General features: G+C 70.3%; 49 protein-coding genes and 2 pseudogenes (1 of these 51 only partly in view). 33 read left to right on the top strand and 18 right to left on the bottom strand.

Translation table 11 applies throughout. From position 1 onward, the window contains the following. The 3 genes from ABH928_RS30725 to ABH928_RS30735 all read left to right on the top strand — a co-directional run. Positions 1-267 (top strand): polysaccharide lyase beta-sandwich domain-containing protein (locus tag ABH928_RS30725; protein ID WP_370071925.1); only part of this gene is annotated, 267 nt, incomplete at its 5' end. 98 nt (positions 268-365) lie between these two features. Further along, entirely contained in the window at positions 366-1,493 is a 1,128-nt protein-coding gene (locus tag ABH928_RS30730; protein WP_370071926.1) for a hypothetical protein, read from the top strand. Between the two features lie 308 nt (positions 1,494-1,801). Then, entirely contained in the window at positions 1,802-3,484 is a 1,683-nt protein-coding gene (locus tag ABH928_RS30735; RefSeq protein WP_370071927.1) for a discoidin domain-containing protein, read from the top strand. Between the two features lie 153 nt (positions 3,485-3,637). On the opposite strand, the gene ABH928_RS30740 is transcribed toward ABH928_RS30735, so the two are convergent. Continuing rightward, positions 3,638-4,729 (bottom strand): hypothetical protein, encoded by a 1,092-nt coding sequence (locus ABH928_RS30740; protein WP_370071928.1) that lies wholly within the window; start codon positions 4,727-4,729, stop codon positions 3,638-3,640. Positions 4,730-4,761: 32 nt separating this feature from the next. After that, complete coding sequence (locus ABH928_RS30745; RefSeq protein ID WP_370071929.1) at positions 4,762-5,850, bottom strand: hypothetical protein; 1,089 nt, start codon at positions 5,848-5,850, stop codon at positions 4,762-4,764. 159 nt (positions 5,851-6,009) lie between these two features. Between ABH928_RS30745 and ABH928_RS30750 the strand changes: the two genes are divergently transcribed. Continuing rightward, a complete protein-coding gene (locus ABH928_RS30750; RefSeq protein ID WP_370071930.1) occupies positions 6,010-6,405 on the top strand; it encodes a hypothetical protein in 396 nt (131 codons plus the stop codon). Positions 6,406-6,478: 73 nt separating this feature from the next. Here the strand turns inward: ABH928_RS30750 and ABH928_RS30755 are convergent, their stop codons facing one another. Further along, positions 6,479-7,273: a helix-turn-helix domain-containing protein gene (locus ABH928_RS30755; protein ID WP_370071931.1), complete on the bottom strand. Its 795-nt coding sequence runs from the start codon at positions 7,271-7,273 to the stop codon at positions 6,479-6,481. Between the two features lie 128 nt (positions 7,274-7,401). On the opposite strand from ABH928_RS30755, the gene ABH928_RS30760 reads away from it, so the two are divergent. Next, positions 7,402-8,673 carry an alpha-L-fucosidase gene (locus tag ABH928_RS30760; protein ID WP_370071932.1) on the top strand — a complete coding sequence of 424 codons (1,272 nt, stop codon included), beginning with the start codon at positions 7,402-7,404 and terminating at the stop codon, positions 8,671-8,673. A 120-nt stretch (positions 8,674-8,793) separates the two neighbouring features. Here ABH928_RS30760 and ABH928_RS30765 read toward each other — a convergent pair whose 3' ends face one another. Together ABH928_RS30765 and ABH928_RS30770 are read right to left on the bottom strand one after the other, a co-directional pair. After that, positions 8,794-10,866 carry a SpoIIE family protein phosphatase gene (locus ABH928_RS30765; protein WP_370071933.1) on the bottom strand — a complete coding sequence of 691 codons (2,073 nt, stop codon included), beginning with the start codon at positions 10,864-10,866 and terminating at the stop codon, positions 8,794-8,796. A gap of 128 nt (positions 10,867-10,994) precedes the next feature. After that, on the bottom strand, positions 10,995-11,936 hold the full coding sequence (locus tag ABH928_RS30770; protein ID WP_370071934.1) for a LysR family transcriptional regulator: 942 nt from the start codon (positions 11,934-11,936) through the stop codon (positions 10,995-10,997). Between the two features lie 143 nt (positions 11,937-12,079). Here ABH928_RS30770 and ABH928_RS30775 point away from each other — a divergent pair, with 143 nt between their 5' ends. The 14 genes from ABH928_RS30775 to ABH928_RS30840 all read left to right on the top strand — a co-directional run bounded on the left by ABH928_RS30775 (position 12,080) and on the right by ABH928_RS30840 (position 28,837). Next, on the top strand, positions 12,080-13,279 hold the full coding sequence (locus ABH928_RS30775; RefSeq protein ID WP_370071935.1) for an ATP-grasp domain-containing protein: 1,200 nt from the start codon (positions 12,080-12,082) through the stop codon (positions 13,277-13,279). Further along, the gene (locus tag ABH928_RS30780) at positions 13,276-14,217 is read left to right on the top strand and encodes a hypothetical protein (RefSeq protein ID WP_370071936.1); all 942 of its coding nucleotides are present in this window, start codon (positions 13,276-13,278) and stop codon (positions 14,215-14,217) included. The genes ABH928_RS30775 and ABH928_RS30780 overlap by 4 nt, the downstream gene beginning before the upstream one ends. A gap of 412 nt (positions 14,218-14,629) precedes the next feature. Further along, on the top strand, positions 14,630-15,160 hold the full coding sequence (locus ABH928_RS30785) for an acetyl-CoA carboxylase biotin carboxyl carrier protein subunit (RefSeq protein ID WP_370071937.1): 531 nt from the start codon (positions 14,630-14,632) through the stop codon (positions 15,158-15,160). Continuing rightward, on the top strand, positions 15,157-16,587 hold the full coding sequence (gene accC / locus ABH928_RS30790; RefSeq protein ID WP_370071938.1) for an acetyl-CoA carboxylase biotin carboxylase subunit: 1,431 nt from the start codon (positions 15,157-15,159) through the stop codon (positions 16,585-16,587). The genes ABH928_RS30785 and accC overlap by 4 nt, the downstream gene beginning before the upstream one ends. Beyond that, complete coding sequence (locus ABH928_RS30795; RefSeq protein WP_370071939.1) at positions 16,584-18,017, top strand: hypothetical protein; 1,434 nt, start codon at positions 16,584-16,586, stop codon at positions 18,015-18,017. The genes accC and ABH928_RS30795 overlap by 4 nt, the downstream gene beginning before the upstream one ends. Before the next feature lie 5 nt (positions 18,018-18,022). After that, complete coding sequence (locus tag ABH928_RS30800) at positions 18,023-19,537, top strand: hypothetical protein (RefSeq protein ID WP_370071940.1); 1,515 nt, start codon at positions 18,023-18,025, stop codon at positions 19,535-19,537. Further along, positions 19,530-19,955 (top strand): Zn-ribbon domain-containing OB-fold protein, encoded by a 426-nt coding sequence (locus ABH928_RS30805; protein ID WP_370071941.1) that lies wholly within the window; start codon positions 19,530-19,532, stop codon positions 19,953-19,955. Before ABH928_RS30800 ends, ABH928_RS30805 begins: the two co-directional genes overlap by 8 nt. Next, positions 19,952-21,523: a class I adenylate-forming enzyme family protein gene (locus tag ABH928_RS30810; RefSeq protein ID WP_370071942.1), complete on the top strand. Its 1,572-nt coding sequence runs from the start codon at positions 19,952-19,954 to the stop codon at positions 21,521-21,523. Before ABH928_RS30805 ends, ABH928_RS30810 begins: the two co-directional genes overlap by 4 nt. A gap of 3 nt (positions 21,524-21,526) precedes the next feature. Beyond that, positions 21,527-22,702: a hypothetical protein gene (locus ABH928_RS30815; RefSeq protein ID WP_370071943.1), complete on the top strand. Its 1,176-nt coding sequence runs from the start codon at positions 21,527-21,529 to the stop codon at positions 22,700-22,702. 67 nt (positions 22,703-22,769) lie between these two features. Further along, positions 22,770-24,173 carry an MFS transporter gene (locus ABH928_RS30820; protein WP_370071944.1) on the top strand — a complete coding sequence of 468 codons (1,404 nt, stop codon included), beginning with the start codon at positions 22,770-22,772 and terminating at the stop codon, positions 24,171-24,173. A gap of 63 nt (positions 24,174-24,236) precedes the next feature. Then, on the top strand, positions 24,237-25,397 hold the full coding sequence (gene bioB, locus ABH928_RS30825; RefSeq protein WP_370071945.1) for a biotin synthase BioB: 1,161 nt from the start codon (positions 24,237-24,239) through the stop codon (positions 25,395-25,397). 371 nt (positions 25,398-25,768) lie between these two features. Further along, positions 25,769-25,990 (top strand): hypothetical protein, encoded by a 222-nt coding sequence (locus tag ABH928_RS30830; RefSeq protein ID WP_370071946.1) that lies wholly within the window; start codon positions 25,769-25,771, stop codon positions 25,988-25,990. Between the two features lie 2 nt (positions 25,991-25,992). Further along, a complete protein-coding gene (locus ABH928_RS30835; RefSeq protein ID WP_370071947.1) occupies positions 25,993-26,919 on the top strand; it encodes a TauD/TfdA dioxygenase family protein in 927 nt (308 codons plus the stop codon). A gap of 241 nt (positions 26,920-27,160) precedes the next feature. Next, positions 27,161-28,837, top strand: a complete 1,677-nt coding sequence (locus tag ABH928_RS30840) for a long-chain fatty acid--CoA ligase (protein ID WP_370071948.1) — start codon at positions 27,161-27,163, stop codon at positions 28,835-28,837. 190 nt (positions 28,838-29,027) lie between these two features. Here the strand turns inward: ABH928_RS30840 and ABH928_RS30845 are convergent, their stop codons facing one another. Then, entirely contained in the window at positions 29,028-31,790 is a 2,763-nt protein-coding gene (locus tag ABH928_RS30845) for a SpoIIE family protein phosphatase (protein ID WP_370071949.1), read from the bottom strand. Between the two features lie 288 nt (positions 31,791-32,078). On the opposite strand from ABH928_RS30845, the gene ABH928_RS30850 reads away from it, so the two are divergent. Continuing rightward, a complete protein-coding gene (locus ABH928_RS30850) occupies positions 32,079-32,393 on the top strand; it encodes a hypothetical protein (protein WP_370071950.1) in 315 nt (104 codons plus the stop codon). Positions 32,394-32,426: 33 nt separating this feature from the next. Here ABH928_RS30850 and ABH928_RS30855 read toward each other — a convergent pair whose 3' ends face one another. The 4 genes from ABH928_RS30855 to ABH928_RS30870 all read right to left on the bottom strand — a co-directional run bounded on the left by ABH928_RS30855 (position 32,427) and on the right by ABH928_RS30870 (position 33,960). Continuing rightward, entirely contained in the window at positions 32,427-32,600 is a 174-nt protein-coding gene (locus ABH928_RS30855) for a hydrophobic protein (RefSeq protein WP_370071951.1), read from the bottom strand. A 137-nt stretch (positions 32,601-32,737) separates the two neighbouring features. Beyond that, positions 32,738-33,079, bottom strand: a complete 342-nt coding sequence (locus tag ABH928_RS30860) for a PRC-barrel domain containing protein (RefSeq protein ID WP_370071952.1) — start codon at positions 33,077-33,079, stop codon at positions 32,738-32,740. A 120-nt stretch (positions 33,080-33,199) separates the two neighbouring features. Further along, the gene (locus ABH928_RS30865) at positions 33,200-33,373 is read right to left on the bottom strand and encodes a CsbD family protein (protein WP_370071953.1); all 174 of its coding nucleotides are present in this window, start codon (positions 33,371-33,373) and stop codon (positions 33,200-33,202) included. 80 nt (positions 33,374-33,453) lie between these two features. Continuing rightward, a complete protein-coding gene (locus ABH928_RS30870; protein WP_370071954.1) occupies positions 33,454-33,960 on the bottom strand; it encodes a hypothetical protein in 507 nt (168 codons plus the stop codon). Positions 33,961-34,111: 151 nt separating this feature from the next. On the opposite strand from ABH928_RS30870, the gene ABH928_RS30875 reads away from it, so the two are divergent. Then, positions 34,112-34,819 (top strand): TetR/AcrR family transcriptional regulator, encoded by a 708-nt coding sequence (locus ABH928_RS30875; protein WP_370071955.1) that lies wholly within the window; start codon positions 34,112-34,114, stop codon positions 34,817-34,819. Positions 34,820-35,344: 525 nt separating this feature from the next. On the opposite strand, the gene ABH928_RS30880 is transcribed toward ABH928_RS30875, so the two are convergent. The 3 genes and pseudogenes from ABH928_RS30880 to ABH928_RS30890 form a co-directional block, all read right to left on the bottom strand. Beyond that, positions 35,345-36,799 (bottom strand): glycosyltransferase family 2 protein, encoded by a 1,455-nt coding sequence (locus ABH928_RS30880; RefSeq protein ID WP_370071956.1) that lies wholly within the window; start codon positions 36,797-36,799, stop codon positions 35,345-35,347. A gap of 201 nt (positions 36,800-37,000) precedes the next feature. Next, the gene (locus tag ABH928_RS30885) at positions 37,001-37,792 is read right to left on the bottom strand and encodes a glycoside hydrolase family 26 protein (RefSeq protein ID WP_370071957.1); all 792 of its coding nucleotides are present in this window, start codon (positions 37,790-37,792) and stop codon (positions 37,001-37,003) included. Positions 37,793-38,120: 328 nt separating this feature from the next. Continuing rightward, positions 38,121-39,637, bottom strand: a pseudogene (locus ABH928_RS30890) (alpha-amylase family glycosyl hydrolase). Positions 39,638-40,030: 393 nt separating this feature from the next. On the opposite strand from ABH928_RS30890, the gene ABH928_RS30895 reads away from it, so the two are divergent. After that, on the top strand, positions 40,031-41,449 hold the full coding sequence (locus ABH928_RS30895; protein WP_370071958.1) for a glycosyl hydrolase family 28-related protein: 1,419 nt from the start codon (positions 40,031-40,033) through the stop codon (positions 41,447-41,449). Between the two features lie 298 nt (positions 41,450-41,747). On the opposite strand, the gene ABH928_RS30900 is transcribed toward ABH928_RS30895, so the two are convergent. Together ABH928_RS30900 and ABH928_RS30905 are read right to left on the bottom strand one after the other, a co-directional pair. Further along, positions 41,748-41,972 (bottom strand): transposase, encoded by a 225-nt coding sequence (locus tag ABH928_RS30900; protein WP_370071959.1) that lies wholly within the window; start codon positions 41,970-41,972, stop codon positions 41,748-41,750. Between the two features lie 73 nt (positions 41,973-42,045). After that, complete coding sequence (locus ABH928_RS30905) at positions 42,046-44,706, bottom strand: tetratricopeptide repeat protein (protein ID WP_370071960.1); 2,661 nt, start codon at positions 44,704-44,706, stop codon at positions 42,046-42,048. Positions 44,707-44,925: 219 nt separating this feature from the next. Between ABH928_RS30905 and ABH928_RS30910 the strand changes: the two genes are divergently transcribed. The 3 genes from ABH928_RS30910 to ABH928_RS30920 all read left to right on the top strand — a co-directional run bounded on the left by ABH928_RS30910 (position 44,926) and on the right by ABH928_RS30920 (position 46,775). Beyond that, positions 44,926-45,495 carry a hypothetical protein gene (locus tag ABH928_RS30910; protein WP_370071961.1) on the top strand — a complete coding sequence of 190 codons (570 nt, stop codon included), beginning with the start codon at positions 44,926-44,928 and terminating at the stop codon, positions 45,493-45,495. A gap of 500 nt (positions 45,496-45,995) precedes the next feature. Further along, positions 45,996-46,376: a hypothetical protein gene (locus tag ABH928_RS30915; RefSeq protein ID WP_370071962.1), complete on the top strand. Its 381-nt coding sequence runs from the start codon at positions 45,996-45,998 to the stop codon at positions 46,374-46,376. An 84-nt stretch (positions 46,377-46,460) separates the two neighbouring features. Next, entirely contained in the window at positions 46,461-46,775 is a 315-nt protein-coding gene (locus ABH928_RS30920) for a hypothetical protein (protein WP_370071963.1), read from the top strand. 347 nt (positions 46,776-47,122) lie between these two features. Here the strand turns inward: ABH928_RS30920 and ABH928_RS30925 are convergent, their stop codons facing one another. Next, complete coding sequence (locus ABH928_RS30925) at positions 47,123-49,486, bottom strand: phosphoketolase (protein WP_370071964.1); 2,364 nt, start codon at positions 49,484-49,486, stop codon at positions 47,123-47,125. Positions 49,487-49,721: 235 nt separating this feature from the next. On the opposite strand from ABH928_RS30925, the gene ABH928_RS30930 reads away from it, so the two are divergent. After that, a complete protein-coding gene (locus ABH928_RS30930; RefSeq protein ID WP_370071965.1) occupies positions 49,722-49,868 on the top strand; it encodes a hypothetical protein in 147 nt (48 codons plus the stop codon). Further along, positions 49,868-50,419, top strand: coding sequence for a flavodoxin domain-containing protein (locus ABH928_RS30935; protein WP_370071966.1), 552 nt, complete (start codon positions 49,868-49,870; stop codon positions 50,417-50,419). The genes ABH928_RS30930 and ABH928_RS30935 overlap by 1 nt, the downstream gene beginning before the upstream one ends. 108 nt (positions 50,420-50,527) lie before the next feature. Here ABH928_RS30935 and ABH928_RS30940 read toward each other — a convergent pair whose 3' ends face one another. Together ABH928_RS30940 and ABH928_RS30945 are read right to left on the bottom strand one after the other, a co-directional pair. Continuing rightward, positions 50,528-50,893, bottom strand: coding sequence for a pyridoxamine 5'-phosphate oxidase family protein (locus ABH928_RS30940; protein WP_370071967.1), 366 nt, complete (start codon positions 50,891-50,893; stop codon positions 50,528-50,530). A gap of 87 nt (positions 50,894-50,980) precedes the next feature. After that, complete coding sequence (locus ABH928_RS30945; protein WP_370071968.1) at positions 50,981-51,712, bottom strand: response regulator; 732 nt, start codon at positions 51,710-51,712, stop codon at positions 50,981-50,983. 316 nt (positions 51,713-52,028) lie between these two features. On the opposite strand from ABH928_RS30945, the gene ABH928_RS30950 reads away from it, so the two are divergent. The 6 genes and pseudogenes from ABH928_RS30950 to ABH928_RS30975 all read left to right on the top strand — a co-directional run. Next, the gene (locus ABH928_RS30950; protein WP_370071969.1) at positions 52,029-53,771 is read left to right on the top strand and encodes a GAF domain-containing protein; all 1,743 of its coding nucleotides are present in this window, start codon (positions 52,029-52,031) and stop codon (positions 53,769-53,771) included. Between the two features lie 124 nt (positions 53,772-53,895). After that, positions 53,896-54,161 (top strand): annotated as a pseudogene (locus tag ABH928_RS30955) (alcohol dehydrogenase catalytic domain-containing protein); the annotation flags it as partial. Positions 54,162-54,462: 301 nt separating this feature from the next. After that, a complete protein-coding gene (locus tag ABH928_RS30960) occupies positions 54,463-55,317 on the top strand; it encodes a universal stress protein (RefSeq protein ID WP_370071970.1) in 855 nt (284 codons plus the stop codon). A gap of 30 nt (positions 55,318-55,347) precedes the next feature. Further along, positions 55,348-56,088, top strand: coding sequence for a helix-turn-helix domain-containing protein (locus ABH928_RS30965; RefSeq protein ID WP_370071971.1), 741 nt, complete (start codon positions 55,348-55,350; stop codon positions 56,086-56,088). Between the two features lie 22 nt (positions 56,089-56,110). Further along, positions 56,111-56,770: a CBS domain-containing protein gene (locus ABH928_RS30970; protein ID WP_370071998.1), complete on the top strand. Its 660-nt coding sequence runs from the start codon at positions 56,111-56,113 to the stop codon at positions 56,768-56,770. After that, on the top strand, positions 56,767-57,123 hold the 5' end (the start) of the coding sequence (locus ABH928_RS30975) for a hypothetical protein (RefSeq protein WP_370071972.1). It continues 651 nt past the right edge of the window; 357 of the gene's 1,008 nt are visible here — the first part of the coding sequence; it begins with the start codon at positions 56,767-56,769; the stop codon falls past the right edge of the window. Before ABH928_RS30970 ends, ABH928_RS30975 begins: the two co-directional genes overlap by 4 nt.

Genomic DNA, 57,123 nt, shown 5'->3' on the forward strand with positions numbered 1-57,123 from the left:
GCAGGCACCGTCGGCGAGCTCACCGCCAGCGCCCCGGCGAGTGTCCTGATCCGCGAGCACCGCGACGGCACCGCCACCCTCTGCGTCTCCGACCCCACCCGGCAGGCCACCGCACTGACCGTCACCTGGAACCGCCCGGTCCGCACCGTCACCGCCCAGCCCGCCTCGCTAGCAGCCGCGACCACCGGCCGCACCCTCCAACTCACCTTCGGCGACCTGACCGGCCTCACCGGAACCACCCAGGCGGTCACCGTCCACCTCCGCTGACCTGCCAGCCCCTGCGCTCCGAGCACCGCCCCGGGGCGCCATGCAACGAAAGGAGTCACGACCAGCACTGCCACCCCTACTGTGACACGGGAGTCACTATGCGCGTGCACCTCACCCACCGGTTCGTTCCGACGCTCATCGTCCTGATGTTGGCCCTGGTCCTCGCGCCGGCGGCCACCCCCGCCCACGCGGCGTCGTTCACTGTGTACAACTCCACCAACGAGAACGCCCCCAACGCCGACCTGGAGCAGTTCGGCGTGACCGACGCCGCGACCGTCTACGACGACTGGAGCCTGTCCTGCTCCACCACCGGCTGCAGCAACGTGCCCTCGCAGAGCACGTTCGAGGCCAAGGTGCAGGAATACGTCAGCCTCGACAAGTCCGGCTCGACCGGGCCGATCACCCTGGACTTCGAGAACATCCTCCCTGTCAGCGCCGGCTCGGACGCCCAGGCCGCCCAGGAAGTCACCCTCTTCAAGGAGCTGATCACCTGGGCGCACGACGCCGAACCGTCCGCCCCGATCGGCGAGTACTCCTACGACTGGTCCAGCGCCTACAGCTCCTACACGGCCGAGTTGTACGCCAGCGGCTACCTCAACTTCTTCGCCCCCTCCATGTACAACCGCTGGGCCACCACCTCGGACTGGTCCTCCGAGCTGAGCGCCGCGGTCACCAACGACCACGCGATCAACTCCAGCCTGCCCATCTACCCCTACGTCGAGGGCCAGTGGGACAACGGCAGCAGCACCAGCTGGCTCAGCGGCGTGGACTGGGACGTGGAGTTCCAGCAGTTGCAGGCCGACACCCAGGGCGCCGTCCTCTGGGGCAACACACCCACTGACGCGAGCGCGTGCAGCTGGCTGGGCGCGTTCTCCGCGGAGATGGGCGGTCTGACCGGCACTGCCAGCCACGGGCCGCTCAGCGTCAGCGCCACCCCGCCCAACACCTGCGAGGTCACCCGCGGGGCGACCACAACGCTGCCCTTCACGGTCACCAACAACGCGACCTCGACCAGCACCGCGACTGAACTGGCCGACACCACCGCCACCCAGGGCATCACCGTCGGCAACTTCGAGTACTGGGACATCCCCGCCCTCGCGTCGGATGCCGCGTGGGGACCGGACAACCTGGACGTGGTCGTCCCCTCCACAGCAACCGCAACCACCGCCCTGCTGTACATCAACTACGGAACGGGTGTGCAGCGCCTGGCCGTCATCATCCCGTAGCGCGCGCCGCCTCGGCGAGGGCCCACCGCGGGCCCTCGCCGAACCGCGGCGCTCGCTCCAGTTCCGACGACTGCCCGACACCCGGCACCGCTTCCCGGTGCCGACGCCGCGCGTCAGGCACGCTGCGTCGGACGCACCCGAGTGGTGCGGTCGCGGTGACTCCAACTCAAGTTTTGCGTGCTGTACGTCATTTCTTGCGCAAGTGGTTCGAAGTCTTGCTTTGATGTCGTCGCGTCAATACGCTCCCGCACAGAACGCGGCCGGGATCCACCCCGTCCGGATCGGCCGCCCTGTCCCCGGGATGGTCCATGGCAGTCTCTCGTCGCACCTTCCTGTCCACCCTCTCCGCGGGTGCCGCCGGCGTCGCCCTCGGCGGGATCACGCTGCCTGGTACGGCGCGGGCCGCGAGCCCCGTCGGTGACGTCGTCGGCAAGGTGACCGTCGGCTACCAGGGTTGGTTCGCCTGTCCCGGCGACGGCGCGCCGATCGACGCCTGGTGGCACTGGAGCCAGGACTGGTCCCAGGCGCCCTCGCCGAGCAACAACGTCATCAAGGCCTGGCCCGACTCGCGTGCCTTCACCGCCACCTACCAGACCGGCTACGCCAACCTCGGCGACGGCACACCGGCGACCCTCTTCTCCTCCTACGACCAGCAGACCATCGACACCCACTTCCAGTGGATGCAGCAGAACGGCTGTGACACCGCCGCGTTGCAGCGCTTCGACCCCAACGGCAGCGAGGGGCCGACCCGCAACGCCATCACCGCCCGCGTCCGCAGCTCGGCCGAGTCGCACGGCGTCAAGTTCTACGTGATGTACGACGTGAGCGGCTGGACGAACATGCAGTCCGAGATCAAGACGGACTGGACGAACACCATGTCCACGCACACCGCGTCCTCCGCCTACGCCCGTCAGAACGGCCAACCGGTCGTCGGCATCTGGGGGTTCGGCTTCAACGACGCCAATCACCCCTGGGATCCGGCCGCCTGCAGCGACGTCATCAGCTGGTTCAAGTCCCAGGGCTGCTACGTCATGGGCGGCGTGCCGACCTGGTGGCGGCTGGGCACCAGCGACTCCCGGCCGGGCTATCTGGACGTCTACCACGCCTTCGACATGCTCTCGCCGTGGATGGTCGGCCGGATCGGTACCGCCGCGGACTCCGACAACTTCTACACCAACGCCACCGTGCCGGACCTGGCCGACTGCGCCGCCAACGGCATCGACTACCAGCCCTGCGTGCTGCCGGGCGACCTCTCGGCCCGCCAGCGGGCCCACGGCGACTTCATGTGGCGGCAGTTCTACAACATGACCCGGGCCGGGGTGCAGAGCGTCTACATCTCGATGTTCGACGAGTTCGGCGAGGGCAACCAGATCGCCGAGACCGCCGAGAACCAGAGCCGGGTGCCCACCGGATCGGGTCTGCTGGCCCTGGACGAGGACGGCACCGCCTGCTCCTCCGACTACTACCTGCGGCTGACCGCCGACGGCGGCTCCATGCTCAAGGGCCAGATCGCGCTCACCGCCACCCGTCCCACGCAACCGGTGACCGGCTCCGGCGGAGGGACCCCCGATCCGGACCTGGCGCTGCATCAGTCTGTCGTCGACAGCGGTCACACCCAGAACTACGTCGCCGCCAACGCGGTCGACGGCGACCCCACGACCTACTGGGAGAGCGTGGACAACGCGTTCCCGCAGTGGCTCCAGGTCGATCTGGGCACTGCGGTGACCACGCGCAGGATCGTGCTGACCCTGCCTCCGTCGACCGCGTGGGGCGCCCGCACCCAGACCGTCACCGTGCTCGGCAGCACGGACGGGACCAACTTCAGCACGGTCGTCACCTCGGCGGGCTACCTGTTCGACCCGGCCACGGGTAACACCGCGACCATCACCTACCCGGGCGGAGCCACGGCGCGCTACCTGCGGCTCTTCTTCACCGCCAACACCGGCTGGCCAGCGGGGCAGGCCTCCGGCTTCTCCGTCTACGCCACCTGAACCGCCACCTCTGAAGGGGTGACGGCGGGGCGTGAACGTCACACGGTGGCCCCGGGGCTGGTCGACGCCGCCTGCACCACCGGCGACGTCCTCACCGTCGACGGCGGACGCCACATCGTGTGACGCCCGCCGTCGGGTCCGGCACCCTCCGGGCTAACGGCCCTGGCCGTCGCGGACGTTGAGGCAGAGCGCCCAGGCGTCGGAGAAGGTGTTCGGCGAGGGCGAGCCGCCGGCGTGGATGTCGGCGGTCCAGCTCGCGGCATCGCCGGTCCCGTCGCCCAGCGCGACGCCGTCGGCGTCGCTCGGGAAGCTGCCGATCAGGTGCGTGCCCCCCGACCCGGCCTTGGTGAAGTCGGTCGATGTCACCGACCCGCCGCTGGCCGCCGCGCCGCCGCTGACCAGCACCCCGTCGGCGTCGGTGCAGCCCGTCGTCACCTTCTGGCTGGTGCTGGCGACGGTCGGGCCCGCCGTCTCGCGGAAGTGGACCGTGGTGGTGTCGTGCTTGGCGTCGACGCCGAAGCCGGTGCAGATCGTGTAGGCGTAGGTCGTGTTGTCGTCGTTCCGCCCGCCGCCGATGCCGCCGACGGCGGCCCAGGAGTCGGGGTTCGTCTCGCCGTCGGCCGCGGCCTTCTGGCCGAAGTCGTGGGCGGCGTCGGCGAAGGTGGGGTAGCTCGCGATCGGCTTGAGGCTGCCGACGCTCGCCGGGGTCGCCCGCGCGCCGCCGCCGAGCAGCCGCGTCCCGGCCGGGCAGGTCGCGACGACGAGCTGCGCGGTCTGCCCGACGCTGGGTCCGGCGGCCTTGTTCATCACCACGAGCGTGTGCCGGATCCCGTTGCTGGTCAGGCACATCGCGTACGGGGTGGTGGAGAAGGCGGGGCTGGAGTTGCTGCCGCTGCCGCCGAAGGCGAGCCAGTGGGTGGCGTCGGCGCCGACGACACCGGCCGTGTCGAGGTACTCGGTTGCGCCGTCGGAGCTCGGGGAGACACCCATGATGTGGTTGCCGTTGCCGGCCCGGTTGTCGCCCGTCTCCTGGTCGGCCCCGCCACCGGTGACCAGCCCTTGCGGGCAGTCGGCGTGGGCGGAGACGCCGGTGAACGGCGTTCCGGGGCCGATCGTCGGGCCCGGACTGGCGACAGTGACGCTCGCGGTGTGCGCCTCGGCGACCCCGGACAAGGCCAGGACCAGGGCGCTGCCGGGGACGAGCGCCTTGCCCAGGAGGGAGGAGCGCAGGGATCGGTTCTTCATGTGCGTTGGTCTCTCTGCCGTCAGCGGATGGATCAGACGCCGTCGTTGGCGCACAGCGCCCAGGCGTCGGTGTGGTTGCTGGTCGACGCCATCCCGCCGGTGTGCGCGAAGGCGGTCCAGGACGCGGCCGTGGTGGTCCCGTCGGCCACCGGGTTGCCGCTGGAGTCGCTGGGGAAGGCGCCGTTCAGGTGGTCGCCGGACGAGCCCGGCCCGGTGAAGTCGGCGGTGGTCGGGCTGCCACCGCTGATGGCCGCACCCCCGCTCACCAGGTTGCCGTCCGTGCCGCCGCAGGTGGCCGTCGCGTTCTGGCCGGTGCTCGCGGTGTTCGGGCCGCTCGCCTCGGTGTTGCGCACCTTCACGGTGACGCCGCTGACGTTGATGCCACTCCCGCTGCAGATTGCGTACGCGTAGGTCTCGTTGGCGGCGTTGCTGCTGTTGTCCCAGCCGACGGCGCTCCACGAGTCAGGGTTGGTTTCCCCGTCGGCCGCGGCCTTCTTGCCGAAGTCGTGGGCGCTGTTGTTGTAGGTCGGGAAGCTGCCGATCACCTTGAAGTTGCCGGTGTTGGCGGGCGACACAAGCGCGCCACCGCCGAGCAGCACGGTGTTCACCGGGCAGGTCGCGGTCACCAGACCCACCGTCGACGCGGTGGTGGGCGCGTTGACCTTGTTCATCACCACCTGGGTGTGGTTGATCAGGGTGCTGGTCAGGCACATCGCGTACGGCGTGGTGGAGAAGGAGGAGTTGATCTGGCCTCCGCTGCCGCCCTTGGCGATCCAGTACGCCACGTCGGTGCCGACGACGCCGGCCGTGCCGGTGTACTCGGTCGTGCCGTCGGCGCTGGGCTCGCTGCCCAGCACGTGGTTGCCGTTCACGCCGGTGCCGGTGCCGGTGCCGGTGCCGATGGCCTGGTCGATCCCGCCGCCGGAGACGAGGCCGCTCGCGCAGGCGGCGTCGGTGGAGACCGAGGAATCGATAGCGGTGGGCCCGGCGGTGGCGCCGGGGGTCTTGACGGTGACGCTCACAGAGTTGGCGTACGCGGAACCGGGAACCGCGAGTGTGAGTAGAGCGCCGGCGACCAGCGCGGTTGTGGCGGTGAGGCGACGTCGGGACGTCTCGGACATGGGGATCCCCCTTCGGGCTCGACGGCCGCTCGATTCAAGCAACGCCCATGCACGCGGACAACTGGACGGTCACACAGTGGAGTTGGGTCACCACTGGTTGGTCACACAGGAGGTTCCGCGCCCTCGTCGGTGCCGACCTCGACCCTGGCTGCGATCTTGGTGTCGGACAGTCCTTTCGCCACGAGCCGGACGACGCCGAGATCGCGCTCGCTCAGCCGCCCCGCTCCACCCCCGGTCGGGGTGCCGGGCGCGGGTCGGCTGCAGAACTCCTGGATCAGCCGCCGGGTGAGGGCGGGGGAGAGGAGCGTTTCCCGCGGCCATGGCGCCCACGGCGTCCGCCGGCTCGGCGTCAGGGAACAGCGCAGCGACCTGGCGGTCCGCCCCATCGCCAGCTCGCACGACCAGAGCCTGTCCCGACAGATCGCCCTGGCGCTCCTCGGCGGCACCGCGAACGCCACCACCGAGCGGCTGTTGAGGGCCCTACGCGCTCAGGCCGCGCGCCTGACCGCCGGTTGGGCTGCCTCCCGGGCCGGTGTCCGGGACGCTCCCGCCTGAGCACGGCGGCGCGAACGGATCCGTGCCTCGTTCCCCGGGGCCCCGCCGGAGCTCGTCGACCGCCTCCGACGGCTCACGGAAGCGGCCGGGAGGTGGCTTCGCCTCGTACCGCCCGTGGCGGGGCGCCGAGTTCGCGGCGGCAGGCCTTGTTGAAGGCCTGGAGGTCAGGGATGCCCACGTGCGCGGCGACCGCTGTGATCGGCAGAGTGGAGTTGCGCAGCAGGTGGCGTGCGACCTCAAGTCTGCGTCGGCGCAGGTAGCCGACCACGGTGTCGCCGCGTTCGCTGCGGAAGAGCCGGGTGAGGTGGTTGTGCGACACCCCGGCGGCGCGCGCGATCTCGGGAACGGTGAGCGGGAGGGCGAGGTGCGCCTCCATGTGCGCCAGCGCGGTGGCGACGGCCGGGTGCGGGCCGTCGGTGCGCGGAGCCGCCAGATCGGCGACCGACCAGAGCGCGGCCCAGACCTCCGCCGTCGTGCGAGCCGGAGTGTGCGGGTGGGCGGCAACGGCTCGCAGCAGGGTGTCGGACAGGCCTGGCGCGTCAGCGGCGGCGTCCTGGACCACGGGCAGGCGAACAGGCGCCCCTGGGCCTGCGAGCTCGAAGTGCGCGTAGAGGTGCTCTGAGCGCCCTCGGTAGCGGAACTCGACGACGGCTCCCGGTGGGACGAGGCTCACGCAGCCGGGGCGGACGAGGTGCACGATCCCGTCGACGACCAACTCGGCGCTGTAGCGGTACAGGTGCAACTGCCACAGGTCGGGCAGCCGGAACACCTCGCGGTCGACCGTGGTGCCATGCACGCCGACGCCGACCTGCGCCACGCGTGGGGGAGTGTCGAGCCGGAGCAGGACTGTCCCTGGGCTTTCGGTCATGGTGGGAAAATACCAGTACTTGGTGAACCTGACCCACGCCAACAGGTACTCCCTGCTCCTAGCGTGAGCATCATCGACCAGCAGGACCGGGGCCTCTCCGACCCGGCTCCCGATCGAGGAGTTCCTTCATGCCCATGCAGCCCTGGTTCACCGATGCCAAGCTCGGCATCTTCATCCACTACGGGATCTACGCCGTCGACGGCGTCCCGGAGTCCTGGGCCATGTACAGCGGCCAGCTCAGCCGGGAGAAGTACCTGGCCCAGCTGGACGGCTTCACCGCATCGCGCTACGACCCCGACGCCTGGGCCGCCCTGTTCGCCCGAGCCGGCGCCCGCTACGCCGTTCTGACCGCGCGTCACCATGACGGCGTGGCGCTGTGGGACACCGCGCACGGCGACCTCGATGTCGCCAAGCGCACCCCGGCGGGCCGCGACCTGCTGCGCGGCTACGTCGACGCCCTGCGTGGCGAGGGACTCAAGGTGGGCCTGTACTACTCCCACTCCGACTGGAACCATCCCGACTACGCGAGTGTGGTCCACGCCGAGACGTCCAACCAGGACCTTCGTACCAACCCGCTTGTCGCACCGGCCGACGGCCGTGAGGACCCGGCCGCGTGGCGGCGCTACCTGGCCTACCGCGACGGCCAGGTCGCCGAGCTGATGCAGCGTTACCGGCCCGACCTGCTCTGGTTCGACGGCGAGTGGGAGCGCAGCGAGCAGCAGTGGGGCATCGACGCGCTCGCCGACCTGATCCTCGCCGAGAACCCGGACACGGTTCTCAACGCGCGCATGCTCTCGCGCGGCGACTACGCCACTCCCGAGCAGGGGCTCCCGATCCAGGTCCCCGACGGTCCGTGGGAGCTCTGCCTGACGATCAATGACTCCTGGGGTTACCAGCACGCCGACCACCGGCACAAGAGCGTGCGCCAGCTGGTCCGCTACTTCACGGAGACCATCGCGCTGGGCGGCAACCTGCTGCTGGACGTGGGACCCAAGGAGGACGGGACCATCCCGGACGAGCAGATCCAGCGGCTGGAGGGACTGGGGGCTTGGATCGCCCGGCACGACACCGCCGTGCACGGCACCGGCGCAGGCCTGCCGCCGGGCCACCACTACGGTCCCAGCACGCTGTCCGCCGACGGGCGGACGCTGTACCTGATCTGCTACGACGCTCCGCGCGACCACATCGCCGTCAAGGGCCTGCGCACCGCCGTCAAGCGGGTGAGCGTCCTTGGCACGGGCGCCGAACTCGGCCACCGGGTCACGGGCGGACTCGGCGAGGTCCCCGGCGTCACCTGGATCGACGCGCCCGTGCCCGCGGACGTCGACGAGCACGCCACCGTCCTGGCGGTCGAGCTCGCGGGCGAACTCGACCTGTACCGGGGCGCCGGACGCGCCTGAACGGCCGTGCCGATCGGCCAGTTGAGGCCTCCGCCCCTCCCCGCCAGCGACATCGGACTCGACGGCGTCGAAGGCGTTCACGGCCCCGTACCCTCCTCGTCCTCGTCATCGTTGAGAACTTCATGTGAGCGCCTGCTCGGTCCAGATGGTCTTGCCGTCGGCCGCGTAGCGAGTACCCCAGACCTGAGCGAGCTGGGCGACGATGAAGAGCCCACGACCGCCTTCGTCGACCGTGCCGGCGTGGCGAAGGTGGGGTGCGGCAGGGCTGGCGTCGCGCACCTCGCAGGTGAGGGTGCGGTCGTGGATCAGGCGCAGTTCCATCGGGGGGTTGCCGTGGCGGACTGCGTTCGTGACGAGTTCGCTGACGATCAGTTCGGTGTTGAACGCCGTCTCCTCATCCACGTTCCAGACGGCGAGTTGGGCGCGAACGTGGTGTCGGGCGGTTGCGGCGGCGGTGAGGTCGGCGTCGAACTGCCAGGAGGCGACGCACTCCGCAGGAAAGCCGCGTGTGCGGGCGAGAAGCACTGCGGCGGACCGCGGACCGCTGTCGGCGGCGAGCTGCGTGGACACGATGTCGTCGCGGAGCTCTTCCACGGGCTGGGCCGCGCCTGCCAGCGGGCTCTGGAGGAGTCGGGGATCGACGGGCGGCGCGCCCACGGTCGAGGGGCTCGCGATGACCAGCACGCTGTCTTCGGGAATCTCGAAGGTGTTCGCGGCGAACGGTGTCCTGTCGACGGCGCCCAGGTGCGGACCGGGCGGGATATCAGGGGCCCAGGTGGTCCCGTCGGGGAGGGTGACGGCAAAGGCCGGGTGGCCGGCGCTGGCGGCCGCGCAGGTGAGGGAGAGGGGGTCGTAGATGGTGTACGCGCAGGTGGCTGCGAGAGCTTCGTGATGCAGGGGGTCGCCCGGCGGGAGCGCTGCGCGTTCGGCGGCCAGGAGGGTCGCGGTGTCGTCCAGACGGGCGAGGAGCTCGTCGGGTGCCAGGTCGAAGGCGGCCAGGGTGCGGACAACGGTGCGCAGTTGCCCTGCGGCTGCGGTGACGTGGATACCCTGTCCCGCGATCTCGCCGACGACCAGGGCGGTCCGGGCGCCGGGCAGGGCGATCGTGTCGTACCACCCCACGGTGCCCTCGGAAGGGAGCGGCATGCCGGCGGCCTCCAGGGCAGTCCGGGGGAGGGCACGGTCGGGCAGCAGGCGCGGCTCGAGCGCCGTGGCGATGGTGTGTTCCCGCGTGTAGCGGCGGGCGTTGTCGATGCACAGGGCGGTGTGGTTGGCCAGGTCGAGCGCGAGTCCGATGTCGTCCTCGTCATACGGGTCCGCGTGCCCGACGCGGTAGAGGCTGATCAGTCCGAGCACGGCACCGCGCAGCGTCATCGGTGTGATCAGCAGCGTGTGGGCACCGGAGGCGTGGATGGCCCGGGCCCGGATCGGGTCGGCGGCCAGCCACGGCAGGTCGTCGCCCAGACGCACCACGCGGGGACGCAGATCGCTCAGGGCCTCGGTGTAGGGCGTGGGCCCGGGGACGTCGCGGGTATGCCCGACCGGGTGCGCCTGCGGTGCGTCCGGGACGCAGCTGCGGAATGCGGCGCGGCGCAGTGGGGTGTCGGCCGAAAGCGGGGCGAGAGGCGGTTCGTCGCCGCGCACTGCCGAGTCCACGACCTCCACCACGGCGGTGTCCGCGAAGTCCGGCACCACGGTGTCCGCGAGTTCTTGGCAGGTAACCCCTACGTCGAGGGTGCGGCCGACGCTGTCGCGCGCCGAGGCGAGCAGGTTCAGGCGTTCCCGCGCCCGTTCGCGCTCGGTGACGTCGACCACGGCCGCGGCCAGGCCGAGCACCGTCCCCTGGTCGTTCTGAAGGCGAAAGACCGAGACTGCGAATCGGTGCTCGCGCTCAGGGGCGGCTTGTGGACGGAGCCGCACGATGCGATCGATCGCCGGGACGCCGTTCGCGAGGACCCCGCGTACGAGGGCTTCGATCTCGTCGGGTTCGACGAGCCCGTATGTCTCGGTGAACGCGCGCCCGAGGATGTCCTCGGGCGGCACGGACCGGGCCAGGGCCGTGGCGGTGTTGAAGCGTACGACGTGCAGATCGCTGTCCAGCAGATGCAGTCCCACGGGCGACTGAGTGAAGAGGACGTCGATCAGTGCTGCCTCCAGATCACTCCTGGAGGCGGTCGGGTCACTCCCGGCCATGGGATCACCTCCAGACCTGGCGGCACGGGTTCTCCGCCGTTGGTCGGCTGGGAGCCTTGCTCTTCAGGTCTATAGCGCCACGGTGGTTGTCGCGAGTCACGTGTGGTGGAGGCGTCCGGCCGGCGGATTCAGTGCGGCGTTCGGGCCGGTGGCGCGGTCGTGTGACGAAGGGCGGCCTGCGACCGCTCCGCACTGACCCTGCGCAGTACCTCGATGAGCTTTCGCACCGCCGGTCCCGGTTGCATGTCCGCGCGCGCGATCATGGACACGGTCAGCCGCAGCGGGTCCCAGTCGGTAGGCGGCGTGACGATCTCGTCGGAGCGGTGGCTGAGGAGAGCGGATCGGGACAGCAGGGAGATGCCCACGCGTGCGGCGACCATGAGCAGGGTCGAGTGCGGGTTGGTCGTCTCGTAGACGACGTTCTGGTCGCTGGCCGCGCACAGGGAGTCCGCCAGCTGCCGCGCGGAGTAGCCTCGCGCGGGGAGCACCCAGGACTGGCCTTCCAGGTCCGCGACGCTCACGGTCGGCTTGTCCGCCAAGGGGTGGCCGCGGGGTACGCACAGCACGATCTCGTCGGAGATCAGATCGGTGGAGACGAGGCCGGCGTCGGTGTCGGGATCGCTGGGCCCCGCGACCAGTCCGAGGTCGAGCTCGCCGTTCGTCACCTTTTCGCGCACGGCTGCGGAGCTGGCTTCCCACACGGAGAAGCGCACGTTGGGGAACGAGTTCCGGTAGAGCGGGACCACTTCCGGCAGCAGGATCTGGCCCGCCGTGGTGACCGCGCCCAGGCGGACGTAGCCGCTGCGCAGTCCGTTGATCAGCTCGGCCTCCTCCCGGAGGGCGCGGTCGGCCTGGATGACCTGCCGTATGTGCGGGAGCAGAATCCGGGCCTCGGCGCTGGGGAGAACCCCGTTGGCGCGGCGGATCAACAGGTTGACGTTGAGGTCCTCCTCAAGGCGTCGGATCTGCTGGCTGAGCGTCGGTTGCCCGATGCCCACCTCCGTGGCCGCCTTCCGCAGGGAACCGAGGCGGATCGCCGCCTCCAGATAGCGCATCTGCTCCGATCTCATGCGCCGACGATAAGCCGGGCGATCGATGATGGCAATCACCGTGGTCACCACTGGCCACTTCCGTGAATCGGAGGTCCGCTCCAGACTGACACGAGCGGTCCACCGCGTGAACGCCAAGACACTCGACCGTGAAGGGAGTCCAGATGCCCCGTGCCACCGAGAGCGCGACGATGCCATGGCTGCGCCGGCTTGGCGTCGCGACGCCCGAACTGGTCGTCGTGACAGATGAGCGGGAACTGGCGCCGCACGCGTCCGCGTTCGGGCCGCCTTGGGTGGTGAAGCCCGACATCGCCGGCAGCGGCAAGGGACTGGCCGGTCTCGTGCACGTCTGCCGGTCCCGGGACGAGCTGGCGGCTGCGGTCGCCGCGACTCTCCGCAGTGGGGCGCCCGCTCTCGTGGCCGAGTACGTCGAGGGGGCCGAGTGTTACCTCTCCGTCGCTCTCGACGAGGTCTCGTACGGCGCCGTCGTGCGGGCGAGCGTCACCGGTGGCGTCGGATTCGACGCGCGTCAGGCGGCTGCGGTCAGGGTCCGCCTGTCGGAGGGACTGCACGACCGCGAGGTCGTCACCCTGCTCAACCAGGCCGACGTGAAGGACCGGCGCCTGCGCAGGGCACTCGCTCACGCGCTGCGGATCCTCTGGGCCGCCTTCTGCGCTGCCGAAGCGGTTCTCGTCGAGGTCAACCCCTTTCGGTGGGACGCGCGGCGGCTGGTCGCCGTCGGCGCGGCCGTCGAGTTCGATCCGCACGGCCGGGCGGCCGCCAGGGCATTGCGGCCGGCGGTTCTGGTCGAGCCCGGCACCACCCCGCACCGGGCGCCCACGCCGCGCGAGATCGCTGTCCGGGAGGCGGACGCCGCCGAGCCCCACCGTCCCGGCGTGACGTTCTTCGAGCTCGACGGGGACGTGGCCTATCTGGTCAGCGGGGGAGGAGCGGGTCTGGTCGGATTGGACTACCTGTACGACAACGGCGTTCTCCCGGCCTGCTACCTCGACGCCTCGCCGGGTGCCGGGAGTGCCAAGGTGCAGGCGCTGTTCCGTTCCGCCCTGTCCGTCCCCGGAATCCGCGGGGCGCTGTTCGGCGCGGCCGTGCTGAACCTGGTCGACGCTCGCGAGCTGGCCCAGGAGTTCATCGAGGCCGCCGAGGCGGCCGGATTCGACGCGGGGCATGTGCCGACGGTGGTCCGGTTGGCCGGGCCGTACGAGGCCGAGGCGCGGGGGATGTTGAAGGCGCGCCTGCCGGGAGCACTCGTACTCGACCGCGAGGCGTCGCTCGAAGACGCCTGCGACCTACTGATCTCAGCAATGGGCCGAGCGCCCCGGGCATGGGAGGGGTCCGCCCGATGATCCGAGGACTTCTGGAATCCGGTCCGGGGCTGCTCGTGCAGGGCATCACCGGCATGCAGGGCCGGCTGGAGACCCGCTGGATGCTCGACTCGGGTGTTCGCGTGGCGGCCGGCGTCACCCCCGGCCGAGGAGGGTCCGAGGTACACGGCGTGCCGGTCTTCGACACGGTCGCGCAGGCCGTCGCGGCGACCGGCGCACGGGTGGCGATGAGCTACGCGCCGCCGCAGACCGCAGCGGATGAGGTCGTGGAGGCGGCGCAGGCCGGGCTCGAACTGGTCGTGGTCGCCTCCGAGAAGATTCCGCAGCATCACTGGCTGCGGGTCCTGGAGGTGGCCCGTAGGGGCAACTGCCGGGTCATCGGGCCGAACTCCCAGGGGATCGTGGTGCCGGGCGTGGGTCGGATCGGCTGCCCGGGTGGCGATGAGCCATGGGAGCGATTCGCCCCCGGTCCGGTCGGTATCGTCTCGCGCAGCGGTGGCATGGCCTCCGAGCTGGGGATGTTCGTGCGGACCTGGGGCTGGGGCACCAGCGTGCAGGTGTCGATCGGCGGCGTGCCGATGGTCGGCACGCCCCTCACCGAAGGCGTCGAGCTGGTGGCCCAGGACCCGCTGACCCGGGCCGTGCTGGTCTTCGGTGAACCCGCCAGCCGGCAGGAGCTCGACCTTGCGGCCGCCGTGGCCGACGGACGGATCGACGTGCCCGTGGTCGCGATGGTGGCAGGACGCGCCGGCGACTCCCTGCCGGATGCCCTGCCGTTCGGGCACGCCCCGCGCTATGCCGGCGGGGCGACCGTCCAGGAGAAGATCGCAGCGCTGCGCGACGCCGGCGTCCGGGTCGCCCGCTCGACCCACGAAGTCCGCGCCTACCTGCAGGAAGTTCTGCCGGCCGGAGCGCTTCGCGCGTCGGCGTCGCTCACGGACAGGAGAACCTCCCGATGACCGCACACGCTCCCCGATCTGCTCGGCGCCAGTTACCCCACAGTTAGGCGCAGGTGGCGTCGACCTGGGGTGTGCCTGACCCACCGCCCGCTGGGAACCGATCCTGGTGGAGCGCGGAAGTGAAGCCGCGTACCAGCAGCGGCACTTGGAACGTGACGACTGCGAGGCGCTGCGCCGCGACCTGTGTGCCCGGGTCCTTCCTGTAGCGAACCCGTTCCGGACCGCAGAGCGCTTCGGAACCCCGAACATCAGATCCCCGCGAAATCCGCCTGTTGCCGTGCGCATGGGTGCGGCAGGTCCACCGATTCCTGCCGGGGCTGCTCAGCGGCGCCTGCGCGCACCATGCGGGCCTGACCGAACGCGCCGTCGCGGAAGCGCAACGCAAGGAGTGGGACATGACAAGGAGTGGAACATGACACTGCAGCACGCAGATGTCCGGCGCATCCTCCAGCTTCTCGACAGCGCAGAGCACTTGGAATCGCTCGAGATCCGCATCGGAGAGTTCGTCCTGCAGGCCCGCAAGCCCGGTGCGGCCCCGCTGGAGGCACTGACCATCGCGCCGCCGGTGCAGGCGGCCGGTTCCTCGGCCGCCCCCACCGGTCCCGCCGAACCGACGGGTCCCGTCGCGGCGTCGGCGCGGCCCGCGGCGACTGTGGGCGCGCAGGGAGTCGAGATCCCGGCCGGCATGACCGCGATCCGGGCGCCCATGCCCGGGACGTTCTACCGCACACCCGCACCCGACCAACCGCCCTTCGTGGAGGCCGGCGAGTCGATCACGGAAGGCACCACCATGTGCCTGGTCGAGGTCATGAAGATGTTCAACTCGGTTGCCGCACCGGTGACCGGTCGGGTCCACAGCATCCTCGTCGAGCACGCCCAAGCGGTGGACAAGGACCAGATCCTGATGATCATCGTGCCGGACGAGGCGGAGGACGCGGCATGATCCTCGACGCCCCCGTCGTCCGCCACGACATCCGCAGGCTGTTCGTCGCCAACCGCGGCGAGATCGCCGTCCGCATCATCCGAGCCTGCCGGTCGCTCGGCATCGAGACCGTCGTCGGAGTGTCGGAGGCGGACGTCGACAGCCTGGCGGCGCGCATGGCCGACGAGTCCGTGGTCATCGGGCCGCCCCAGCCGACGCAGAGCTACCTGCGCGTCGACGTGCTGATCGACGCCGCGAAGCACAGCCGGTGCGACGCGGTCCACCCGGGCTACGGCTTCCTGTCCGAGCGCGCGGCGTTCGCCCGCGCCTGCGGCGAGGCCGGTCTGATCTTCATCGGTCCGACCCCCGAAGCCATCGAGAGCATGGGGGACAAGATCACCGCGGTGGGCCTGGCCGCCAAGGCGAAGGTTCCGTGCGTACCCGGCTCGGGCGCCGTCGCCGACCCGGAGGAAGGCCTGCCGATCGCCGTGGAGATCGGTTTCCCGGTCCTGGTGAAGGCGAGTGCCGGCGGTGGCGGCCGCGGCATGCGCGTCGTCCGGTCGGCCGAGGAGTTCCCGCAGGCGTTCCGGGCCGCGTCCACGGAGGCGCAGTCCGCCTTCGGAGACCCGACGCTCTACGTCGAGAAGTTCATCGAACGGGCACGTCATATCGAGATCCAGGTGATGGGCGACCAGTTCGGGAACGTGGTGCACCTGGGCGAGCGCGAGTGCTCGACGCAGCGGCGCCACCAGAAGCTGATCGAGGAGGCGCCCTCGCCCGCGCTCGGGTCGAAGGCCCGTGAGGCCATGGGGGAGGCTGCGGTCCGACTGGCGAAGAACGTCGACTACGTCGGCGCGGGCACGGTCGAGTTCGTCGTCGACGACCGTGACGGGAAGTTCTACTTCCTGGAGATGAACACGCGCATCCAGGTCGAGCACCCGGTGACCGAGATGATCAGCGGAAGGGACCTGGTGGCCGAGCAGATTCGCGTCGCCTGCGGCCTGCCGCTCTCCTTCACCCAGGACGAGATCGTCCTGCAGGGCCACTCCATCGAGTGCCGGATCAACGCCGAGGACGCCGAGCGCGGCTTCGCCCCCAGCCCGGGCCTGGTCAACGACTGGTCCGCGCCGCGCGGCGAGGGCGTCCGGGTCGACACCCACTGCTACTCGGGATACACCGTCTCCCCCTACTACGACTCGCTGCTGGCCAAGGCCATCGTGCACGCCCCCACGCGCGCCGAGGCGATCGAGAAGATGCGCACCCTGCTGGCCGAGCTGAAGGTCGACGGCCCGACGACCACGGCCCCGTTCCACCGAGCGGTGCTGGCCCACCCCGACTTCTGCGACGGGGCGGTGACGACGCGTTGGGTCGAGGACGTGTTCCTCCCCGCACGCAGCCAGGGCTCGGACACCCGTCAGTCCCTCACCGAGGCGGGAGCGCCGGCATGACCACGTACAAGCTCGCATTCACCGACACCAGCCTGACCGACGGCCAGACGGCCGTGTGGGGCGGGGCACTGGACACCTCGATGATGCTCGCGCCGGCCGCCAGGTTGTCGGTCTCGGGACTCGCCGCGATCGAGATCCTCAGCCCCGCCGTCCTGGACGCCTGCCTCGCCCGCGGCGAGAACCCGCTGCACCGCTTGGAACTCGCGCGGCGGCACTTCGGAGCCGTGCCGCTCCGCGCCACCGTCAACCTGCTTACCGGGCACGGCCGACCCGGCGCCGACGTCCTCGGTCCCGAGGTGATCGACCGCTGGTTGGCCACGCTCGCGGGAGCGGGCCTGCAGCAGGTCGTCCTGCTCGATCCGCTGCTCGACGCGGACCGCCTGCATGCGGCGCTCAAGTCGGCCTCGGCAGCAGGTCTGGTCGCGATCGCCGCCCTGCCCTACCAGGCCGACAACGACCGCCCCGACGAGGCGTACGCGCAGCTGGCCGCCTCCCTCGCCGCAAGCGGTGCGGCACGGGTGATGCTCCGTGACGAGAGCGGCGTGCTGACGCCGGATCGGCTGCGCACGCTGGTCCCGGCCCTGGTCCAGGCGCTCGGAACCACGCCGCTCGATCTCCACACCCGCTGTCATACCGCGCTCGGAACCGCCGTGGCGTTGGAAGCAGCCGGCCTCGGCGTCAGTGGCTTCGACACTGCCCTGCCGTGCTTGGCCAACGGCGCCTCGCTGCCGTCGCTGCCTTCGCTGCTGCGCGGTCTGCGGCAACAGGTCACCATGCAGGAACTGCCCGATCACGGCAGTCTCTTGGAGGCCGACGCGATCCTGGCAGCGATCGCCGACCAGGAGGGTTTCCCCCAGGCGGCGTCGTGGGCCTTCGACCTGGCCGCCTACGCCCATGAGTTGCCCGGTGAGGTCGCGGTCGATTTCCTGGCGGCGCTGCGCGACCGCGGGCGCTGGGCCGAGCTGCACGAGTTCGCCGCCGAGTGCGCCGCCGTGCGCCGAGAGATGGGGTCACCTCCGATGGTGGCCCCGTTCGCCCGCGCGATCGCCGAGCAGGCGATCAGTCACTTCGACGGCGACGCGCGGTACGAGAGCCTGCGGCCGGTGCTACGCCGGTTGCTGCAGGGAGCGTACGGAACCGTGGACGGCGAGCTGCGCGCGGATCTGCGCAGGCGGGTCGGCGTCCTGCCTGCCGCCGAGCCTGCGGTCACCGACGTCGACGGACCCGAGGCGCTGCTCGCCTGGATCGCCGGGGTCGAGACCTCCGCGCTGCCGCCGAGGACGCCGAGAACAGGGGCGGGCTCGTTCGGCTACGAGACGCTCACTCCCTACGAATCCCTGGTTCGTGGCCTGGTCACGCGTGCCGGCCGCTTCGCCGTGCTGAGCCTGCAAGGACCCGGCGTCCGCGTCCACCTGCAACAGGAAGCGTGAAAGTCATGCTCAGTCATCTGCGTTCTCTTGTCGCAGCCGAGACGGCCCGGACCGGCCGGCGCCGGACGATCGACCTGGTCGACAGCACCTTCCGGGACGCCCACCAGTGCCTGTGGGCGACCCGGATGCGCACCGAGCACATGCTGCCCATCGCGAAACAGCTCGACGACTCCGGATTCCACAGCATCGACGCCCTCGCACTGGTGGGCTTCGACGCCGGCGTCCTCTTCCTCAACGAGGACCCCTTCGAGCGGGTGCGGCTGCTCCGGGAGCGGATCACCTCGACACCCCTGCGCGGTGCCATCCGCAGCAACCTGATGCGGAGCTTCTTCCCGCAGCCGGACGACGTCAACGAACTCTTCGTCGAGCGGATGGCCGCCAACGGCATCCGTGAATTCGGAGTGCTCGACTCCCTGCACTGCTGGGACAACGTGGCCCCCGGCATCCGCGTCGCGAAGCGGCTCGGGGCGAAGGTGCTGGTCGGACTCGTGTTCAACCTCGCGCCGGGTTACGACGACGACTTCTACGTCCGCCAGGCCCGTGAGGTCATCGACCGCTTCGACGTGGACACCGTCTGTCTGGGGGACGCCGGCGGCAGCCTGACCGTCGAACGAACCCGGACGCTGGTGCCCGCGCTGCGAGCGGCGATCGGTGACAAGCGGCTGGAGCTGATCACTCACTGCCTGACCGCGACGGGCCCGCAGGTCGCCCTCGAGGCCGCGGTGTACGGCGCGGACCAGATCATGACGGCGGTGGACCCGCTGGCCAACGGCAATTCGCTGCCGTCCGCCCAGTCGATCGCCCGCGACCTGCGCGCCCTCGGGTTCGACGTCAACGTCGAGGACCGGCTGCTCGACGACGTCGGCGACTATCTCGGCAAGCTCGCCGCCGACCTGGGCTATCCCGTAGGAGTCCCCGCCGAGTTCGACCCCTCGCTGTACCAGACGCAGTACGCCGGCGGTGCCATGACGAACCTCGAGGCGCAGCTGAAGCAGGCGGGCATCGCCGACCGGTTGCCGGCGGTGATCGAGGAGATCGGCCGGGTGCGCGAGGAGCTGGGCTCACCGGTGATGGCCACCCCCTTCCCCGCCATCGTCGCCGCCCAGGCCGTGATGAACGTCCTGCACGGTGAGCGCTACTCCGTGGTGCCGGACGAGGTGAAGAAGTACGTCTGCGGATACTACGGCGACCTGCCGCTGCCCATCGACGCCGACATCAAGGACCGTGTGCTGGGCAACGGCTCGCGGGACGTCGCCGAGACCCCGCCGACGCTGGACCCGGTCCTGCCGGCGCTGCGCAGCCGCTACCGGAACCAGTCGGACGACCAGTTGCTGCTGCGCTACATGTACGGCGACGAGAAGATCGACGGACTCGTCCCGGTCGAGGACACCTTCAGCGTGCAGCAGTCGATCGTGGAACTGGTGGCGGGTCTCGCCCGCATGCCGAGCAAGCGCAGGGTCCGGCTGGTCGCGCCCGGCGTCGAGTTCCGCGCCAACGGACGGGCCGGCGACCATGACTGACCCCATCGCACGTCCCGAGCCGACCCCGACGGCCGAGAGCGGGCCCTACTGGGAGGCGGCCGCCGAGGGTCGCCTGGTGATCCAGCGCTGCGAGAGCTGCGCGCGTCATCAGTTCTACCCGCGCGCCTTCTGCACGGCCTGCCTCTCGGACCGCCTGGAGTGGGTCGAGTCGGCGGGGCTCGGCCGCGTCTACACCTATACGGTCTGCCGGATCCCGGCCCACCCCTCGATGGCGGACAAGGTCCCCTACGCCGTGGCCGTCATCGACCTCGACGAGGGGGTGCGCATGCTGACCGACCTCGTGGACTGCCCGATCGAGCAGATGCGCATCGGGGCCCGCGTCGAGGTCCGCTTCGAACGGATCAGCAGCACCTGCGTCCTTCCCCAATTCACCCTGGCCCACCTGGAAGACCGATGATCACCGACTACTTCGACGCCGGAGCCTCCCGGTTCCCTGACCGCACCTTCCTGCAGTCCGACGCAGTGCAGCTCAGCTATCACGACGTCGTGGTCGCCTCACACGCCATCGCGCACGGCCTGACCCAGGAAGGTCTGGGCAGCGGCAGCGTCGGCATCCTCTCGCCGAACCACCCCAGCGCTTTCGTGGCGATGCTCGGGGTGCTGCGCTCGGGCGCGAGCTACGTGCCGCTCAACGCCCGCGACCAGATCGAGGACCTGATCTGGTTCATGCGCTTCACCGAGTTGTCGGCGCTGGTCTACCACGAGCAGTACCTGCCGGACCTCGACCGCATCCAGGCCGAGGTCCCCACCCTCAAGACGTGCATCGCACTGAACGAGCAGGGCGCGACCGGGCAGAACACGACCGGGCCGAGCATCGAGGCCTGGCAACGGGACCACGCCGGGCAGAGGTGCGAGACGCGTCGAGGCCTCGACGACGTCGCACTGATCAAGTCCTCCGGCGGCACCACCGGCCGCCCCAAGGCGATCCTGCAGACCCACCGCAGCCTGCTGTCCGCCTACCGGATCGCCAACCAGTTCTGCCCGCCCGAGCGGGACCCGGTGCACCTGGTGGTGGCACCGCTGACGCATGCGGCCGGCGCCACGGCGATGGGCCTGTCGGCCTTCGGCACGCGCAACGTGATGGCGCCGTCGACGGATCCGGCGGTGATCCTGGAACTGATCGAGCGTGAGCGGGTGACGCACGTCTTCCTGCCGCCGACGATGATCTACCGGCTGCTGGCGCACCCGGACGCCCGCACGCGCGACTGCTCCTCGCTCGAGTACGTGATCTACGGTGCGGCCCCCATGTCGGTCGACAAGCTCAAGGAAGGACTGGCGCTCTGGGGTCAGGTCTTCGTCCAGTTCTACGGCCAGGCAGAAGTGCCCGGAGTGATCACCTGCCTCTCCCGCAAGGACCACTACCTCAGCGACGATCCGCGGGCCGTCAGGCACCTGCAGTCCGCCGGCCGGCCGACCGGTGCCTGCGAGGTGGTGCTCATGGACGACGACGGCACGATCGTCGCGCCGGGCGAGCGCGGTGAGATCGTCGCCCGCGGTGAGCTGGTCTCTCCCGGATACCTCAACAACCCCGAGGCGAACGACGAGGCCCACCGCTTCGGCTGGCACCACACCGGTGACATCGGGGTCTTCGACGAGAGCGGCTACCTCTACGTCGTCGACCGCAAGAAGGACATGGTGATCTCGGGCGGGTTCAACATCTACCCCAGTGAGATCGAGCAGTTGATCTGGTCGCACCCCGCGGTACAGGACTGTGCCGTCGTGGGGGTGCCGGACGCCGACTGGGGTGAGCGGCTGACCGCCGTGGTCGAGTTGAAGCCCGGAGCGCAGGCGACGGCCGAGGAGATCGTCCAGCTGTGCCGGACCCGCTTCGGCGCTCTCAAGACCCCCAAGCAGGTGGAGTTCTGGCAGACGTTGCCGCGCAGTGCGGTCGGCAAGGTCCTCAAGAAGGACGTCCGCGCCAGGCTCACCAGCGCGGACACGGGCGCTGACACGGCGACGGTCTGAGGGATGGCAGTGGACAAGACCAAGCTCTCCGGACGCCACGCCATCGTCGGGCTCGGCGAGGCAGGACTGGGCAAGGCCCCCGCCGGGGCCACCGCGCTGTCACTGCAGTGCCGCGCGGCCCGCGACGCCGTCCTCGAGGCCGGGCTCAGCCTGACCGACATCGACGGTGTCTTCGCCCACTGGGACGACCGCGCCAACGCCCTGCTCGTCGCCGAGTACCTCGGCATCCATCCGCGCTACGCGGACAACACCGTCGTCGGAGGCCAGTCGAACATCACCCACCTGGTGCACGCGATGGCCGCCATCGAGGCGGGGCTCTGCGAGGTCGCCCTGGTCACCTACGGCAGCACCCAGCGCCTGGACAGGAGCAGGGCCCGCGGTGGACACGCCCAGGACCCGCGGTCACCGATCGGCCAGTTCGCCCTGCCCTACGGGATGCTCAACCCGGTCGGCTACTACGCGATGCTGGCCCAGCTCTACCAGCACCGCTACGGCGGCGCGCCCGAGCACCTGGGCGAGGTGGCCCTCGCCGCCCGCCGCTGGGCGCAGCTCAACCCGAGCGCGGCGGTGCAGTCACCGCTGACCATGGAGGACTACCTCGCCTCGCCCCTGATCGCTGACCCGCTGCGCAAGCTCGACATCTGCCAGATCAACGACGGCGCCGGTGCCATGATCCTCACCAGCGCGGAACGTGCCCGCGACCTGGCCCGCCGGCCCGTGACGATCCGCGGCTTCGGCGACACCTACCGCCACCACCTGACCCCGCTCGGCACCGACGACTGGCTCGACGACGGCGCGCTGCGCACGGTCGCCGACGAGGCGCTGACCATGGCGCAGATCGACCGCCAGGACCTCGACCTGGTGCAGATCTACGACGCGTTCACCATCAACGTACTCGTCGCGCTGGAGGCACTCGGCTTCTGCGAACCCGGCGGCGCGGGCGCGTTCGTCGGCGGCGGGCGCATCGCCCCGGGCGGGGCGTTCCCGCTGAACACCTCCGGCGGAGGGCTGTCGTTCAACCACTCCGGCCAGTTCGGCATGCAGTTGATGATCGAGGCGGTCCGCCAGCTGCGCGGCGAATGCGGCGCACGTCAGGTCCCCGGAGCCCGCACCTGTCTGGTGCAGGCGGGCGGCATGGTCATGTCCGCCTACATGGTCATGGTTCTCGACGCCGGCTGACGTCTCGTCTCGGTCACCGCGAGGTCCTCACCTCCGGCGACCCTGTTCACCCCCCAGGAGGTTCGTCATGCGCGAAACCCATGCCGTTTCAGGCCCGGCGGCGACCACCGACCTGCTCGCCCGCCTGGACCGGCTCCCCGTGACGAGGACAGCTCTGCTGACCACGGTGCTGCTGACCGTCGTCTGGGTCGCGGAGGGGTTCGAGGCCGGCATCATCGGCCCCGTCCTGCTCATCGTGAAAGGGCCCTGGCATCTGACCTCGCAGAGCACCGCCCAGCTGGGCATCGCCTCGACCCTCGGCATTCTCGTCGGTGCGGCGCTCGCGGGCCGTCTCGCGGACCGCTACGGACGCAAGGCCGTGCTGCTCTACGGCATCAGCTCGTTCTCGCTCTTCGCCGCAGCCTGCTCGGTCTCCCCGGACACCGGCTGGATCATGGCGATGCGTGCCTTGGGCGGCCTCGCACTCGGCGCGGTCTTCCCGATCCCCTACCTGCTGCTCTCGGAGTTGTTGGGGAAACGATCCCGCGCCAAGGTGATCGCCACCGCCTCCGCCGTGCTCGCGCTGAGCTACGTCATCCCCGAGCTCGCCGCGCTCGCCGTGATCGGCAACACGTCCTTCACCTGGTCCTGGCGCATCCTGTTCCTCCTCGGCGCCCTGCCCGCCGTGGCGATCCCCTTCATCCACCTCCACCTGCCGGAGAGCCCCCGCTGGCAGCTGCTCAACGGCCGGACGGCACAGGCTCAGGCTCTCGTCGAGCGGATGGAACGCGAGGCGGGACTCGCGGACGGGGAGGGCCTGGCGCACCCCGGGATCACCGATGTCGTGCAGACCGAGTACGAGGCTCACGCCGCACCGGGCCACCGGGCCACGGCTCTGCTGCGCCGGCCACTCCTGGGTCGGTTCGCGCTGTCCCTGCTGATCTGCGTCGGCGGTACCGCGAGCGGCTACGTGATGGTCGTCTACGCGCCGACGCTGTACGCGGGCATGGGACTGTCCAGCCACCAAGCGCTGCTCGCCACCGCCGCGCTCGTCGTCGCAGGGGTGGTCGGCGCGCTGACGGTGGGACGCATGGCGGACCGCATCGGGCGCAAGAAGACCTTTCTGGTCCTCAGCCTCGGTTCCGTCGTCGGCTACAGCCTGCTGGCGATGTCACCGAACGCGTCACTGAGCGTCTGCTTCGGGCTTCTCGCGGCGTTCTTCAGCACCGGCATGGTGCCCTTCTCCCGGCTGTTCACGGCCGAGCAGTTCCCCTCCTCCATACGGGGAACGGCAGCCGGATGGGTGGAGTCGATCGGCCGCCTCTTCGGTGGTGTCGTCGTGGCCGGGTCCGTCCCCTACGTCCAGGCCCACTGGGGGAACGGCGCGCCGTTCTGGATCGTCGGCGCCGTCTTTCTGCTCTGCCTGGGACCTGTCATGCTCCGCGCCCGCGAGACCACCGGCATGAGCATCGACCAGGCGGGAGCCGTCTGAACACCTGCCGCGCAACGTCATACCCCTCCCGCCCGAGCGCGAGGACTCCAGAGAAGAGGACCGATGGACCTGCTCGACACCCTCGTCGCCAAGGGACTGCGGCGCGAGCTGCCGACCCGCGAAGAAGCGCTCGCCGTCCTGGCGACCTCCGACGACGACCTGCTCGATGTGGTGGCCGCCGCCGGCAAGGTGCGCCGCCGGTGGTTCGGGCGCCGGGTGAAGCTCAACTACCTGGTGAACCTGAAGTCCGGGCTCTGCCCCGAGGACTGCTCGTACTGCTCGCAGCGCCTCGGCTCGACGGCCGGCATCCTCAAGTACACCTGGCTGAAGCCCGACGAGGCCTCGCAGGCCGCGGCCGCCGGCGTCGCCGGCGGCGCGAAGCGGGTGTGTCTGGTGGCGAGCGGGCGAGGCCCCACTGACCGGGACGTCGACCGGGTCTCGAAGACCATCGAGGCGATCAAGGAGCAGAACCAGGGCGTGGAGGTGTGCGCCTGCCTCGGCCTGCTCTCCGACGGCCAGGCGCAGCGGCTGCGTGCGGCCGGCGCGGATGCCTACAACCACAACCTCAACACCTCGGAGGCCACGTACGGGGACATCACGACCACGCACACCTACGCGGACCGGGTCGAGACGGTGCAGCAGGCGCAGGCTGCCGGCCTGTCCGCCTGTTCCGGACTCATCGCGGGCATGGGCGAGACCGACGAGGATCTCGTCGACGTGGTCTTCGCCCTGCGGGCCCTGGACGCGGACTCGGTGCCGGTCAACTTCCTCATCCCGTTCGAGGGCACCCCGCTGGCGAAGGAGTGGAACCTCACCCCGCAGCGCTGCCTGCGCATCCTGGCGATGGTGCGGTTCGTGTGCCCGGACGTGGAGGTCCGCATCGCGGGCGGTCGCGAGGTCCATCTGCGTTCGATGCAGCCGCTCGCACTGCAGTTGGCGAACTCGATCTTCCTGGGCGACTACCTCACCAGCGAGGGCCAGGCCGGCGGGGCCGACCTCGACATGATCGCGGACGCGGGCTTCGAGGTGGAGGGCGCGGGCACCACGACGCTGCCCGAGCACCGCGCGGCTGCACCAGCATCGCCCGGGTGCGGTTCGGGCGGGTACGGCGGCTGCGCCCCGTGCGGCGACGGCGCGCCCGATCCGACGCCGGGTCAGGCACGTCCGGACCTGGTCTCGGTGCGCCGTCGGGGCGCGGGTACCGACCTCGCGCCCAACGCCTGAACTGTTCCAGGCGTCTCCACGGCCAGCTCGCGCTGCAGCCCCTGGTCGGAACTTCGTGACAGCCACTACGCGGGACGCAACCGAGCGGTCCGCAGCGGCGTCCAGCTGAGCACGCTTCAGTCCTCGGAGTCCAGGCCCAGGACGAACCACGGGTCGTCATCGCGTATGCCAGGCACCCCCGGCCGCCGGTCGGGGGTGCCTGGTGCGTCCGGGCCCCTGGCAGTCCGATGCATCCTGCGCGACGGGTCGCCAGGTGATCGACAGTGACGATCGCTGCGGTCGCTAGCGGCCACTTCCATCAATCGGTGCCTCTGGGCCAGACTGTACCCAGCGGTCACCGAAGCGAGCTGCGGAACCCGGCAGGCCGACGCATGGATCAACACCTCCTGCGTCGACGGCTGCAAGGAGAGGCCCGCTCCAACGTCGTGGACCGGGACGTGCCCTGCGCACCGCGACTCCAGGCCGACCACATCCTGGCCGACGGCCAACTGCCGTGCAGGGTCGACGTCTCGGGCGAGTCCCCGCTCAACATCGTCCATGTCGATCCGTGGCCGCTTCCCACCAGCACGACCGCAACAGAAAGGACACCGTAACCATGAGCAGCCTCACCATCCGACCGGTCGCCGGACACATCGGCGCCGACATCGACGGCGCGGACCTGTCCCAACCGCTGTCCGCCGCAACCGTCGAGGAGATCCGGCAGGCCCTCCACCGCCACAAGGTCATCTTCTTCCGCGGCCAGACGCTGGACCACGCCTCCCAGATCGCCTTCGCCCGTCGCTTCGGCGAGCTCACCTTCGCCCACCCGCACGACAATGCCCCGCCGGAGGAGCACCCGGAGATCTTCACTGTGGACCCGGCCCGCTTCGAGAAGCGCTTCGGCAAGGGCTTCCGGGACGAGTACCGCTGGCACACCGACGTCACCCCTGCGGTGAACCCGCCCGCGGGCTCCATCCTGCGTGCCGAGGTCGTCCCCGACTTCGGCGGCGACACCCAGTGGACCAACCTGGTCGCGGCCTACCAGGGGCTGTCCGCCCCGGTCCGCGCGTTCGTCGACACCCTGCGCGCCGAGCACCGCTACGGCGGCAGCTACGGGTTCAAGAACGACAACGAGTTCACCCGGGCCGTCAAGGAGAATCTGTTGGTGGCGGTCCACCCGGTGGTGCGCGTGCACCCGGAGACCGGGGAGCGCGCGCTCTTCGTCAACCCCGGCTTCACCAGCAGCATCGTCGACGTCTCCGCGAACGAGAGCCAGCACATCCTCGACCTGCTCTTCGCCGAGATCACCCGACCCGAGTACACGGTGCGGTTCCGCTGGGAGGCAGGGCACGTCGCCTTCTGGGACAACCGGGTCACCTCGCACCTCGCCCCGCGCGACCTGGAACACCTCGAGGTGGACCGGCGCCTGCACCGGGTCACCCTGCTCGGCGAGGTGCCGGTGGGCCCGGACGGGCGCGAGTCCGAGCTCGTCTGCGGACGACCGTTCACCGCCGACAACCGCGCGGTGCCCACCGCCTCCTGACCCCGCCACGCGGAACAGGAGCACGCGGCGGCCGCCGCCAGGAAGCCCACCGTCCAGGCCCTGCCCGACCGCGCTTCCCCGGCGGACGCCGGCGTCCTCAGCCGCCGGCGCTGCACCCGGGTGCCGCTCCCCGGCGGCACCGGTGGCTGAGGGCGGAAGCCCCGGCGGCCTTGCCGTCCCCGCCCCGGGATGACCGGCAACAGCGCCGCGGGGCGCAACCGACACATCAGGGAGGACCCGAATGCTCAGCACGATGCAGGACGTACCGCTCACCCTCGGCCGGATTCTGGTCCACGGTTCGACCCAGCACGGCCGCTCCACCGTCGCCACCTGGAACGGCACCTCGGCTCGGCACCGCGCCTATGCCGACGTCGGCGCACGGGCCGCCCGGCTCGCGCACGCGCTCCGGGACGAGCTCGGCGTGAGCGGTGACCAGCGGGTCGCCACCCTGATGTGGAACAACACCGAGCACCTTGAGATCTATCTCGCGGTGCCCGGCATGGGTGCGGTGCTGCACACCCTCAATCTGCGCCTGCCCACCCACCAGTTGGCCTTCATCATCAACCACGCGGCCGATCACGTGATCCTGGTCGACGACAGCGTCCTGCCGCTGCTCGCCCCCACTCTGCCGCTGCTCCAGACCACCCTCAGGCACATCGTCGTGGTCGGCGACGGCGACCGCAGCGCCCTCGCCGGCTTCACCGGCACCGTCCACGGCTACGAGGAGTTGATCGCGGACCGGCCGACCGAGTTCCCCTGGGCCACCGGGATCGACGAGCGCGCCGCCGCCGCCCTCTGCTACACCTCCGGCACCACCGGAGACCCCAAGGGCGTCGCCTACAGCCACCGCTCCATCTATTTGCACTGCCTTCAGGTCAACACCGTGGAGAGCTTCGGCTTCGGCACCCGCGACCGGATCCTCCCGGTGGTGCCGATGTTCCATGTCAACGCCTGGGGCGTCCCGCAGGCCGCCTTCATGTCCGGCGCCAACCTGCTGATGCCAGACCGGTTCCTCCAGCCCGAGGCGATCGCTCGGATGATCGCGGCCGAGCGCCCCACCTTCAGCGCTGCGGTCCCCACCATCTGGACCGGACTGCTCGGCGAGCTGGACCGCGGCTCGTACGACACCTCCTCACTGACACGGGTGGTGATCGGCGGCTCGGCCTGTCCGCCGGCCCTGATGCGCGCCTTCAAGGAACGCCACGGTATCGAGCTGATTCACGCCTGGGGCATGACCGAGACCTCCCCGCTGGGCTCGGTCGCCCACCCCCCGGCCGGCCTCACCCCAGAGGAGGAGCAGCCCTATCGGATCACCCAGGGCCGCTTCCCGGCCTCCGTGGAGGCCCGGTTGGCCGGCCTCGCCGGGGACTTCCTCCCGCACGACGGCCGGTCGGCCGGCGAACTCGAGGTCCGCGGCCCGTGGATCGCAGGCGCCTACTTCGGCGGCGCGATCGGCGACGGCACCGATGCGCACCCTGAGCGCCCGGACGACAAGTTCACCCCGGACGGCTGGCTGCGTACCGGGGACGTCGGCACACTTTCCCCCGAGGGCTACCTGACCCTGACCGACCGGGCCAAGGACGTGATCAAGTCCGGCGGCGAGTGGATCTCCTCCCAGGAGCTGGAGAACCACCTGATGGGCCACCCCGACGTAGCCGAGGCCGCCGTGGTCGCGGTACCCGACGACAAGTGGGGCGAGCGTCCGCTGGCCACCGTGGTGCTGCGTGACGGCGCCTCCGTCGACTTCGCCGCACTGCGGGCCTTCCTCGCCGAGCGGGTCGCCTCCTGGCAGCTGCCGGAGCGCTGGGCACTGATTCCGGCGGTGCCCAAGACCAGCGTTGGGAAGTTCGACAAAAAGCTGATCCGGACCCAGTACGCCGACGGAGAGCTGGAGATCGTTCTCGCGGGCAAGGCGTAGTCACCGCGGGCGGTGCGGCGTCAGCGTGACATCGCCTTACGACGTCGAGGATCCGCTCTCGCCGAGCAGGTCGGCGATCCGGCCCATTCTCCTCATGCCAGCTCGGCGCGTAGCCGGTTGCGTTCCGCGGCGATGATGGGACCGGGCGTGGCCGCCGCCCGATGGCGGCGCGGCACGGTGACTATCGGGATCACGGCAGGGGCTGCTCGGCCCAGACCACCTTGCCGTCGGCCGTGTACCGGGTGCCCCAGCGCTCGGAGAGCTGGGCGACCAGGAAGAGTCCCCGGCCGCCTTCGTCGCTGGTGGCTGCGTACCGCAGGTGTGGGGAGGTGCTGCTGCCGTCGAAGACCTCGCAGACGAGGGCCCGGTCACGCAGCAGGCGTACCCGGATCGGCTCCGTCGCGTAGCGGATGGCGTTCGTAGCAAGCTCGCTGACGATCAGTTCGGTGGCGAAGGCCAGCTCGTCCAGTTGCCAGGCGCTCAGCTGCTCGGTCACGTCCGCCCGGAGCCGGGCGACGGCCGCCGGGTCGGCCGGGAGGTCCCAGGCCACGACCTGGTCGGCCGGCAGTGCCCGGGTCCGGGCCACCAGCAGGGCGACGTCATCGGTGGGACGGCTGGGGAGCAGCGCGTCGAGCACCGCCTGGCAGGTCTCCTCCGGCGTCCGGTGCGGCCGGGCCAGCGCGGTACGCAGCAGGTCGAGGCCGATGTCGATGTCCCGTGCACGGTCCTCCACCAGGCCGTCGGTGTAGAGCACGAGTTGGCTACCCTCGGGCAGCTCCAGCTCCGCCGTCTCGAAGGGCGCGCCGACCAGGCCGAGCGGCGGCCCGGCGGGCAGGTCGGGGAACTCGACCGACCCGTCGGGGTGCACCAGCGCGGGCGGCAGGTGTCCGGCCCGGGCCATGCTGCAGCGCAGCGAGACGGGGTCGTAGATCGCGTACAGGCACGTCGCTCCGGTGATGGAGGTCTCGCCGTCGGTGGCCGCGCTGTCCTGGTCGATCTGGTTGACCAGGACGTCGAGATGGCCGAGCAGCTCGTCCGGCGGCAGGTCCAGGGTGGAGAAATTGTGCACGGCTGTGCGCAGGCGGCCCATGGTGGCCGCGGCGTGCAGGCCGTGGCCGACCACGTCGCCGACGACCAGCGCGATCCGGACGCCGGGCAGGGGGATGACGTCGAACCAGTCGCCGCCGACGCCGGCCTCGGCCGGCAGGTAGCGGTAGGCCACGTCCAGGGTGCTCTGCTCGGGCAGGCCTCCGGGGAGCAGGCTCTGCTGAAGGGTGACCGCCATCTGGTGCTCGCGGGTGAAGCGACGGGCGTTGTCGATGCACACGGCGGTGCGGGCCCCGAGCTCCTCGGCGACCGACAGGTCGTCGGCGTCGAACGGCTCGGGTTTCTCCGATCGGTAGAAGTGGGCCACGCCGAGCAGCAGGCCGCGGGCCAGCAGCGGCACGGTGACCAAGGAGTGGACGCCCTGCTCTAGGATCAGCTCGGCCCGCTCCGGGTCGGTCAGTCGCCAGTTGGACGCGGGGTCGGACAGAGCGGGCTCGAGGACGGAGTGCCCGTCGAGGGCGTGGGCGTGCGGCGTTCCGGACGGCAACGGGATGGACGTCCCGACCGGGAAGAACGGAGTGTCCGGCCGGACGCCGTGGAGGGCGGCGCGACGCAGGTCCGTCGGCCGGCCAGGAGTGGGTTCGTCCCCGCGCAGCAGCGGCTCCGCCAGATCGACGGTCACGAAGTCGGCGAATCTCGGGACGGCCGCCTCGGTCAGTTCCTCCGCGGTGCGGGTCACGTCCAGCGTGGTGCCGATGGCGGCGCTGGCCTCGTAGAGCAGCTTGAGGCGCTTGCGGGCCTGGTCGGCTTTGCCGGTCAGGGCGCGCAGCTCGGTGGAGTCGCGCAGCGTGGCGACGACGCCGGATGGGCCGCCGTCGTGGCCGGTGGTCCGAATGTTGACCACGAGCAGCCGTTCGCCGGCGCTGACCACCTCGTCGGTGACGGCGTGCCCGGAGTCCAGCAGCTCGGTCAGGTGGTGGTCCAGACCCAGGTCGGTGACGAGCCGACGGCCGTACTCGCCGAGGGGTAGGTCGAGCAGTCGGCAGGCCTCGTCGTTGGCGAGCAGCATGCGGCGGTCGTCACCGATGATGAGGACGCCCTCGCGCACCGCGTGCAGTACCGCGTCGTGGTGCTCGTACATGCGGGTCATCTCAGCCGGGCCGAGGCCGTGGGTCTGGCGTCTCAGCCGCCGTACGACCAGCCAGGTCCCGGCGGTGGCGAGCCCGAGAGCCAGGGCGCCCGCCCCGAAGACGACCGGCAGCCGGTGCTGCGCGGTGCTGCTGATCTTCTTGAGCGTGATGCCCGCGGAGACAACGCCGATCACCCGGTGGTGGCTGTCGAAGACGGGGACGATCGCCTGCACCAGTGGGCCGATCGTGCCCTGGATGGTCTCGGTGACCGTCTGCCCGGCGAGCGCGGGGCCGATGTCGCCGACGAACTTCTTGCCGATCCGGTTGGGAATGGGGTGGGTGTAGCGGATTCCGTGGTCGTCAGTGACCACGACGAAGTCCACGCCGGTCGCCAGGCGGGTGGCCTCGGCGCGCGGCTGGAGCAGCGCGGTCGGGTGGGCCGACTCCATCGCGGCCACGGTTCCGGGGGCGTTGGCGAACGTCTGGGCCACCGCGAGCGACCGGTTCCTGGCCTCCACCGTGGTGTCGTGCTGGGCTTGGACGAAGACCTCGATGCCTGCGGCCAGCACCAGCACCAGGATGATCACGACCTGGAGGATGAAAACCTGTCCGGCGACGCTGCGCATGCCGAGGATCGCCCGGCGACGCTCAGGCGGAAGCTGCCGGTCCGGGCGCCGGTCACTTTGCTGATCCCGCTCCGGGCGCGGGCCGCCCCGGTCCCCATCGGTGGAACCGGGGCCTGTGGGGGCCCGGGAACGGCCCCAGAACCGGGCCATACGCCTATGAAACACCGCTCTCATCAAGGCGGCCAACGGGCGGCGGGCCATGGCTCGGTGACGGAAAGGGCGGGATCGGCTGCCTCGGCCGGGTCAGAGAGACGGTGGAGGGCGCGCCCGCTCCTTGGTTGGCCGCGGATCTCCTCGGCCGTCGCCGACGCGGCACGGGAGCCTTGTCGTTATCCTGTGCCACCTGGGGCGGCCGTCCGGACGCTCCGCACCGCACCGGAGGGTGACGCCGCCCGCCCGGCGGCGTGACCGCGCCTGGCCCTGGATATCCGACCGGGCATGACCACCACCCTCACGCGCGCCGCCGCCACCGCCGCCCTGCTCGGCGCCCTCCTCGCCACCGCCCCCGCGGCCACCGCGGCCACCCGCCCCGCACCGCGCGCCGCCGCTGCCACCCCGCACACCCGCGGCCTCCTCACCCCTGTCAGAGCGGCCTACAACGGCCTCGGGTCCTTCCTCAACGGCGTCAGTAGCGACCTTGGCAGCGGCGGCCTGCTCGGCACGGCTGCCGCCCTGCACGGCCGCGTGCAGGGCGAGAAGGTTCTGTTGTCACGCTCCCGGTCAAGCCCGGGCGCCATGCGGTGCCGGGCTTGACCGGCGGGTTGTCACGTTGTCTGCCTGCTGCGGCTACCAGCGGTACCAGCGGCCGCGGCCGCCCGCGCCGGCGCGCTCGCCGCGGAAGACGAAGCCGAGCAGCCACAGGGCCAGGACGACCAGCGCGATCCACCACAGGGCATGCAGGGCGAACCCGGCGCCGCCCAGAACCAGTGCCAGGAGAAGGACAACGATCAGGAGAACCATGGGGAACACCTCCTTTCCCTAAGTTGTGCGGAGGCGCGGTCTCAGGTCCCGGAGGGGGACGGGGTGGGCGGGTCGGTGCGCGCTCGGGTTGTCCGGCGCGGGGGTGTCGTCCATGCCCGCGTGCCTGGCTGGGCTGTTCAGCGGGGTGCGTAGTAGGTGCCGATGGTGGCGCGGTAGCCGGTGTCGTCGCGGTGGGCGTCGGGGTCGTACTCAGGTGCGTTCTTGATCTGGTCCCTGGTGAGGGCGACGCGGATGGTCTCCTGGCCGGCGTCGACGAGGGTGACGGTGCCGGCGGGCAGCATCACGTGTTTGCCGAAGAGGCACGGCTTGCAGTTGACGACGATGAACGCGGAGCCGACGTCGTCGGCGGCGTCGTCGACCTTCCCGATGCGGCGGTCGATCGCGTCGACCTGGTAGCCGGTCAGGTCGGTGCCGGTGGTGTACTGGGCGGTGGGGCGGTAGCCCCAGATGTCGGTCATGCGGTGATTCCCTTTCGCGATGTGGCTGCCGCCGGGGGCCAGCCCCCGGCGGCAGCGCGGCTGGAGTGGTGCCCTGCCTGGCAAGTGACGGCGCGGCAGGTTGTTGACCGGACGCCTGGGTCAGTGCTTGAAGGCGTCCTTGACCTTGGCTCCGGCCTGCTTGACGTCGCCCTTGGCCTGGTCGGCGCGGCCTTCGGCTTCAAGGGGCCGGTCGCCGGTGGCGCGGCCAGCGGCCTTCTTCATGCCGCCCTTGACCGTTTCGGCCTTGTGCGCGGCCTTCTTGCCGATGCTCATGACTGCTTCCCTTCGCTGGACTGGTGATCGTCAGGGGTGCCGGGCGACTACCGACCGGGTTTTCCTTGCGGGGCTGCTTCTCACCCGAAGGGGGCCGGGTCACCGCCCGCTGCCTCGCCGTCCGGCGCTGCGCGTGCACCGGTCGGCGTGGCGCGCATCCGTGGGTCCCGGTCGAGCAGGTCCTCGCGCTGTTCGGCGAGGTCGTCCCGCTGCCGGGCCAGGTCGTCGTGTTCCTGGGTGACGCTTGCCGTCTTCGCACGCGCCGTGTCGCGCTGCCCGGCCAGGGCGTCGCGGTCCTTGTCGACGGCTGCGGTCTCGCGGCGGGAGTGCCGCAGGTCGCGGCGGGCGACAAGTCCCCGGCGGGAGGTGCGGCGGGCGCCGGTCAGCAGCAGGCCCAGACCCAGCATGGCGGCGGCGCCGACGATGATGCCGAACAGGAACAGCGTTCCGGTGGAGCCGTTCATGTGGTGGCCGAAGACCGAGAACGCGCCGTTGAGGGCGTGTGCGCTGCCGGTGTTGCTGAAGAATCCCGCGACGGCCACGACGGCCGCGACGACCAGGATGATGAGTCCGAGGATAATGATCATGACGTTTCCTCCTAAAAAGGACATACGCCGTATATCTACAGTGAACTCCTTGGCTAGACTGGTGTCTACACCGTAGGTCTACGGGTTTGCAGGTGGCACGGGTCCTCCACCCGATGGCGGGCCCGGCGTGGCGAGAGAGAAGGTGCTTGGCATGGATGCGTCCTTGGTCCGTCACACGCTCCGGGAGGAAGAAAGGGCGCACCCGGACGGCAAGCTCACCCGGGAGCGGATGCTGGCCTGTGCCCTGGAGATCGTCGACCGCGACGGCGTCGAGAAGCTGTCCATGCGCGCCCTGGCCAGAGCGCTGGGCCGCGACCCGATGAGCCTGTACCGCCACGCGGACAACAAGGCCGCCCTGCTCGACGGCGTCGCCGAAACCGTCATGGCCGAGCTCACCGTGGATCCCACCGACCCCGACTGGATGGCCCAACTACGCGCCGTGGCTCACCGGTTCCGCCGCGTCGCCCTGGCCCACCCGCACGTGGTACCCCTGCTGGTCACCCGCCCACTGGCCACACCACTCGCACTGCGCCCGCACGGCACCTTGCGCCCGCTGGAGGACGTCCTGGCCCTGCTCACCCGCGCCGGCTTCAGCGGCGCCGACGCCCTGCACATCTACCGCGCCCTGTTCGGCTTCCTGCATGGACACATCCTCAACGAACTCCAGGAACTCGTCGAAAACCCCGACGAAACAGACGACCTGCTCCGCCTGGGCCTCCACCACCTGCCGATCCGCGAATTCCCCCAGCTCCGCGGCCTCGCCACCGTCCTGGCCTCCTACGACGGCGCGACCGAACTCGAACGCGGCCTCGACATCCTCCTCACCGGACTGACCGCCACCACCAAACCTGCGACGTAGCGCCAGCCGCTCCCCGTGCAGTCGCGGCCGTGGACGTCAGCGCCAAACTTCTCCTGATTGGCTGCTGATGCCCGATCAGAGACGCTGGCGCCCCGCGATATTGCGGCGTGTCGCGCTGTGAAGACCACCTTCGGTCGGAGGTGTCCTTGGCCCTCCCAAGGGGCATGAGGTGCGGACGACCAGGAATCGGCGACCGGCTCCGGACTGCAGGTGACGGGGTCCGGCCCCGGACGGCTGCCGAGCTGGTCGGCTACGGGACGGCATGTGCGGGGTGGGGATGAGCTGGTCGGGTGGTCCGAGATCGGCCCGACAATGCCGGAAGCCACCGGGGTCGACGCTATGCCGCAGGTGTACGAGTACGAGTGGTCGAGCGCGGCGGCCACCGAGCGGGCGGCCCCCGTCGGCCGGATGACGGCCCGTCACGCCGCGGACTGTGGTCGTGGGGCAATCCTCAGGATGGCAGCAGTGGGGGGTCTATCTGACGGACGGCCTGCACGCCCCCCGCACCTGTGAACTGAGGCCTTCTCACTGACGCCAGGGCGGGATTTCGCCGTGCGGTTGTTCGCCGCTGGGTAGGGACAGGAGCAGCCCGAGGGGGTGGAGGCGGCTGAGGCGGATGGTGGCCGCGGCGACGCCGCACAGTACGAAGGCCGCGATGAGGGTCCAGGCGATGCCGAGGGCGATGCAGGCAAGGGCCAGGCCTACGACGGCGGCGAGTAGGAGGGTGAAGCCTGCTGTTGTGGTGGCCGCCGCGCGCAGGCGGAGGGTTCGGCTGTGCGTGCGTTCCCAGGTGGCGCCGGTACCGGTCAGTATGTCGATGAGGGCTTTGGCGTAGATCACGTTGAGGAACTGGTCGAAGAGGACCTCGGGCACGATCATGACGGCCAGGAGCAGGGCCTTCCATCCGCCGCGTTTGGCGGCCCAGATGCGTTCGAAGGCGGCGATGGAGGTGATCCCGAGCCAGAACCATGGCCACCCGGGGAAGCCCTTGGTGACGGTGTTGTAGAGCAGGACGGTGAGGAAGAAGGGGACGAAGGCCACGCTGAGGTAGGTGAGCAGTTGCCGGCAGATGTAGGGCAGGGTGACCCGGGTGGTGCCGTAGGCCTTGAGGTTGTCCAGGGCGCCCCGTTGCCAGCGCAGCCGCTGGTAGTACAGCCGGGACCAGGTGGGCATGAGTTCGGTGCCCACGATGCCGGCGCACGGTGACACGCAGCGGTAGCCGAGGTGCTTGAGTGCGAGGGTGAGTTCGTTGTCCTCGGTCAGCGACTCCACGTCGTAGACATCGCGGCCTCGGGGCAGTGAGCCGTGGGCGCGGGCCTGGTGGACGTGGCGCAGGGCGTGGACGGGGTAGAGGGAGGCGGTGCCGGTCAGGACGTCGGCGCGGCCGTGGCGGCGGTGGAGTTCACGGGCGTAGCGCACGTACTCGTTGTTCTGGAGGTGGCAGACCAGGCCGCGCAGGGGGTAGCCGAAGAAGATGGCGCCGACGCCACCGATGGGTGACTGGTCGGGTTCCTGGTGGCGCAGGCGCCGGGCCGCTTCGGCGATGAACTGGGGGGAGAGTGAGGTGTCGGAGTCCATGACCATGACGGCGTCGTGGTCGCTCAGCTGCGGCAGCAGCCGGTCCAGGACCTGGTTGAGCGCGCCCGCCTTGTCCTGTGTATTGCCGACCGTTTCGATGGCCTTGGCGCCGTGGGCGCTGCTGATCCGAGCCGTCTGGTCGGTGCAGCGGTCGGCGACCACGATGACCTCGTCCGGCGGCCTGGTCTGGGCCGCCAGGGACTCCAGGGTCTCGGCGATGAGCGCTTCCTCGTTGTGGGCCGGTACCAGCACGACGATGCGTCCCGGCCCGGCGTAGCGCAGGTCCGGGATGTGCCCGGGCTTGGTGCGGCCCTCCCGGGTCAGGTTCCTGGGCTGGCGTACGAACGCCGGCCCGCGCGCCTCCTTGCGCGTCTGTCCCCGTGTCGGTCCGAACCGGCTCACCAGTGACTCCTCCACATCCCACGCCAAGCGGCCGGGCCGAAGCCTCAAGGCCTCACGTACAGGATTCTGGCGCCGGGTCGCCCCGGCCCGGGTGGTGCTTGACCCGAACAGAGCAGCAGCCGTCCCCCGATCGGGGCTGCGGTGGGTCTGCCGAAGTGCTCGGCAGCCGGGCGCAGCTCGGGTCGGCGCATGCGTCCCGCCCTATGCGGAGGTATAGAGCGCGGACGCGATGCCGGTACGGAAGGCGCTCAGGGCCGCGGGGGAGGACCAGACGCGCCAGTCGGTTTCCTTGTCGGCGTTGAACCACATCAGGCCGCCGATCCGCGTGTCGCCGGCGACGGCGGCGAACATCGCCGTTATCCAGGCGGCCTTGTCGCCGCCCAGCTCCGTGCAGCCCACCTCGGTGAGCCAGAGCGGCTTCACGGTGAGGGTGCGGATGGTGGCGATGGTGGGGTTGAAGACCTCGGTGAAGCTCTGCCAGGTGCGACCGCTGCGGGAGGTGCCCCAGTTGTAGCCGTCGACGCCCACCAGGTCCACATACTCGTCCCCCGGGTAGACCTCGGACAGGGGCGTCGAGTCGGTGTACTGGTTGATCGGGGTCCACAGCCACTTCACGTTGGTGGCGCCGGCCGCGGTGAAGACCGTCCGGATGTGCTTCCACGCCGCGACGTACTGCGCGGTGGTGTTCCCGTTGACTCCTGGATCCCACGGGTTCCAGTTCCCGTTCATCTCCGCGCCCCATCGCAGGTAGACGGTCGTGCCGAAGGCTCTCGCGGCGATCGCCCACTGCGCGATGTACGCGTCGAACTTCCCGGCGAGGATCTTCGACAGTGCGTAGGCGGGCTGGTTCACACCGCCGCTCGAGTCCCAGGACTCCCATGTGATGAACGGCGTCTGCCCGCGCGAGCGGACGTAGAGGGCGTCGGAGGTCGGGAACGGCTGCCGCCCCTCCCACTGGACGTACCACTGCACCGTGCTGGGGCGCCGACCCACGGCAGCGTCGTACTGGTCCAGCTGACCGTGCCATCCCGCCGGATCCCCATCGGGGTCGGGGATATAGGCCCCGGTAGTGACGCTGCGGACCGATCTCTCGGGCGAGGCAGTGGGGAGAGAAGCGCCGGCGGAAGCCAGCGCCAGCAGGATCAGCCACATCCAGGCCTTCATCCGCGGCCCAGCCGGAAAGCTGGCCGTGCCCGGGGCAGCGAACGCTCCACCACTTCATTCACTCCATCCTCAGCCTTCGGTGGCCGATCCCCATGATTGCGCAGTGAAAGACCGCCAGTTCGCAGTCGCAGATCCGGCGCCGTGGACAGACGGGTCGTCACCGGGCCAGCCAGACTGCCGCGTCGCCGGGCAGCAGCCCGGCCTCCAGGGGGACACTGCTCAGCAGCACCTCCCGGTGGTCCGGCAGCCGAACCGGCTCTTGGCCCAGGTTGACGACGCATCGGAATCCGAGGCTTCCCTCTCCCAGCGCCGGGTGGACCCGCCGGATGTGAAGTGCCTTCCGATAGAGCTCGAGCATCGACCGCTCGTCGCCTTTCTGAGCCTGCGCGGTGAGCTGCTTCCACTGCGGCGGTTGAGGCAGCCATGGGACTTTCTGGGCGTGGTCGGGGCTGAAGCCGAACGGCGGGGCGAGCGCCAGCATGAGCCGGACGGCCGCCCGCGCACGCCGCGTACCCAGCGCCAGGTCGACCGGACCGGGCGGGGAGTGGTTGGCGAGTGTGTGAACCGGGCCGTCGGACTGCGCCCTGCCGTAGCGGGTGAGGTGGCGCACGACATCGTGGTTGGAGAGCACCCAGGTCGCCGGGGCGCCGACGGCCGCCATCGCCGAAGGGAGCTGTCGATCGCGATAGGCAGAGTATCCGCCCGCCACGAGGCCGTCAGACAGTCGAAGTTGAAAGCGGTGTGCAGTTCATCGGCCCGGACGTATCGTGCCAGGCGTTCGGACGCGCCCACGCACGCCTCGGCGAGGAACACGCGGGGTGCGGGATCGGAGTCGGCCACCGCGCGCCAGCCGCGGAAGATCTCGTGGACCCCTTCTCGGTCCCAAAGGGGGTGGCCGGGATGGGCGGCCGATGCGGTGAGCTCGATGTCCGAGGGGACAAGGTCGGGCAGGCCCGGGGCCTTGATCATCGCGTGCGCGACATCGATGCGGATCCCGTCGACGCCCAGATCGAACCAGAACCGCAGGATCGACTCGAACTCCCGGCGGACCAGCGGGCTGTCCCAGTTGAGGTCGGGTTGCTCGGGCGCGAACAGATGGAGGTACCACGTCCCGGCCCTGCCGTCGGGTTCGACGATGCGGGTCCACGCGGAGCCACCGAAGACGCTGCGCCAGTTGTTGGGCGGGGCGTCACCTCCCGGGCCGACGCCAGGCCTGAAGATGTAGCGGTCGCGCTCGACGCAGTCGGGGCTGCCGGCCAACGCCTCGCGCAACCACGGGTGCTGGGCGGATGTGTGATTGGGCACGATGTCGATCACCAGGCGCAGGCCCAGCGCATGGATCTCCTCGATCATCGCACGGGCGTCGAACATGGTGCCGAAGACAGGATCGATGGCCCTGTCGTCGGCGACGTCGTAGCCGCCGTCGACCATCGGCGAGGGGAACCAGGGATTGATCCACAGCGCGTCCACGCCGAGCCCCGCCAGGTAGGGCAAGCGCTGGTGCAACCCGGCGAGGTCCCCGACACCATCACCGTTCCCATCGGCGAAACTGCGCAGGTAGACCTGGTAGCAGACCGCGTCACGCCACCAGTCGCGAACATCGGCAGACGGCCGGTTCTCCGAAACGCCCAGAGCCCGCCCGCGCTCACGCCGGCGTCGTTGTTCCGCTCCCATCGGCCCAGAATGCCGCGCACACGTCCGGACCGTGGCTCTGGCACGCCGAAGAGACGAACCGGCTCCGCTGAGCACGGTCACGGTTGGCGACCGTCCTGTTTCGGCGGACGCAGTCGCGCGGCACGCGGTTGACGTGGCGTCATGAACGAGAAGCGAAGAGGTTGACACCGCAGAACCCTTTACTAAGCGCTTTGATCTCATTACCCTAAGTAATGGCGGCGAGTTGTCTCCTCAACGAGGCACGTTGAATGCACGTGCCCGCGCCCATTCCTGGTCGGCTCGAACCGGTTCCGTGTCAATCGACGGTGCTGCTTTTACCGCGGCCGAATTCCTCGCAAGGCCTCAGTCTTGCCTCGGCCTGTCGACTCGATGCGAGATTGAACGGAGATCACCATGGCCACCAGCTACTGGTTCAACGTCCTGGACTACGGCGCCACCGGCAACGGCGTCACCGACGACACCACCGCGATCCAAACCGCGATCAACGCGGTCCCCTCCTCCGGCGGAACGGTCGTCTTCCCCGCAGGCACCTACAAGACTTCCTCCGTGCTGGTGGCCCGCTCCAACCTGATCCTGGAGGGCGTCAGTGACGGCTCGTCGGTGATCGCACAGAGCAGCACCACGGCCAACGGGCTGAGCGGCTCGGACATTACCCGGTTGACCATCCAGGACCTCACCATCCAAGGGCCGGGCAGTGGCAGCGGCAGCGGCATCGTGCTCACGCGATCGGCCAATCCCGCGACCGTCTCGCTGGCGTTCGCGCGGATGACCGTGAAGTTCTTCGGCGACACCGGAATCGACCTCTCCAACCCGATCGTCTCCACGTTCGAAGGCGTGACCTCGGCCAACAACGGCAACCACGGCTGGGACATCCACGGTGTCTCCGGAGGCGCCGCAGGGACCAGTTGCTCGTTCGTCGCCTGCTACGCCGACACCGTCACCAACGCGGGCTTCCACATCGACACCATGGCCTACTGCTCCTTCGTCGGCTGCGCGGCCGACTACTGCGGTATCGGGTACGAGGTGACCGGCGTCGGCAGCCAGGGCATCAGCTTCACGGGATGCGGCGCCGAATCCGCGGTCAACCGCGGCACCGGATACAACGGCTACAGCTGGAAGATCAACGCCGCGATCGGCGTGGGCTTGTACAACTCCTTCACCTACAACAGCCCCAACGTCAGTATCTGGGTCACCGGCGCGGCACGAGCCGTCAGTATCCTCGGATTCGCCGAGAACACCCCCACCACCGGGGCGGTCAACTCGGTCACCGTCGATGCCGGGTGTTCGGCCACCCTCGGCGATGTCAGCAACGTGAAACCCCTGTCGCTGGCCGGCTACACCAACGTCATCAACGACACCGCCGGCGGCACGGTGGCCAGCGGCTTCGTCTACGGCTCGAACTCCGCCTACTACGAAGGCAACGTCTCCACCACAGCCTCCCCGACCTCGGCCGAACACCTGACGCGCAAGGACTACGTCGACGCGAAGGTCAACCCGGCCCCCGTCACCCTCACCGACGCCGCCACCATCGCCACCAACGCCGCGCTGGGAATCCTGTTCCGAGTCACCCTCAAGGGCAACCGAACCCTGGGCACTCCCACCAACCCCGCCGACGGACAACGCATCACCTGGGAACTCATCCAGGACGCAACCGGCAGCCGCGCGCTCATCCTCAGCTCTGCGTTCGCCCTGGGCACCACCGTCTCCTCGACCACACTCACCACAACGCCGAACAAGCGGGACTTCCTCACCGCGATCTACAACGTGACCACCGCGAAGTGGTACGTGATCAACTTCGTCAAAGGCTACTGACAGCTCGACTTTGCAGCGGGTCGTGGTCGTGATCTTGGCGTGTGGGGGGTGACCGCGATTTCCTCGGGCTTGGCCGACCTGCGGGGTTGCGGATATGGCGGGCGGCGATGATCGTCCGGCGGAGCTCGACGGCCATGTCCCTGAACGCCGCGGGTTGCCTTGGCGGTGTGCCAGGGCTGCCGTGTGCGCCGCTCGGTGATGCCGACGGGGGGTGGCCGTGGGCAGTGCGCACCCGACTGTCCGCGACCTGCCTGGAGTCGGGGCAGACGGTGCGGACGGCTTCGGCGTAGGCGCTGGCTCAGTCTCTGCACACGATCTCGGCCCCGGGATGGGCGCTCAACCAGGCGGTGAGTGTCTCTGAGGTGCGGTCGGGCAACACATCCACACGCTCACCGGTCTCCACGTCCAAGATGATCGTGCCGTCCACGTGGCCCTTCTCGAACGCGAAGTCATCCACACCCATCACTCGCGGGGCGACTGAGAACTGCTCGTCTGGGAGCCTGCGCACCATCCTGATCAGCAAGTTCGCACTCCGCTCCAACCTGTTGTTCAACACGGGCCACCGCTGAAGATCTCCGGTTGGCGGGCGAGGCGCTTCATCCATGACTGGGAGCAAGCCGACGACGTACTTCGTCGGCCTTGCATACCGTCATGTACGCGTAGAAATCGAGTGCTTGCTGCCAGTGCGCTCGAGCCAGTTCCGGCTGACCGTTTGCGTGGAGGGCGTCCCCGATGCCGCAGTGGGCTTCCGCTTGATCGCCGATGCCGTCGCTTGCTGCGCGCTTGAGGGCCCGTCGGTGAAATTCAAGGGCGGTATCGAACTGGCCCTGTGCGAAGGCGTTGCTTCCCAGGCTGTTGAGTGTGGTTGCGGCATGCGCGGGTTCGGCCAGCGCCTCGAATGAGGCGAGGGCTTCCTGGAGTTGCTCGGCAGCTTGGTGGTGGTGTCCTTGGCCTGTGAACAGTACGCCACGGATGTGCAGCGCCTCGGCTTGTCCGAGTCTGTGTCCGCTGGTTCGAAAGAAGGCCAGGGCCTGCTCCAGATGCTCTGAGGCCTGATCGAATTGGCTACTGCGCACCTGAGCGTGGGCGAGCTGTATCCGGTTGTGGCTCGCTCCCGCCAGGTCGCCGATCGCCAGGTGGAGATCAAGGGCCTGGGTAAGGTGCGTCGTAGCGGAGTCGTCGAGTCGGGTGTGGATGTACAACTGGCCGAGGTTGCCCAGGGTGCGGGCTTCGCCGCTGCGATCGCCAGTCTCGCGGAAGAGAGCGAGAGCGCGCTCGTGGTGGGCGATTCCCAGCGGAAAGCGGCCCATCCTCACATAGGCGACTGCGATGTTGCCGGTTGTTGTCGCTTGCCCGGCCACGTCACCGGCGGTCTCGAACAGGTTCGCCGCCTCGTGGTAGCGCCTGAGGGCCTCATCGTGCCGTCCTTCACCGACGTCGATCACGCCCAGGCTCGACATAGCGCGGGCGGCGTTGGACGCGTCCGCGTGTCCCGGGTTCGCTTCGAGGGTCTGCTCGAAGAACATGCGCGCCTGGTGAAGCTGGCCGAGACGCACGCAGACCCTTCCCAGTTCGGCCGCGGCGCTGCGCTCGGCAGCGAGGTCGGCTGCGTCTGTTGCCGCCTGGAGGGCAAGGGCGTGCAGGACGTGACCGTCCTGGTAGTGGCCGTTCGTGTCAAGGTAGCGCCCCAGGAGTGCGGAGAGGTCCGTGGCGTGCCGCCCGAAGCCCCCGCGAGCCGCGCACTCCGCTGCGGCCAGGAGATTGGCGTGCTCCGTTCGGAGCCAAGCGGTGGCCTGGTCCGTGTCCACGAAGCACGACACATCCGTGCCCGCGGTGGGGACGGCGGGCCTGAGGTGTTTCTCGTGTGGGATGAGGAGATCGACTGCGGCGGCCACGGTGCTTCTCATGTGGTCGAAGAGCCGGGCGAGGGCTTCGACGGTCTCTGCTGATCCGGGGTCCTGCACGTGCAGGGCGAAGGTCCGGAGCAGGTCATGGAGGTGGTAGCGGCCGGGTGTGTTCTGCCGGATCAGGTTCTCGTCCTGGAGCGACTCCAGGACGTCCTCGGCCTCGTGGGTGGGGATGTCGGCGAGCGCGGCGACCATCGCGGGAGTGAAGTCGGGCCCGGGGTGGCAACCGAGTAGGCGGAAGACCCGCTGGAGCGGCTCGGTGAGCTCCCGGTAGGAGAGGTCGAGAACGGGGCGCAGCGCTCGGCCGCCGGCACGGATCGCCTCCAGTCGGCCGGCCTGCAGGCGGTCGGCCAACTCGGCGAGCGTCCAGGCGGGGCGGGAACGCAACCTGGCGGCGGCCAGGGCAAGGGCCAGCGGGAGGCGGTCGCAGTACTGGACGATGCGGAGGGCCTCGTCGGGTTCGGCTTCGATGCGTTCGTGTCCGGCGATCCGCCTGAGAAGGTCCAGTGATTCGGCTTCGGAGAAGGTGTCGATCCAGTGGGGGGTGACGCCGTCGAGGCCGGCAAGACTACGGCGGCTGGTGATCAGCACCAGACTGGTGTGGCTTGCCGGAATGAGGTCGCGGACCTGGTTCTCGTCTGCTGCGTTGTCGAGCAGGACCAACGCATGACGCTCGCGGACCTGGTCGCGGTACATCGCCGCCCGCTCATCCCGGCTGGCAGGGATCTGCTGTGCGGGGACCCCGAGCTGACGCAAGAACGCCTCGAGGACAGCTGACGGGTCCGCAGGCGGAAGCTCGGGATCGAAGCCACGCAGGTTCACATGCAGCTGCAGGTCGGCGAAGTGCCCCGCGCGGACCAGTTCATGTGCGGCGCGAACGGCCAGCTGCGTCTTGCCCACGCCGGCCATTCCCTCGATCGCGGAGATCACCACAGCGTGCGTGCCATCGCCGTCGCGGGGGTGCATCGCCGCTTCGAGCAGCCGTGCGAGCTCCTCCTGGCGCCCGGTGAACGTCGCCAAGTCCGTGGGGAGCTGTGCCGATACGCCGACCGGTCCGCCGCTTTTGGCCGATCCGTGCACCCTTATGCAGGCCTCGCGCCAGCGAGAGGTCCCGGTCTCGTCCACGCCCAGCGCCCGGACGATTGCCACTACCAGATCCAGATCCAGACGGCGCCGCCCGACGTCGAAGGCGTCCACGACGGTAGAAGGCGACACGACGCGCGCTGGCCGTATCGCCTGCCCGACTCGCTTGGCCAGCGTTCGGTAGGACGGGAACCCCGCCCACACGCGCAACTCAGCCAGCAGACCGATGAATTCTGCGAGATCCGCGGCGCGATCCGGATCCGGCATCCCGCAACGCTGCTCACCCACTATGCCCCCCCTGTGATCGTGCCCTGACAACGGTGAGTCTATGAGCTGTACGGATTCGTACGGGAAACGGGACTTCGTCAGGCCGGTCGAGCAGCCTGGTCATGCCGCCCAGCGCAAGGCCGGCCCAAGCGGCGGCTCAACATCAGATCAACACCACAGTCAGGACCTACCGTGCGTCTTCGCTCACTCAGCCGCAAAATGACCTACGCAGCCTCCGCCTTCGCGCTCGCGGTGGGCCTGGGCGTGGCCAGCAGCGGCACTGCCAGCGCCGTCACTGCCACTGGCTGCGGAGCCTCCAGCGCGCCCGTGCTGGAGTCCCACCCCGTCACCATCTGGGCAGACAACACCAATCTTGGCCAGATCTACCTGGGCTGGTTCCCGGACTGCAAGGGCGTCTACGCCGAGATCCACTGGACCTATGGCCCTTCCACGCCCTTCAACGACAACGCCGGTAACTCCCAGAACGTGGAGCACCCGCAGGGTCGCCTCTACATGAACGACCCCAACGGGCATGCCATCGCGTACACCAGCTTCCGCCTGGACCACCTGGACGGCTCCTACACCACCACCCCGGTCCAGTCGATCTATACCAACCCGGCCGGACAGTCCTACACCAACCAGAAGCTCTTCATGCCCATCGTGGACCTGACCAACTACTCCACCGACTCGGAGTGGCACCAAAACACGACCTGCAACAAGACGATCTTCGGGAACGACCACAACTTCAACAACGGCGCCTGGGGCTCCGGCAACTACGGCGACTGCTGACCCACCCCCTGCATGTCGGGGCTCCCTCTCCCAGACTGGAGCCGCCCGCCCGGCGGGGAAGGCCTCGACATCTTCGCCAGGGCAGCCTGTGAGACCACGAACCTGGGGTCTCCCCGCAAGGACCTTGGGCGGCCCGTCGGCCCGGCGGCGGGGCCTAACAAAGCCATCCGCGTGCTGTTCAGCGTGGTGTAGCGCGTGTGTGGTGGGGCCGGGACTGGAGTCCCGGCCCCACCGCGCGCACCGCGGACTGAATGTGGTGCTCCACATGCAGGAGGGCCGTTACCTGGTCGTGGCGATCAACGATCCCGACTGGCCCAGCGCGATGCTGTGGATCCGACCGCCGGAGAGCTGGATCGACGAGCACCACAACCGACTGGACCAGGTTCGTCTGACCTGGCCCAGCAAGGCACTGTTGAAGGCCGACATCACGAGTTCAACTTCAGTACTATCCAGTACGAAATCCACAGGCACGACCGGACATCGCACCTGGGGAGAACTCCGTGGCATCCGAAATACTCCACCTGCACCTCTCGAAGCTCACCGAATCCGACCCGGCCGTTCCCGGGCGGGAAGTCATCCCCTGCTGGGGCTGGCGCGAGGGCCTGGCCGATGACGTGGTCTTCGCGCTGAACCGCTGGAACTGGCGAATCGACGCAGCGCGCACCCATACGGCGGGCTACGCCATCTTCGAGGCCGAGAAGCGCATCGTCCTCGTGGCGCAGGTCGAGGGGGTCACCGACGGCCCCGAGGAGGGAACGCACTCGATCGTCGGCCGGGTGCTTACCTCCGGCCCGGTCTACGACCAGTGGTTCGGGAAGCCGTCGCCGATCGCCAGGCCGAGCACCCAGGGCGTGAACTGGGTGTCCCTCCAGGAAGCCTGAGCCCCCGGCAGTACCCCTGTCCCTGACGAAAAGCGCTGCGCCCTGCCGGCCACCCGCCGGCCGGGCACGACCGGAGAGAAGACCGTGAAGACCGAGATAACCGTCTCCGGCGGCGAGAAGGCCGAACTCACCGCCGACATGATCCGGGCCGTCGTCGCGAGCAACGCGCCGGAGAAGATCAGGACGTACGCCGTGCTGGTCGACGGTGTGGCCTACCCACCGAAGCAACTCGTCTGCACCGCGCTCGAAATCCCCCGGACTGGCGGCCCGAACTCCCAGGACTGCGTGGAAGCCTGCATGCGCCTGGGCTTCGGAACCCTGGACCCGGCGGCCTACGACGACAAGGGGAAGATCGTGGTTCCCGAGGACCGCCAGCGCACCCAGGACGACGAGTACTGAAGTTGAACCCGTGATGTCGGCCTTCTACAGGGCCTTGCTGGGCCACCGGTGCCGACAGCCGGCTGTCAGGCGAACGGCTCCGACACCACTCAATCAAGTTCAGTAGGGTTCCGGGCGTGGAGAGGGACAGCTGGGAGCGAGCGCATCTGACGGCGTGGCAGGAGGATTCCTGGACCCGCGCCACGCGCCAGGCGGGCGTCATCTGTCTCACCACCGCCGTTGTCCTGGCGGAGGCCGGGCTGGCAACCACCGTGGTCGCCGCTGAAGTCCCTGGCCGGACCTCTCTTGTGGTGCTCCTGCGCTCCGCCCCCGTCGCCGCGGAGGGCCGCCTGGGGCCTGACAGCCGGTCACCCCGTCCAGGTCCAGTCGGCGACTTCGGGCAGGTCGGTGCCGTGGGCACGGATCCATGCGTCGTGGCGCGTGCGGACGTCCGCCATCCGCTGCCGCAGCGGCGCGGCCCGGACGGCGAGGCCGGGGACGCGGTCGATCACGTCCATGACCAGGCGGTAGCGGTCCAGGTCGTTGCGGACGACCATGTCGAACGGCGTGGTCGTGGTGCCGGACTCCTTGTAGCCGCGCACGTGGAGCTGCGGGTGGACCGCGCGGCGGTAGGCGAGGCGGTGGATCAGCCACGGGTAGCCGTGGTAGGCGAAGATCACCGGCCTGTTCCGGGTGAAGACCGCGTCGAACTCTCGGTCGGACAGCCCGTGCGGGTGCTCCTCGGCGGGCATCAGCCGGGCCAGGTCGACGACGTTGACCACCCGCACGGCCAGCTCCGGCAACTCCCGCCGCAGCAACTGCGCGGCGGCGAGCACCTCCTGGGTCGGGACGTCGCCCGCGCACGCCAGGACCACGTCCGGCTCGCGGTCCCCGTGCTCGGTGCCTGCCCACTCCCAGATGCCGAGGCCGCGGGCGCAGTGGGTGCGGGCCTGATCCAGGGGCAGCCAGTCGAAGCACGGCTGTTTGCCGGCGACGACGACGTTGACGTAGTCGCGGCTGCCCAGTACGTGCTCGGCCACGCTGAGCAGGGTGTTGGCGTCCGGCGGCAGGTAGATGCGGACGGCTTCGGGGCTCTTGTTGAGCACGTGGTCGACGAAGCCGGGGTCCTGGTGGGAGAAGCCGTTGTGGTCCTGCCGCCACACGTGCGAGCTGAGCAGGTAGGTGAGTGAGGCGATCGGTGCCCGCCAGGGGATCTGCCGGGTGGTGCGGAGCCACTTGATGTGCTGGTTCACCATCGAGTCGACGATGTGCACGAACGCCTCGTAGCAGGAGAAGAGGCCATGACGTCCGGTCAGCAGATAGCCCTCGAGCCAGCCCTGGCACAGGTGCTCGGAGAGCACTTCCATCACCCGGCCGTCGCGCGCAAGGTGCTCGTCGACGGGCAGGACCTCGGCCTGCCAGGCCTTGCCCGTGGCCCGGTAGACGGCCTGCAGCCGGTTGGAGGCGGTTTCGTCCGGGCCGACGAGGCGGAAGTCGCGGCGCTGTGCGGTGTCGGCCATGACCTGTTCGAGGTAGTCGCCGAGGACGCGGGTGGGTTCGTGCATGCCGGCGCCGGGCCTGTCGACGGGGACGGCGAAGCGCTCAAGCTCGCGCAGCGGGAGTTCGCGCAGCAGCACGCCGCCGTTGGCGTGAGGGTTCGACCCCAGGCGCCGGGCGCCCGAAGGGGTCTGCGCGAGGACGGTCGACGTGGGCCGGCCGTCGGCGTCGAACAGGTCCTCGGGCCGGTAGGAGCGCAGCCATGCCTCCAGCTGACGCAGGTGCTGGGGGTTCTCGCGAACCTGGTCCAGCGGCACCTGGTGGGCACGCCAGGTGCCTTCGACCGGAAGCCCGTCCACCTCTGCCGGGCCGGTCCAGCCCTTCGGCGTGCGCAGCACGACCATCGGCCAGCGCGGCCGTTCGGTCGAGCCCTCGGTGCGCGCGGCCCGCTGGGCCGCGGTGATGGCGTCCAGGGCGTCGTCGAACGCGGCGGCCAGCGCCCGGTGCACGGCGGCGGGCTCGTCGCCGGTGACGTGGATCGGGGTGTAGCCGTAGCCGCGCAGCAACTCGTCCAGCTCGGTCTCGGGGATGCGGGCCAGGACGGTCGGGTTGGCGATCTTGTATCCGTTCAGGTGCAGGATCGGCAGCACCGCGCCGTCGTGGACCGGGTCGAGGAACTTGTTGCTGTGCCAGGAGGCCGCCAGCGGCCCGGTCTCCGCCTCGCCGTCGCCGACGACGCAGGCGACCAGCAGGCCCGGGTTGTCGAGCGCGGCCCCGTAGGCGTGGGCGAGTGCGTAGCCGAGCTCGCCGCCCTCGTGGATCGACCCGGGCGTCTCCGGCGCGACGTGCGACGGAACACCGCCAGGGAAGGAGAACTGCCGGAACAGGCGCGCCATGCCGGCCTCGTCGCGGGTGATGCCCGGGTAGTGGTCGGTGTAGCTGCCGTCCAGCCATGAGCAGGCGAGTACGGCCGGTCCGCCGTGGCCGGGGCCCCAGACGCAGAGCGCATCCAGGTCGCGGTCGCGGATGACCCGGTTGAGGTGGGTGTGCACGAGGTTGAGGCCGGGGGAGGTGCCCCAGTGCCCGAGCAGTCTGGGCTTGATGTGCTCGGGGCGTAGCGGCTCCCGCAGCAACGGGTTCTCCATCAGGTAGATCTGCCCCGCGGCCAGGTAGTTGGCGGCGCGCCAGTGGGCGTCCAGCTCGGCGACTAGGGCGTCGGTCAGCGGTGCGCTCATGGTCGGGCTCCCCCTCCGGGAGTGCGGTCGACGGCGTCTTCCCGTTCACCGTCCACCGTGGCGGGCGGCGGCGCCGCCGGGGCAGGGCCGACCGGCCCACAGTTCCGGCCGGACGCGGCCGACCGGCGGCCCGATGGGGCCCGCCCGGTCCTGCCTGGCCGCCCGGCAGAAGGGCCAAGCTACCGGTGAGGCCGATCGCTTCGAGGCCGTCGGAACCCCTGAGGAGGCGAGACCCATGGCAACGCCTGTAGCCGCACCCCGTCCGTTCGTCCCTGTCGCGCTCCCGCGCCCGCGTCCCGGGCCGCTGACCTTCCTCGGCGGCGTTGGGACGGTCACCGGCAGCCCCGGCGCACGGTCCGCGGTTCCAAAGGAGGAGCCGTGATGAGTACACCCGACACGCCGGGCCCCACCAGGCGCGTCCTTGTCGCCTACGCCAGCCGCAACGGAGCGACCGCCGAGATCGCCGAGTGGCTGGCCGCCCGACTCCGCGACGGAGAGAAGGACTTCGACGTCACTGTCGCCGAGGTCTCCGATGCGCTCGACCCGACCGGTTACGACGCGGTGGTCCTCGGATCTGCTCTGTACGAGGGCCGGTGGCTGCCCTCCGCCTCACGTTTCGCCCGCCGTCACCGCCACGACTTGGCCCACGCCCCGGTCTGGACTTTCAGCAGCGGCCCGCTGGACGACTCGGCGAGCAGGGGCGACATGGTTACCACCCACAGCGCGGACTGCGCTTCGCGCGGTCTCCGCGCCCGCGACCACGTCACCTTCGGCGGCCGCCTGTCCCCGGACTCGCGTGGCTGGCTGGCCCACGCCATGGTCGATGGCGGCCACGGCGGGGATTTCCGCGACCGCGCCCGGATCGACGCCTACGCGGCTCAGATCGCGGCTGAGCTGACCGGCCTTCCCGGCCTGTGCCGTCCGGCGGCGTGAGTAGCGCGGAGTTGTCGCCGCACGAGGACCGGATGCCGCGCCTGACTGGAATATCCAGAACAACGGGCCGGTACCACACAGACGGAGCGGTGCGGCAGCGCGGCGCCGTCAGCCGAACTGCGGCGGGAACCGGCGGCCGTGCACGGCCTCGGCGAGTATGTGGATCTCCAGGGTGTCCGTCGTGGGATCCTCGGCGCTGACGACCGCGCGGCCGAGGAGGGTGACGCACCAGCCCGTGCCGTCCGTCTGGTCGAGCGCGTCGGCCTCGAAGGCGACGAGAGAGTCGCCGATGGCCCGGGCGAGCCCCGAGGTGGTCGCTGTGCGCAGCAGCACGCCGCCGTCCGGGGCGATGTGGAACTGAGACGGCCACACCGCGGGCATCGCGGCGCTCGTGTAGATCACGCGGCCGGTCCGCGCGTCGGCCAGTAGCTCCAACGCGCGGCCCCGGTCGAGGTGTTCGGTGCGCAAGGTCATGTGTTCGATCGTCGCCACCAGGGGGTTCCGGTGCGAGGGCCGGACGGCCCGTGCGGTCCTGCCGACCGGCCCCATGAGGGACGTGCGTCAGGACCTGCCGGTGCGGCCGGTCCCGCTCGTGCCCGCGGCGTGCTCGGCCGCGTGTTCGGCGGCATGGGAGGCGATGACGGCCGCCTGGACCCGGCGTTCCACGCCGAGTTTGGCCAGCATGCGCGAGATGTGGTTCTTGACGGTCTTCTCGGCCAGGTAGAGCCGTTGCCCGATCTCGCGGTTGGTCAGGCCGTCGCCGATGAGCGCCAGGATGTCGCGTTCGCGGTCGGTCAGCTCGGAGAGGGCGTCGGGTTGCGGTGGGGCCTGGGTGGCCTGGCCGCGCAGGCGTGACATGAGCCGGGTCGTCGCGCCGGGGTCGAGCATCGACTGGCCTGCGCCGACGGTGCGTACGGCGGAGATCAGGTTGGTGCCGCTGATCTGCTTGAGGACGTAGCCGGAGGCCCCGGCCATGATCGCGTCCAGCAGGGCGTCCTCGTCGTCGAACGAGGTGAGCATCAGACAGGCCAGTTCCGGCAGCTGCGAGCGCAGGTCCCGGCAGACGGTGATGCCGTCCCCGTCCGGGAGCCGAACGTCGAGCACCGCCACGTCAGGGCGCAGGGCAGGGACCCGGGCCAGCGCCTGCGCGCAGGTGGCGGCCTCGCCGACCACCTCCAGGCCCGGCTCGGCGTCGAGCATGTCGTGGACACCGCGGCGCACCACCTCGTGGTCGTCGAGCAGGAAGACGCGGATCGTGTCGGCGGCAGCATCGCCGGTTGAGTCGCCAGCCATTCCTCTACCCCATGTCCTTGATGTGCACGGTCCCGGTCCGGGAAGTGCCGCGCGGGAGACCCCCAGGATCGTCCCGCCGGAGCCGGGACTTGCGACAGGGCCGAACGGTCCCATCATCGCGCGATCGGAGCCGACCGGCACGGGTCGACCGGCCGCACCCGGTGCCCCGATCGGCTCAGGTTCCCGGGCCGGGGAGGCGTCCTCAGCCGTAGGGCAGACCGGCAGTCGACCGGTACCTGGTGCACTCGACGCGTCGGCTGGGTAGCGTGACCTTGACCGGGTAACCGGCCGATCCGCCTGCCAGGTGGAGGAACAGGTGCCCGAGGAAGCGTCGCAGGGACCTCTGGGGCTTCCGGATCTGCGTCTGGACCAGCTCCTGGCGGAGTTGCAGTCCCGGCTCGACCTCGCCCGCGGCACCCGGGACCGCGTGCACGCGCTGCTGGAGGCGGTTCTCACCGTCGGCCGTGAGCTCGACCTCGACCAGGTGCTGCAGCAGATCGTCGAGTCCGCCGCGACGCTCGTGGACGCCCGTTACGCCGCGCTCGGTGTCATCGGCGAGGGCGGCATGCTGGCCAAGTTCCTCACCACCGGTCTGACGCCTGAGCAGGTCAAGGAGATCGGGCCGTTCCCCACCGGCCACGGCATCCTCGGTGAGCTGATCCGGCACCCCGAGCCGCTGCGGCTGCGTGACATCTCCCACCACCACGCCTCCGTCGGCTTTCCTGCCAATCATCCGCCGATGCGCAGCTTCCTGGGTGTGCCGATCCGGGTGCGCGGCGAAGTCTTCGGCAACCTCTACCTGACCGAGAGGCGCGGTGGCGGGCAGTTCGACGCCGAGGACGAGTCGGTGCTGCAGACGCTCGCCGTCGCCGCCGGCGTAGCCATCGACAACGCCCGTCTCTACCGCGACGCGCGGCTGCGCGAGCGTTGGTTGCTCGCGAGCGGCGAGGTCACGGCCCGGCTGCTCTCCGGCGCGTCCGAGCAGGACGAGCTCGCCGAGCTGGTCCAGGCCTCGCTGGAGATCCTCGAGGCGGATCTCGGCGTCATCGCCCTCAGCCTGACGACCGCTGACGGCGTCGGCCTCGCGGTGCAACTGGCGGAGGGGGTGGACGCGGAGCTGCACCGCGGCCTGCTGCTGCCCCTGGAGGGGACGTTCATGGGCGCGGCCTTCTCCGCGGCTGAGCCGATCACCAGCGTGGACATCGCCCATGACCCGCGGGTGACGGCAGGCCCTCCGCGTTGGCCGGGCCTAGGCGCAGCGGTGGCTGTTCCCCTGGGCCGAGGTCCCGAAGGGCCTCGAGGCGTGCTGATGCTGGCGCGCCGGGTCGGCCTGTACCCGTTCACGTCCGCGGATGTCGCGCCGCTGAACGCCTTCGCCGGCCAGGCGGCACTGGCGTTGGAGCTGGCCGCCCGGCGCAGCGACGCGGAGCAGCTGGCCATGCTGGAGGACCATGACCGGATCGCCCGCGACCTGCACGATCTGGCGATCCAACGGATCTTCGCCACCGGCATGACCCTGCAGAGCGCGCAGCGGTTCATCACACACCCGCAGGCCGCGGAGCGGGTCGGCCGGGCGGTCGAGGACCTCGACGAGACGGTGAAGATCATCCGCACGTCGATCTTCGGTCTCCGCGCTCGCTCGTCGGCGCAGGAGGCGGGCGGTCTGCGAGCCCGGATCGTGGACGTCGTCTCCCGCTCCATCCCGACGTTCGGCTTCACGCCTTCGCTCCGGCTGGAGGGCCTCCTGGACACGGACGTCCCGGCCGACCTGGCCGACGACGTGCTCGCTGTGCTGGAGGAGGCGCTGAGCAACGCTTCTCGTCACGCCTCGGCCAGGGCCGTCGACGTCTCCGCGAAAGTTACGGGTGGGCCCGCATCGGAGGTGGTGCTGACAGTCACCGACGACGGCGTCGGCCTGCCCGAGGGAGGCCGACGGAGCGGGCTGGCCAATCTGGAGGAGCGGGCAATGAAGCACCGCGGCGGGCTCAGCCTCGCCGCGAACCCGGCCGGGTCCGGTACCGAGCTGCGCTGGCGGGTGCCGTTGCGCACCGGCGCCTGACCCCGGCCGGCGCGGCCCGCTCCGGAGACGCGGCCGGGGCAAGGCCGATCGGCCCAAGCCCCGTTGTGCGCGGCGGAGAACCCTGAGGAGGCAGAGGCAGTGACCGCGGAAGGGGCGATCGGTCATGAAAGCGCTCACGCACCACGGTCCCGGACGCCGTGTCTGGGGCGAGGTCCCCGACGCCACCGTCCAGGACCGGGAGGGTGCCGTCGTCCGGGTCGACGCCGTCACGATCTGCGGAACGGACCTGCAGATCCTCAAGGGCGACGTGCCGAGGTCGCCTTCGGCCCGGTCCTCGGCCACGAGGCAGTCGGCACGGTGACGGCCGTCGGCGACAGCGTGCGCACCGTCGCCGTGGGCGACCGCGTCCTGGTCTCGTGCATCTTCGCCATGCCATCCGCGTAGCTCCGGGACGGGCCCTCCGGCATCGCTTTGGGGTGCCGCTCCGCGCCTCGCGGCGGCGGACGCCCCGTCACCCGTTCGGCGCGGACTCGACTGCTCATGGTCTTCGGGCGGGACGAGGGCCCTTCGGGCCTGCGGAGAGGGACCGAGCGGCCCTGCGGAGGACCGTGGCCGAGGCATTCCCGGCGGGGGAGTGGGGGCCGGTCGGCCCTGTCCCCGGCCGTGGCCGCGGCGAACGCTGGGAGGTGAGCCACCCCGCCTCCGCGGGCCTGAGGGAAGGAACGAGGCGATGACCCCTTCGCTGATCGTCGGAGTCGACGACTCCGACGCGAGCCTCGCTGCAGCCGACTGGGCCGGCCGCGAGGCCGCCGCGACGCGACGGAACGTGCGACTCGTCCACGTCCGCCCGGGCGGGTTCTGGATCCGGCCGGGCGACGACCGGGTCGAGGACGCGGAAGAGCATGCCCTGCATGCGATGACGTGCCTCGCCGACGCCCTGCACCGGGCCCACCCAGGACTGCGGGTGGACGTCGAGACGCCGACCGGGCCGGTTGACCGGGTGCTGCTGCGCAGCGCCGACCAGGTCGGGACGCTGGTCCTGGGCACCCGGGGCAGCGGCGGCTTCGCGGCCCTGCTGCTCGGTTCGGTGGCGCAGTCGGTCGCCGCCCAGGCCGAGAGTCCCGTGATCCTGGTACCGCAACGGGCCGCTGCGGCTGAGCCGGGCTACCGGATCGTCGTCGGCGTCGATCCGTCAGGGGACTGCGGTCCCGTGCTCGAGTTCGGGCTGCGCAGCGCTCAGGACCACGGGGTCGTGCTGCGCGCCGTCCACGCCTGGCATCCTCCGGTGCCCTGGGGTGCGGGTCCCGTTCAGCCCGGACAGTCCGAGCGGCAGGAGGTCCAGCACTACCAGGCGCTGGCCCTGCGAGAAGCTGTGACGACGGCACACACCCGGTATCCGGCTGTGGAGTTCACCAGCGCGGAGCTGTCCGGCGACCCCGCCAGGGTCCTGGTGGAGGAGGCCGAGAAGGCCTCGCTGCTGGTCGTCGGCCGACGTCGACACCGTCCGGTGTCGGCGCTCGGGCCGGTCGCGCACGCGGCGCTCCACTACGCCCGCTGTCCTGTCGCGGTCGTTCCGCACTGGTGACGGAAAAAGCTGGAAGGAGGAGGAACGGCCATGTTCGCAGCATCGCGCGCTGATGCACAGGAAGCCCTCCGTCGCCGTCACCCGGGTGACCTCGGTCGACGTGTCGCTTTGAGGCGCCACGAACTCGGCCTCAGCGTCGATGAGGTGGCGCGGCGGGCCGGCATGTCCCCCGGCGTCGTCGAGTGGGTCGAGACCGGCCCGGCCGAACTGGGACCCGGCGAGGTCGGCCGCCTGGCCGCGGCTCTCGACACGTCCCGTAAGGAACTTCTGGGCGGCGGCTCCCTGGAGACGGCACCCGGCCAGGCCCGCCCCGACCGACGCACCGTCACGGTCGAGTTGTCCGACGAGGAGTGCTGGAGCTGTCTGGGCCGTCACGGTGTGGGCCGGGTCGTGTTCCTGATGGGTGGTGCCCTGATCGTCCGGCCTGTCAACTACCGCGTCGTCGACGGGGTCCTGCTCTTCCGCACGCAGGAGGGCGGTGTCCTTTGTGCAGCGGCTGGACGGCGGGTCGTCCTCGAGGTCGACTCTCCCGACGTCGTCGTCGCCCAGGGGTGGAGCGTGCTGGTGTCCGGCTACGCCGAGGTGGACCGGCGTGACATCGACCGTTCCGGGATCCTGGAGGGGGAACCCGAGCCGTGGGCGAACGGGCCCCGTGACCTCCTGGTCCGGATCCGTCCGAACCGCTTCACCGGACGCGAACTGCTGCTCCACGCCGTGGACACGGGGCACACCGAAACGGATGGAGGTGGCAGCCGTGTACGGGAGCGGTAGCCCCCACATCGTCGGCGATGTGATGACGCAGACCGTGGTGTCGGTCGGCCGGGAGGCCGGCTTCAAGGACATCGTCGCGCTGATGGCGCAGTGGCAGGTCAGTGCGCTCCCGGTGGCAGCGGTGGAGGGCCGTGTCGTCGGCGTCGTGTCCGAGGCGGACCTGCTTCCGAAGGAGGAGTTCCGCGACGAGGAGCCCAGCCGCCCGGAGCAGGTGCGGCGCCTCGGGGACATGGCCAAGGCGAGTGCGGTCACGGCCGCTGAGCTGATGACTTCGCCCGCGGTCACTGTGCGCGCCGACGCGGCCCTCGCGCAGGCAGCCCGCGAGATGGCCCGGCACCACGTCAAGCGCCTGCCGGTGGTGGACGAGTGGGGTGTGCTGGCCGGCGTCGTCAGCCGCGTGGACCTGCTCAAGGTGTTCCTCCGCCCCGACGAGGAGATCGCGGAGGAGGTCCGCAGGGAGGTCGTCGCCTATCTCTTCGGCGACGGGGCCATCGACGTCGTGGTCGAGGTTTCGGACGGCGTCGTGACCCTGACCGGCAGGCTCCCCGACACCATGCTCGTCCCTGTGGCCGCCCGGCTGACACGCGCGGTCGAGGGAGTGGTGGATGTCCGGTGGGACGTCACCGGACAGGCACTCGTCCCACGCTGTGCCAGGACCCGCACGAACAGGAGCCGGCCATGACCGAGAACACCCACGACACTCACGCACAGCACACGCTGACACCGGAACAGCTGGCCTTCCTGGCGGCGGCGGGTGGAGCGGCTCCGTCGCTGCACAACAGCCAGCCGTGGCGCTTCCGTGTCTCCCGCGACCGGCGCGGGCTGTCGGTCTACCGAGACCCGTCGCGCGCGGTCCCGGCCACGGATCCGACGGGCCGCGCGTTGCATGTCTCCGTGGGCGCGTCGGTACTCAACCTTCGGGTGGCCGCCGCCGCGCTCGGCCTGGACGCGCGGCTGCGGCTGCTCCCGGCCCCGGAGCAGCTGGACCTGCTCGCCCTGCTGGACTTCACCCCTAGGGTGGCCGGAGCAGGCCCG

The organism is Streptacidiphilus sp. MAP5-3, assembly GCF_041262505.1.
Classification (GTDB): Bacteria; Actinomycetota; Actinomycetes; order Streptomycetales; family Streptomycetaceae; genus Streptacidiphilus.

Bases quoted from the DNA above. Each gene is read 5' to 3' on its own strand.
- ABH928_RS30780 (WP_370071936.1), top strand. From the start codon at position 13,276: ATGATCCGAGGACTTCTGGAATCCGGTCCGGGGCTGCTCGTGCAGGGC.
- ABH928_RS30930 (WP_370071965.1), top strand. From the start codon at position 49,722: ATGGCAACGCCTGTAGCCGCACCCCGTCCGTTCGTCCCTGTCGCGCTC.
- ABH928_RS30910 (WP_370071961.1), top strand. From the start codon at position 44,926: ATGACCTACGCAGCCTCCGCCTTCGCGCTCGCGGTGGGCCTGGGCGTG.
- ABH928_RS30960 (WP_370071970.1), top strand. From the start codon at position 54,463: ATGACCCCTTCGCTGATCGTCGGAGTCGACGACTCCGACGCGAGCCTC.
- ABH928_RS30865 (WP_370071953.1), bottom strand. From the start codon at position 33,373: ATGAGCATCGGCAAGAAGGCCGCGCACAAGGCCGAAACGGTCAAGGGC.
- ABH928_RS30965 (WP_370071971.1), top strand. From the start codon at position 55,348: ATGTTCGCAGCATCGCGCGCTGATGCACAGGAAGCCCTCCGTCGCCGT.
- ABH928_RS30755 (WP_370071931.1), bottom strand. From the start codon at position 7,273: ATGACCGAAAGCCCAGGGACAGTCCTGCTCCGGCTCGACACTCCCCCA.
- ABH928_RS30855 (WP_370071951.1), bottom strand. From the start codon at position 32,600: ATGGTTCTCCTGATCGTTGTCCTTCTCCTGGCACTGGTTCTGGGCGGC.
- ABH928_RS30970 (WP_370071998.1), top strand. From the start codon at position 56,111: ATGACGCAGACCGTGGTGTCGGTCGGCCGGGAGGCCGGCTTCAAGGAC.
- ABH928_RS30770 (WP_370071934.1), bottom strand. From the start codon at position 11,936: ATGAGATCGGAGCAGATGCGCTATCTGGAGGCGGCGATCCGCCTCGGT.
- ABH928_RS30765 (WP_370071933.1), bottom strand. From the start codon at position 10,866: ATGGCCGGGAGTGACCCGACCGCCTCCAGGAGTGATCTGGAGGCAGCA.
- ABH928_RS30850 (WP_370071950.1), top strand. From the start codon at position 32,079: ATGACCACCACCCTCACGCGCGCCGCCGCCACCGCCGCCCTGCTCGGC.
- ABH928_RS30845 (WP_370071949.1), bottom strand. From the start codon at position 31,790: ATGGCCCGGTTCTGGGGCCGTTCCCGGGCCCCCACAGGCCCCGGTTCC.
- ABH928_RS30735 (WP_370071927.1), top strand. From the start codon at position 1,802: ATGGCAGTCTCTCGTCGCACCTTCCTGTCCACCCTCTCCGCGGGTGCC.
- ABH928_RS30905 (WP_370071960.1), bottom strand. From the start codon at position 44,706: ATGCCGGATCCGGATCGCGCCGCGGATCTCGCAGAATTCATCGGTCTG.
- ABH928_RS30830 (WP_370071946.1), top strand. From the start codon at position 25,769: ATGGATCAACACCTCCTGCGTCGACGGCTGCAAGGAGAGGCCCGCTCC.
- ABH928_RS30800 (WP_370071940.1), top strand. From the start codon at position 18,023: ATGCTCAGTCATCTGCGTTCTCTTGTCGCAGCCGAGACGGCCCGGACC.
- bioB (WP_370071945.1), top strand. From the start codon at position 24,237: ATGGACCTGCTCGACACCCTCGTCGCCAAGGGACTGCGGCGCGAGCTG.
- ABH928_RS30730 (WP_370071926.1), top strand. From the start codon at position 366: ATGCGCGTGCACCTCACCCACCGGTTCGTTCCGACGCTCATCGTCCTG.
- ABH928_RS30925 (WP_370071964.1), bottom strand. From the start codon at position 49,486: ATGAGCGCACCGCTGACCGACGCCCTAGTCGCCGAGCTGGACGCCCAC.
- ABH928_RS30785 (WP_370071937.1), top strand. From the start codon at position 14,630: ATGACACTGCAGCACGCAGATGTCCGGCGCATCCTCCAGCTTCTCGAC.
- ABH928_RS30745 (WP_370071929.1), bottom strand. From the start codon at position 5,850: ATGTCCGAGACGTCCCGACGTCGCCTCACCGCCACAACCGCGCTGGTC.
- ABH928_RS30835 (WP_370071947.1), top strand. From the start codon at position 25,993: ATGAGCAGCCTCACCATCCGACCGGTCGCCGGACACATCGGCGCCGAC.
- ABH928_RS30805 (WP_370071941.1), top strand. From the start codon at position 19,530: ATGACTGACCCCATCGCACGTCCCGAGCCGACCCCGACGGCCGAGAGC.
- ABH928_RS30760 (WP_370071932.1), top strand. From the start codon at position 7,402: ATGCCCATGCAGCCCTGGTTCACCGATGCCAAGCTCGGCATCTTCATC.
- ABH928_RS30895 (WP_370071958.1), top strand. From the start codon at position 40,031: ATGGCCACCAGCTACTGGTTCAACGTCCTGGACTACGGCGCCACCGGC.
- ABH928_RS30815 (WP_370071943.1), top strand. From the start codon at position 21,527: ATGGCAGTGGACAAGACCAAGCTCTCCGGACGCCACGCCATCGTCGGG.
- ABH928_RS30775 (WP_370071935.1), top strand. From the start codon at position 12,080: ATGCCCCGTGCCACCGAGAGCGCGACGATGCCATGGCTGCGCCGGCTT.
- ABH928_RS30935 (WP_370071966.1), top strand. From the start codon at position 49,868: ATGAGTACACCCGACACGCCGGGCCCCACCAGGCGCGTCCTTGTCGCC.
- ABH928_RS30940 (WP_370071967.1), bottom strand. From the start codon at position 50,893: ATGACCTTGCGCACCGAACACCTCGACCGGGGCCGCGCGTTGGAGCTA.
- ABH928_RS30945 (WP_370071968.1), bottom strand. From the start codon at position 51,712: ATGGCTGGCGACTCAACCGGCGATGCTGCCGCCGACACGATCCGCGTC.
- ABH928_RS30795 (WP_370071939.1), top strand. From the start codon at position 16,584: ATGACCACGTACAAGCTCGCATTCACCGACACCAGCCTGACCGACGGC.
- ABH928_RS30810 (WP_370071942.1), top strand. From the start codon at position 19,952: ATGATCACCGACTACTTCGACGCCGGAGCCTCCCGGTTCCCTGACCGC.
- ABH928_RS30820 (WP_370071944.1), top strand. From the start codon at position 22,770: ATGCGCGAAACCCATGCCGTTTCAGGCCCGGCGGCGACCACCGACCTG.
- accC (WP_370071938.1), top strand. From the start codon at position 15,157: ATGATCCTCGACGCCCCCGTCGTCCGCCACGACATCCGCAGGCTGTTC.
- ABH928_RS30840 (WP_370071948.1), top strand. From the start codon at position 27,161: ATGCTCAGCACGATGCAGGACGTACCGCTCACCCTCGGCCGGATTCTG.
- ABH928_RS30860 (WP_370071952.1), bottom strand. From the start codon at position 33,079: ATGACCGACATCTGGGGCTACCGCCCCACCGCCCAGTACACCACCGGC.
- ABH928_RS30870 (WP_370071954.1), bottom strand. From the start codon at position 33,960: ATGATCATTATCCTCGGACTCATCATCCTGGTCGTCGCGGCCGTCGTG.
- ABH928_RS30740 (WP_370071928.1), bottom strand. From the start codon at position 4,729: ATGAAGAACCGATCCCTGCGCTCCTCCCTCCTGGGCAAGGCGCTCGTC.
- ABH928_RS30875 (WP_370071955.1), top strand. From the start codon at position 34,112: ATGGATGCGTCCTTGGTCCGTCACACGCTCCGGGAGGAAGAAAGGGCG.